This is a genomic window from Variovorax paradoxus (assembly GCF_024734665.1).
GTDB lineage: Bacteria > Pseudomonadota > Gammaproteobacteria > Burkholderiales > Burkholderiaceae_C > Variovorax.
The window spans coordinates 3781109-3836446 of the sequence record NZ_CP102931.1; the positions used below are offsets into that span (position 1 = coordinate 3781109).

Genomic DNA, 55338 nt, shown 5'->3' on the forward strand with positions numbered 1-55338 from the left:
ACTCGGCCGCGGCCATCGCCACCATCGTGCACGGCACCACGGTGGGCACCAACGCGCTGCTCGAACGCAAGGTGGCGCGCACCGGCATCATCACCACGCGCGGTTTCCGTGACGTGCTCGAGATGCGCCGCCGCGACCGGCCCGAGACCTGGGGCCTGCGTGGCAGCTTCACACCGGTGGTGCCGCGCGACCTGCGCCGCGAAGTCGACGAGCGCGTGCTCGCCGACGGCACGCTGCACACCGCAGTCGATCTGGACCAGGTGCGCGCCGAAGCCCGCTCGCTGCTCGAAGCCGGCTGCGAGGCCGTGTGCGTGTTCTTCATCAACACCTACGCGAACCCCGAGAACGAGCGCCTCGCCGTCGCGGCGGTGCGCGCGCTCTGGCCCAACCCGCACGTCACCTCGGCCAGCGAAGTGCTGCCCGAGATCCGCGAGTTCGAGCGCTGCTCGACCGCCACGCTCAACGCCGCACTGCAGCCCGTGGTGGGCGGCTACCTCGAGCGGCTCGAATCCGACCTGCGCGGCCAGGGCTTTGCCGGCGAGCTGCTGGTGGTGCAGAGCAACGGCGGCGTGATGTCGCGGCAGACCGCGAGCGACCTGCCGGTGCGCACGGCGCTGTCAGGCCCGGCGGCCGGCGTGATCGCCTGCGCGGCCATTGCGCGCGCGGCGGGCTTTCCGAACGCGATTACCGGCGACATGGGCGGCACCTCGTTCGACGTGTCGCTGGTGGCGAACGGCGAAGCCGCATTGGCCGCGCAGACCGCGATCGAGTTTGGCATGGTGATCCGCTCGCCGATGATCCAGATCGAAACCATCGGCGCCGGCGGCGGCTCCATCGCCTCGGTGGATGCGAGCGGCATGCTGCAGGTCGGCCCCGAGTCGGCCGGCAGCGTGCCGGGTCCGGCCTGCTACGGGCGCGGCAACATGCGCCCGACGGTGACCGATGCGAACGTGCTGCTGGGCCGCATCGCCGCCGATCGCCCACTGGGTGGAGGACTGCTCGCGGCACTGGATGCGCAGAAGTCGCGCCAGGCGATCGAGGAGCACGTCGCCCGGCCACTCGGCCTGGACGTGCACGCGGCCGCGGAAGCCATCCTCACCGTGGCCAATGCGCGCATGGCGGGCGCGATCCGCCTCGTGTCCATCGAACGCGGCCACGACCCGCGTCGCTTCGCCTACATGCCTTTCGGCGGCGGCGGTGCGCTGCATGTGTGCGCGATGATGCGCGAGGTGGGCGTCGCGACCGGCATCGTGCCGCGCTACCCCGGTGTGACCTCGGCCCTCGGCTGCGTGATCGCCGACATGCGCCACGACGCGGTGCAGACCCTCAACAAGCCTTTGACCGAGCTCGATGTGGGTGACCTGCAGCGCCGCATCGACGAACTGGCCGCGAGCTGCCAGCAGCGCCTGGATTCATCGGGCGTGCGCTTCGACCAGGTGCGCGAGGTCATCGCACTCGACATGCTCTACGCGGGCCAGACGCACACTCTGCCCGTGGTGCTCGCCGACGCGGGCAAGGCGCCAATCACGGCCGCATCGATCCGCGCCGCATTCGAGGCCAGCTACACCGCCGCATTCGGCCGGGTGCTCGAAGGCATTCCGGTCCGCGTGATGAACCTGCGTTATGCACGCATCGGCGTGCGACCGAAGTTCGACCTGAAGGTGCTGGCACCCGAAGGGCGGGGCAGCATCGTGCCGCTGGGCACGCAGCGCGTGTTCCACCACGGCCAGTGGCACGAGGCGGTGCGCTACGCTCGGCTCGACCTGCCAGTGGCTGCGCGCATCGAAGGCCCTGCAATCCTCGAACAGGCCGACACCACCGTGTGGCTCGAACCCGGATTCCATGCCGAGGTCGACGCGCACGGCAACCTTCTGGTGAGGCTGTCATGAGCACAGGCAAGAAATCCGTTGCAGCGAAGACCGCGCTGGTCGTCATCGACCTGCAGAACGACTTTCTCGATGCCAGCGGTGCCTATGCGCGCGGTGGCGACACCAATCCGCCGGCGCTGCTGCTGCCGGTGCGCGTGGCCGAGGTGGCGCGTGCGCTCAAGGCGGCGGGTGGCCTCGTGGCCGCAAGCCAGTTCACGCTGTGGCCGAACGCGGCCGGCGAACCGATGGTGTCGCCGCACCTCAAGGCGATGCGCCCTTATCTGAAAAAAGGCGACTTCGCGCCCGGCAGCTGGGGCCAGGCGAACGTCGACGCGTTGACCGGGCTGGTCGACGTGACGGTGAGCAAGGTCGCGTACTCGGCCTTCTTCAACACACAGCTCGACTGGGTGCTGCGCCACGCCGGCATCGACACGGTGGCGGTCTGCGGCATCGTCACCAATGGCGGCGTCGCGAGCACCGTGCGCGATGCGCACATGCGCGACTACCGCACGCTGGTGCTGTCCGATGGCTGCGCGGCCTTCGGCGAAGAACGCCACCAGACCTCGCTGGCCGACATGCGCAACGTGGCCGAGGTGACGGACTGCACAACCTTCATCGCATCGCTCGCATGACGACAAAGCCTCCGCGCCACATCCGTCGCGCCGCGCAGGTCGAGGCCGAAGTGCACGTGCCGGTGGCCATCGTCGGCGGCGGCGCCTGCGGGCTCACGACCGCACTGATGCTGAGCGATGCGGGCGTGGCCTCTGTGGTGCTGGAGCGCGACGCGCTGCCGAGCGGATCGACCGCGCTGTCCTCCGGCTTCATCCCCGCGCCCGGCACTCGCGCGCAGCGAGCGCATGGCGTACATGACGACAGCGCCGGGCGCTTCGCCGCCGACATCCAGGCCAAGGCCCATGGCCACGCCGCACCTGCGCTGGTCGAGGCCTATGCGGCGTCCATCGGTCCGGCGCTCGATGCGCTGCAGGAACGGCACGGCCTGCTGTGGATGCTGCTCGACGGCTTTCTCTATCCGGGTCACAGCGTGCATCGCATGCATTCGCTGCCGCAGAAAACCGGTGCGTCGCTGATGGCGGCCTTGCAAGCGGCCGTCGAGGCGGCGGGCATTCCCGTGCTGACGCAAGCGCTGGTCGACACTCTGGTGCTCGATGCCGAAGACCGCGTGATCGGCGTCGACTACTTGCGCCCCGATGGCAGCCGCGAAACGCTGGCCTGCGATGCGCTGCTGCTCGCCTGCAATGGCTTCGGCGGCAACGCGGAAATGGTCCGCACGCTGCTGCCCGAGATGGCCGAAGCCACCTTCGGCGGTCACGTCGGCAACGACGGCAGCGCGATCCTGTGGGGCCAATCGCTGGGCGCACGTCTGCGCGACCTCGGTGGCTACCAGGGCCATGGCTCGTGGGTCACGCCGCAAGGGGCGCTGATGTCGTGGGCCGTGATGATGGAAGGCGGCGTACAGCTCAACTGCGAAGGCCTGCGCTTTCACGACGAGACGCAGGGCTACTCGGAAGCCGCGGTGCACGTGCTCGCGCAACCGGGCGGCATTGCCTGGAACGTGTTCGACACGCCGCTGCTCGCACTGGCGCGGGGCTTCCCCGACTTCTGCGAGGCCGAAGCGGCGGGCGCGTTGCGCCGCTGCGAATCGGTGGCTTCGCTGGCGGATTGCATCGGCTGCGAGCCTTCCGTGCTGCAAGGCACGTTCGACGCCATGCGCGCCAGCACGCCACCGCCCGATGGCCGCGTGTTCGCACGCGCGCTCGAAGCGCCGTACTTCGCAGTGAAGGTTACGGGCGCGCTGTTCCACACCCAAGGCGGCCTCGACACCGCGCCCGACATGCGCGTGCTGCGGCACGACGGCACGCCCTTCACCAACCTGTTCGCCGCCGGTGGCGCGGCGGGCGGTGTTTCTGGCGATGAGGTGTGGGGTTATCTCTCCGGCAACGGCCTGCTGAGTGCGGTGGCCGGAGGCTACATCGCGGCGCACACTGCCGCTGCATTGAGCCATTCGACGAAAGCGTCTCCATGACGAACCCTTCCTTCAAGGCCCGGCTCGCACGCCACGACATCGTGCTTGCGCCCGGCGTGTACGACGCGCTCAGCGCCCTCGTGGCCGAGCAGGCCGGCTTCGAGGCGCTCTACCTCTCGGGCGCCTCCATCGCCTACACGCGGCTCGGCCGTTCCGACGTCGGCCTCACCACCTACACCGAGGTGGCCGACACCCTGGCCCGCATCACCGAGCGCGTGAGGCTGCCTGTGATCGTCGATGCCGACACCGGTTTCGGCAACGCGCTCAACACCCAGCGCACAGTGCGCGGCTTCGAGCGCGCGGGCGCGGCGATGGTGCAGATCGAAGACCAGACCTTTCCCAAGCGCTGCGGCCACCTCGACGGCAAGGCCGTGGTGCCCGAGCGCGAGATGGTCGGCAAGCTCAAGGCCGCACTGGACGCGCGCGCCTCGAGCGACACGCTGATCCTCGCGCGCACCGATGCGGTGGCGGTCGAAGGGCTAGCCGCTGCTCTGGACCGCGCCGAGGCGTACCTCGAATGCGGCGTGGACGCGCTCTTCATCGAGGCGCTGCGCTCGCCCGAGCAAATGGACGCGGCCTGCCGGCGCTTCGGCGACCGCGTGCCGCTCCTGGCCAACATGGTCGAAGGCGGCAAGACACCGATCCAGGACGCGGACGCGCTGCAGAAGCACGGCTTTCGCATCGCGATCTTTCCAGGCGGCACGGCGCGCGCGGTGGTGCACACGCTGCGGGGCTACTACGCGAGCCTGCATCAGCACCGCACCACGCAGCCGTGGCGCTCGCAAATGCTGGACTTCGATGAGCTCAACGAAGTGGTCGGCACACCAGATTTGATACGCAACGGGCAGAAGTACGAATAAGCTAAGCCGCTGTCATGCATTTCTGAACGTAGCGCGCAATGGCTTCCACGCTACGAAATTCGTCTACGGAGCGTGCTGGCGTATCGGCGTACTGGCCGTTCCACATGCGCGCCAATGCCCGCCCTGGACCAATCTCGATCACGCATGCCACTCGTCGCCCGGCGACGCTTTCCATGCATTCGTCCCACCGCACTATGTGATCGATCTGCATGGCCAACGCGTGCTTGAGTTCAGGCGGCTCGGCAACGCGGCCCGCCGCATCGCTGAAGAGAGGAACTCCGGCAGCACGAAACGCCAGCGGCGCAATGTGCGCAGCAAAGCCCTGCGCCGCCGCAGCCATCCACCGTGTATGTGATGCCACCTGCACATTGAGAAGCAAAGCGTGCACGCCCTGGCGTTGCGCCGCTTCGATTGCGAGCGGCAGCACGACTTGCAGGCCCCCGAGCACAACGCTGTCGATGCCGTTTCGTATGGCGACGACCAGATCGAATTCTTCGCACAGCCGTTCGAGCAGCGATTCGGTCACCCCGCTGACGCCCATCAGGCCTGTGGAATTCGACTCACCAGCACAGTCCATCAGCGCTGCGCGGCGATGCGCCAACTCAAGGGCCGTGTTCGCATCGAAAACGCCAGCCGCCGAGAACGCCGCCAGTTCGCCAACACTGTAGCCGGCCGCCGCCGCTGGCGCTGGCGCTGGAAGACATGGGGCAAGCTGGGCCCATGCAGCCAACGCCAGGCCTGTCAGCAGAACCTGGGCATTCGCATTGCGCCCCGCCCAAACGGGATCTTTTACGCATGCTCTCCAGTCATCGATGCCGAGTAACTGCTGCATGGCGTGCACCGTTTCATCATTCGCGAGCCAAGGCAGCATGTCGGGATGCTGCATGCCCTGGCCCGAAAAGACGACGGCGTAGCTCATTCCGCCACGCCGCAGATGCGCTGCATCCAGCACGCCGCGGCCAGGGTATCCGCAGCGCCACCAGGCGACAGACGAAGCGCGACGAAGTCACGGTGAACCGCGTGTGCGGCTTCCATGCCCCCCTGCCCTGCTGCACCGCCCTTCGCAAGAAAATCGCGCGCTGCCTGCTGTGCGTCGCGCAGGCCCTGAATTCCGCCGCGGTGCGCCAGGTTGCTGTCGTCCAGTACAGCCATGACGGCGAACAAGGTATCGACACGCGCCTGCTCCGGGCTCAGACCGCGCCGCACCGCACGAAAAAGTGTCGGAACCGCCGTGTCGAACAACACCGGGAATCCAAGCGCGGCCTCTTGCGATGCGCTTCGCAATCCATGGCGGCGGGCCGCGATGCCGCCTGGCAAGGTGGAAACGCGGTCGCTGCGGGCCTGCAACGCATCGCCCCAATGTCGACGCAATGCGATCCGCAGTGCGGCTGGACGCGCCGGCTCCCCATCGCGTCGCGCCGCACCGGCGGCGGCACAGAGCAGGCCCAAGGTAAAGACGGCGCCGCGGTGTGTGTTCACGCCACCCGTCGCCTCCAACATCTGAGCCTCTGCGGCAATTCCACAAGCTTCCAGTGCGTTGAAAGGTGCATGCGCCTCGCCCAACTCAGCGATCTGCACGAAGTAGTGCCGCAGCGCAATGAGGCTTCGCATGAAGGTGTGTGCGTCCATGTCGTCATGACTGCCGTTGTCGACGAAGGACACCAGTCCTGGCTTCGGTGCCAACGCCAGCTCGTCGTACAGCGCCAGCGTTGCCGCGCAGCCGATTGCGTGCGATGAAGGCGGTGAAGAGAACGCTGTCCAGACGCGGGCGAGAGGTAACGCAGTGCTCATGCCGCAAGCCCCATCTCTTGACTGTCTTCGGGCACGAAGGCGTTTGTCTCCAGGCGGGCACCGCACACGTGCTTTACGAGCACGCTGCGCGAATGTCCGGCCCGCCAGGCACTCCACTCGCGCCAATTGACCGCGCTGCCATCGCGAAAGACAAGTTCGCCATCAAGCCGCAACCGCCCGGGCGCCTGGGCCTGCAGACAGGCAGCCACGAAGTCCGCGTGGCGTGCATTGTCGACCGCGATCCACAAGTCCAGATCGGATCCCGGGTGCACGTACCGCAAGCCCGTGAGTTGTTGCCAACCATAGCTGCCGTAGGCGCGCACCTGCACGCGCCCCACTTCGAACGCTGTCGCCAACCTGTGCCAGGCCGCGCGCGCATCGCGCGGCAGCAAATGCAGCACCTCGTTTGCGCGCGGAAATTCACCGAAGCACAGGATGGCCGAACGCGGCACCTGCAAGCTGAGCCGGCGGCGGCCCCAGTGAGTTGGCGCGGGAAGCCCGAGCGAGACAGTTTCCTCCTGCGCGGTCGCAAGCTCGTGTTGGCGTGTCACGACGAGCGGAAGGCCTCGATCTGCCCAGTGCGCGATGCACGCCCTGCCCTCGCAGTCCCATGGGCGGGCCAGCACTTGCGTCCAGCCCTGGCCGGAAAGGTGAGCGAGGCGATGGCGGCGCAGCAGCTTCATGCCAGCACCTCAGGCAGCATCGAGCACACGTTGCGCCACGTCGGCGGCGAGCTTGCGGCCGCCGCGCAAGGCGCCATCCTTGGCACGTCGGTCTTCACCTGTCGCTTCGGACAATGCAGCACGCAACGCCACCTGCAGATTGCCCTCCCAGAGGGCGCGCACGCCGCCCATGGCCACGTAGTTGCCGACACCGGGTGCAAACACAGGATTCGACTCGGAAAGCTCAGTGAGCATGGCCTCGGGCAACTTGGTCACGCGTGCCATCGCAGGGATGCGCATGACACGGATTTCCGCCTCGGGCAGCGCATCGCAGGCATCGGCGATCAGGCCCGAGGTGATGAAGCCGCCCGACAACGCCTGGTCGTACACCAGTCCAATCACTCGATGCCCATTCCGCCGCGCAAGGTCAATACACATGCCGAGGTGTGCCATGGCACGATTGATACCGAGCAATTCGTCGCGTCGGCGCAGCTGCTGGCCCTGGGTATCGATGAGCAGCAGGATCGGTCGACCCGGATGCTGCGAGATCGTGTCAAGCACCACGCGGGCTTGCGCCAACGCGAGCCGAACGCCGATCGATGCGTGATTCGTTGTCCCGATGACCGTGAGCAACTCGCCCTCGAACAAGACCTCCCCTTGAAGAAAATCGCCGGCCTCACGCATGCCGTGGAAGGGGCCAAAAAGTTGCGTGACCAACGTGTTCCATTTCATCTTTGTGCCTCCGTGGCCACGCGCAAGGCATGCATGGCGGCCACGTCAATGTCGGGAATGCGCTGCGCATCGGCCACGCCCAGGCGCTGCCAGAGCGCCATTGCGTCGTCCAGGTCATCGCTGGGTGGCGGCATATCGCGCAAGCGCGCGCTCAGCAGCGCGTGTTCGGTCTCGAGCAATGCCGACGTGACCGGCTTCGCGGCCGAGAGCGCGCAGATGGCCGCCTCGCGGAAGGCCTGCACATCGTCTTCAACGAGCTCGTCGCAATCGCCTGTCAGCCAACGGTGTTTGCCGCCGGTGGTACGCCACACCAGGGCGCGGTCGCGCGAATCGAACTCCTCCACACCGAAGGAAGCCTCGATCACCTCGGGGCCGGACATGGCCAGCCGGCCGCTGTCGCTCATCACGATGTAGTCAGTGCAGCGCGCGACGATGCCCATGCCACCGAAGCAGCCGTTCGCGCCGCCGATCAGCGTGATCACGGGGATGCCCGCCGCACGCACGTCGAGCACCGAGCGCATCACCTCCGACACTGCAATCAGGCCGGCATTGGCTTCGTGCAGCCGCACTCCACCGGACTCGGCCAGCAGCAGCACGGCCGTTGGCCGGTCGCGCAGTGCGCGCTGCAGCAGGCCCACGAGCTTGGCGCCATGCACTTCGCCAACGCCGCCGCCCATGAAGGCGCCCTCCTGCGCGGCAACGAAGACCGTGCGACCGGCCAATGAGGCGCGGCCGATCGCAACGCCATCGTCGAAAGCACAGGGCACACCCAGTTGGGCAAGGTGCGGGCTGGTCAGACGCTCGGACGGCGGCAGCCACTCGTGGAAGCTGCCCGCATCCAGCAGAAGGGCCAGGCGCTCACGCGCCGTGCATTCGGCATAGCTGAGGCTCATGACGATGCTCCCGGCAGTTCGGCCACGGCCTGGCCGAGCCGCAGGCCCACCACTGCGGGGGTGGCGCCCATGTCATTGATCGAGATGCGGATGCCTCCGAGCGGATGCCGTTCGTGAAAGTCCGCCAGCACTGCCCGCCAGATGGGTTCGAAGCCGCGCGCCGAGGTCTCGATGCGCACGGTGCAGTCATCGCCGGCAGCGCTCTCGAGCATCACCTCGAGGTTGCCCGAGCCGACCACGCCGACCAGGACTGGCGCAAAGGTGTCCGCGATGCGCTGCCCGGGGAAGGAAAAGTCCAGGATTTCGAGTCCTGCTGGAATGCTCATGATGGTTGTTTCCTACCAGTTCCTGAATCGTCGGGGCGGCTGGTACAGCCCGCCCGAGGCGCGCACGATGTCGCGCATGCTGCGCGCGGCCAGAAGGTTGCGCGTGGCGTCACGCGGGTCGATGCCCAGATCCTCCGGCCGGCGAATCACGCCGCGGTCGCGCAGGTTCTCCACCGCGCGCTTGTCGCGCCCCAGCCCGACCGCCGTGTAGCCTGCTACGCCTCGGATCGCCTGCTCGCGCTCTGCATCGTTGCGGCACAACAGCAGGTTGGCGATGCCTTCCTCGGTGAGGATGTGACTCACGTCGTCGCCGTAGATCATGATCGGCGGCAGTTCCATGCCCGACTGTTCCGCCAACTGCCATGCGTCCAGCCGGTCGACGAAGGCGGGCTGCATGTGCTCTCGGAAGGTTTCGACCATCTGCACCACCAGCTTCTGGCCACGCGGCGTGCCGGCCGCGCCGCCGCGGCCCGCGCGCGCTTCCTGGCCCGCCTTGAGCCAGGCCGGGCTCGTGTGGCGTCGACCGCGCGCGTCGGCGCCCATGTTGGGCGCGCCGCCGAAGCCCGCAATGCGTCCCAGCGTGGCGGTCGAGCTGTTGCCGTCGAGGTCGATCTGCAGCGTCGACCCGATGAAGAGGTCGCAGGCGTAGTGCCCTGCGGCCTGGCAGAACGCGCGGTTGCTGCGCAGCGACCCGTCCGGGCCGGTGAAGAACACGTCGGAGCGCGCGCGGATGTAGTCCTCCATGCCCAGCTCGGAGCCGAAGGAATGCACCGATTCGACCCAGCCTGCCTCGATCGCCGGGATCAGCGCGGGATGCGGGTTGAGCGCCCAGTGCTTGCAGATCTTGCCCTTGAGGCCGAGCGACTCGGCATAGGTCGGCAGCAGCAGTTCGATCGCTGCCGTGTCGAAGCCGATGCCGTGGTTCAGGCGCTGAACGCCGTATTCGGCGTAGATGCCCTTGATCGCCATCATGGCCATCAGCACCTGAATCTCGCTGATCTGCGCCGGGTCGCGAGTGAACAAAGGTTCGATGAAATTGGGGCGCGGCGCTTTCACCACGAAGCTCACCCAGTCCGCCGGTATGTCGATGCGCGGCAGCTTGGTGGTGCGGCCATCTACCAGCTCGTTGACCTGCGCGATCACGATGCCGCCGGAAAAAGCGGTGGCTTCGACAATGGCGGGAGTGTCCTCGGTGTTGGGGCCGGTGTAGAGGTTGCCCTCGGCGTCCGCGGCATGGGCAGCCACCAACGCCACGCGCGGTGTGAGGTCGACGAAGTAGCGCGCGAAAAGCTCCAGGTAGGTGTGGATCGCGCCGATCTCGATGCGCCCGGCCGACACCAGCTTGGCCAGGCGCGCGCCCTGCGGCCCCGAGAAGCTGAAGTCCAGCCGGCTCGCCACGCCGTTTTCGAACAAGTCCAGGTGCTCGGGCAGCGCGAGCACCGACTGCACCATGTGCAGGCCGTGCACCCGCGCCGTGTCGACCTGCACCAGCGCGCGGGCCAGGAAGTCGGCCTGCTTCTGGTTGTTGCCTTCCAGGCAGACCCGGTCGCCTGGCTCCAGCACGGCCTCCAGCAGCGTGCCGATCGCTTCGGTGGCCACCAGCTTGTCCTGGCGCTGCGTGCCAAGTGCCTGCGCGGCGCGGGCCAACCTGTCCGCGCGGTTTTCGGTCCTGGTGTTCCAGTTCATGCGATCCATTCGTCCATTCCTCAACCCATCACCGCCTTGACGGCAAAAAACAGCACGGACGGGCCCAGGAGGCAGCCCAGTCCGGTATGGAAAGTAGCGACCAGCGCACCGTAGGGCACCAGCTTGCGATCGGTGGCCGCGAGGCCGGCCGACACGCCGCTCACAGTGCCGGCAAGGCCGCCGAAGACCATCGCCGAGCGCGGCGTCTTCAGGCGCAGGAAGCGTGCGGCCATCGGGGTGCCGACCATCACGAGGATGGCCTTGACCAGGCCAGTCGCGATGCTCAGCGCCATCACGTCGGGGCTGGCACCGATGGCCGCCCCCGTGACGGGGCCCACGATGTAGGTGACGGCCCCGGCGCCGATCGTTGTCATGCTGACCGCGTCGGAGTAGCCGAAGCTCCAGGCGATCGCCGCGCCCACTACAAAAGGCAGCAGCGTCCCGAGCAACAGCGAGACCACTCCGATGAGCCCAGCCTGGCGAGCCTCGGTGACCTGCACTTCAAAGGCCGTGGCAACAATCGCGAAATCGCGCAGCATGGCCCCGCCCATCAGGCCGATGCCTCCGAACAGCGACATATCGGCCAGGCCTTTGTGGCCCCCGGTCCGGGTGCCGCCCCAATAAGCGAGGATGAGTCCGATCACGATGGCGATGGCCGATCCGTGCACGCGCCCGAAGGTCAGGCGGCGCGAGATCTGGCCAGAAAGCAGCACGATCAGCCCCACGACCATGAAGGCGCTGACCAGGCCGTTCTGCAAGGCCGCTTTTTCGAGGATTTCAAGCATGGCGCTCATTCCGCTTCGTTGAGAAGAGGGTTGTCGTTGCGCACCGGCTCGGCCTGCGAGCTGGCGACCGGATGCTCCATGCGATTGATCAGCGAGATCACCACCGCGCAGACGGCAACGGCCGCCAGCGCCGAAAGTAGTGCGACAGGTCCACCGCGCAACGCGGAAACCATGTCCTGCTGCGCCGCCATGGCGACCACCACCGGGATGTACATGGCGCCCCAGTACTCCACGCCCAGTTCGGTCAACTTGGGCAGGATGCCCTTCCTGTTCATGTAGATGCGCGCCGTGATGAGCAGCAGCATCGCGATGCCCACGCCGCCGACGTTGGTCTTTACGCCCAGCGCCTGACCCAGCAGGTCGCCCAGAAAAATGCCCAGCAGATGGCACAAGGCCAGCAGCGCGGTGCCGTAGATGATCATGGGTTATGTCTCCGGAGTGACGGCGCGCGAGGGGCGCTGTTCCTGGAGACGTACGGTATCGGCTTGCCCGGCCGCAATCAATTAACGGCAGTCGACGACAGTTACTCTCAGCGAAACGATCGAGGGTGCCAATGCGATGGCGCGCTCAGGCCAGTTCGGCTCTGGCGCTCCTGCATACCGCGAGCAGCGCAAGCAGGTTCGGGTCGCGCTCGCGTGTACGCAGGAAGCTGACTCCCAAGGTCTGGCGCATCAGGTACTTGGGCGCCAGCGGAATCAGTTGGACCTTCTGCGAGAACAGGTCGCGCACGCGCCCTGGCAGCAGCGTGTAGCCAATGCCGCCGCTGACCAGGTTCATCAGCGAGAAGATGTCGCCGGTCTTCATCACCACGTTGGGAGTGAAGTTCGCCACGCGAAAGGCCTCCACGAACCCGTTGTAGGTAGCGAACCCCTCCTTGAGGCTGACGAATTTCTCGTCGGAACATTCGCTCAGATCGACGCAATCGAGCGTGGCGAAGCGCGATCCCATAGGGGCCGCGAAGTAGATGTCGTCTTCGAACAGCGGCTCCGAAACGATGTCGCCAGCCTCTTCCGGGACCGCCATCAGCGCCGCATCGACGGCGCCGTCGCGAATTTTCTGCAGCAGATCCGCGTTGGAGCCGAGTACGAGCTCGGTCTCAAGGCTGGGCTTGCGCACCTTCATGTGGACGAGGACCGCGGGCACAGTGCGGATGGTCAGCGAGTAGAGCGACCCGATGCGGATGCGATCGGCCGAGTAGCCGGCGACCTCGCGCGTGGAGCGGATGCCCGCGGACATGGTGTGCAGCACCTCACGCGCCACTTCGGCCAGCGCATGCGCGGCTTCGGTGGGATGAAGGTTGCGACCCTCATGACGAAACAGTGCGCAGCGCACGCCGACTTCCAGAGAGTGCAAGGCACGGTGCACGCTCACCGTGCTGACCTCGAGCCGCTCGGCCGCGCGCGCGAGATTGCCGGTTTCCATGAACGCGATCAGCGTCTCAAGCTTGCGGAAAGTGATTTCTTCGTCGACACGGGCGTGCATGATGGTCTCGCAGATCAGTCCACATCCTAGCCCTTTGGTGCACTCGGCCGGCCTGGCGCTCCAAGGACGCGGGCGTGCAGTGAACTTTCTGGCCCCCTCGGAGTACGCACCGGAGGCAAAGTTGATGGCATGGCCGCGCCGGGCGTTCGTTCGAAGGACCGGCATTCACGCTGGAGAGGTCGGGATGTTCATCGAACCGCTGCTTGCTTGCGCCATGCCGTCCGAACCAAAGTACAGGACGCATCGATGCACAGGGCCAGGTGACTGCCGACATGAATTTCTCGCACCCGCATCGCATCGCGGCTAGCGGGCCGCATTCCGATCGGTAATCATCTTCGGGGTGATGAAGATCAGCAATTCGCTCTTCTTGACCTCGCGGGTGCGTGATCGGAACAGCACTCCGACATAGGGCAATTCGCCGAGTACCGGTATCCGTGACTCGTCGTTCGTTTCCGACAGTTCGAAGATCCCGCCGATCACGACAGTCCCTCCGTTTTCTACGAGCACTTCGGTCTGAACGTGCTTCGTGTTGATGGCGTAGCCCGCAGTGGTCGACTGGCCGACGGAATCCTTGTTCACATCCAGCGTCAGGATGATGTTTCCTTCTGGCGTGATCTGCGGCGTGACCTCGAGCCTGAGATTCGCCTTCCTGAAGGAGACCGAGGTCGCACCGCTCGACGTGGCAGACTGGTAAGGAAGTTCAGTCCCCTGTTCGATCAGGGCCTTGGTTTGGTCGGCCGTGACGACCCGAGGGCTCGCCACGACCTTGCCCTTGCCGTCTTCTTCAAGCGCGGATATTTCCAGATTCAAAATCTTCGACATGCTGGAGTTGTAGAGCGAAACCGCGAAGGTTCCCGTGGAAGTGCCACTGGAACTGCTGGCCGGCAGGTTGACGAAGTTGCTGCTGGAGGTCGACGAGTACGACACGGTGCCGTCGCTGCTCGTCGTCGCCTGGGTGCCGATCGAACTGTTGCTGCCCTTGGACGATCCACCCAGCTTGACGCCCAGCGATTTGCTGAAAGTGTCCGATGCCTCGACGATGCGCGCCTCGATCAGTACCTGTCGCACCGGCACATCGAGCTTCTGGATCAGCTCGGCGACCTGCTGCAGACGCGAGGGGATGTCCGAGACAAAAAGCTGGTTGGTGCGCGCCTCGGCGATCACACTGCCGCGCGGACTCAGGATGCGTGTGGGCGTGCCTGAGCCGCCCCCACCGCCACCACCGCCACCACTGCCGCTACCCGTCAGGCCTTGCACGAGGGTCGCGGCCTTGGTGTAGTTCAGCTGAAACGACTGGGTACGAATCGGCTCCAGGCTCTGTATGGTGGCCTGCGCTTCGAATTCGAGCTTTTCCTTGGCGTTGATTTCGTCCTTGGGTGCGATCCACAGTACGCCGCCGTTCTTGCGCACGCCCAGGTTCTTCGCCTGCAAGATGATGTCCAGGGCCTGGTCCCAGGGCACGTCCTTCAGCCGCAGCGTCAGTGCGCCGCTCACCGAGTCCGAGGTCACGATGTTGAAGTTCGTGAAGTCGGCGATCACCTGCAGCAGCGAACGGATGTCGATGTTCTGGAAGTTCAGCGAGAGCTTCTCGCCGCTGTAGCTCACGCCCTGCGTGAGCTTGGTCGGATCGATCTTGCGCGGGCGCACTTCCACGACGAACCGGTTCTCGCTCTGGTAGGCGCTGTGCTCCCAGTCGCCCTTGGGCTCGATGGTCATGCGCACGCGATCATCCGCTTGCTGCACCGTCACCCACTGGACGGGGGTGCCGAAATCCGCCACGTCCATGCGGCGGCGCAAACCTTCGGGCAGCGTGGACTTGGTGAATTCGACGACCAGGTTCTTGCCTTGCTGCCGAATGTCGACGCCCACCTGGCTGTTGGCCAGATCGACGATCACGCGGCCGGCGCCATCCGAGCCCAGGCGGAAGTCAACGTCGCGCAGCGGCAAGGTATCCCTGCTGCGGTTCTCCGCAAAGGTGGAAGACATGGGCGCGTTGAGCGCCGCACCGGCGACAGGATCGAGTGACACGAGCAGCGATTGGCCCTGAACCTGGGTCGTGTAGGTCGTTGCCTGTTTGAGATTCAGCACCAGGCGCGTGCGCTCGCCGGCCTGCGCCACGTTGACGGAGCGCAGATTGCCCTGGTTGATTTCGATGGGCGCGCGGCCAACGCCGTTCGTGACTCCGGGAAAGTCAAGGGCGATGCGTGCAGGCGACTGGATGGTGAAACCCGTCGGCGCCGTGACAAGCGGCCGGGAAAAATCGATGCGGATGACCTCTGCACCGGATTGCACCGAAGACGTGACCGATTCGATCGCGTTTTGCGCCTGGGCTGCCGCGGCGCCTCCCCACACGCACAGCAGCAGACATGCGGTACGCAGCCATCGCGCGATGGCAGATTGTTGTTCGTTCACGTTGGGCCTTTTGTTACTGCAGCGATCGGGACGTCCGGCGCTTTTGCATCGGGTGAGCTCAACCATTCCCGTTCCTCGGGCTGGTTTGAAAGGTTGATCAGCGGACCTGCGCGGTCTTCATTCGGCCGCCTGCAGGGCCTGCTCGGGCGCAGCGCGTGTGGCGCTCCTGCGTGACACGAGGCCACGCCCCCACTGCAAGAGGTCGTCGACGTAAGTGAAGATCACCGGCACGACCAGCAAGCTCAGCGCGGTGGACGTCAGCAGACCTCCGATCACGACGATCGCCATCGGCTGGCGAAAACTGGGCTCCGCACCCAGCCCCAGTGCGTTGGGCAGCATGCCGGCGCCCATTGCGATGGTCGTCATCACGATCGGGCGAGCGCGCTTGTGGCAGGCATCGATCAGCGCGTCGAACCGGCCCATGCCTCGGTCGCGGCGCGCCACAATGGCGTACTCGACGAGCAGGATCGAATTCTTCGTGACGATGCCCATCAGCATCAGAACGCCGATCACCACCGACATCGAAAATGCCTGGTGCGTGAGCCATAGCGCGAACATGGCGCCGCCCATCGCCAGCGGCAAGGCACTGAGGATGGTGCCGGGTTGCAGGAAGTCATGGAACAGTAGCACCAGCACCGCATAGATGCAGAAGATCCCGATCGCCATCGCGACGCCGAAGCTCTGGAACAGTTCGGACATGCGCTGCAATTCGCCTTGTTCCACCTGGTGCACGCCAGCCGGCAAAGACTTCAGTGCGGGCAACGCCATGGCTTCGCGCTGCACCTCGCCGATCGCGCGTCCGTTCAACTCGACACTGAGCGTCACGTTGCGCGAGCGATCCAATCGGTCGATCTGCGACGGGCCACTGCCCATCACGATCTCGGCCACCGAGCCCAGGTCCACGTTGCCGCCGCTGCCCTTGACTCGCAGCTGCGCGATGGCATCGAGGTTGCCGCGCACCGACGGATCCATGAGCACGCGGATCGCGATCTGGCGCTCCGGCAGGTTGAGTTTGGGCAGCGAGTTCGAATAGTCGCCGTAGGTGGCCAGGCGCACTGCGTCGGCCAGCGCTTCCGACGTGACACCCAGCGCAGCTGCACGAGCGGTGTCGGGGCGCACCTGGATCTCCGGGCGCTGCAGCGAAGCGCTGGAGGTCACGTTGCCGATGCCCTTGAGCGTGCGCAGCTGCGACTCTGCCTGCGCCGCCGCGCTGGCAAGGATCTGCGGATCGTCACTCGCCAGCGTGATGTCCAGCGACTCTCCGTTGGCGCCGGCCCCGACTGTGATACGGGCGCCGGGAAGCGCTCGCAGCATCTCGCGCATCTTGGCCTCGACACCCGATTGCTTGAGTTTTCGCTCGCCACGCGGCACCAGATCGACGGTGAGCGTGGCACTGGTCACCTCGGTCGAGGCGCTGGCGCTCATGCCGCCACCGCTCGTGGCCGTGCCGACCGAAGCAAATACGCCTTTCACCTCGGGCAGTGTGCGCAGCATCTGCGACGCACGTTGGCTGGTCGCCGCGGTGTCCTGCAAGGTGCTGCCCGGCGCGAGCTTGATCGTCAGGGTGCTCTGCGCCTTGTCCTGCGCCGGGATGAAGGCGGTCGGAATGAAGGGGATGATGAGCAGTGCCAAGCCAAAGAAGGCCATGGCCGCCAGCACCGTGGCCTTGCGCCGCGACAGGCTGGCTCGGACCCAGCCGAGATAGCGGGTCATGGTCGGACCGTCGGTCGAGATCTCGTGATGCCCCGGCGTCTTCGGCTTGAGCAGATAGGCCGCCATCATCGGCGTCAAAAGCCGCGCCACCAGCAGCGAGGCCAGAACCGCCACCGAGGCGGTCACGCCGAACTGCCGGAAGAACTTGCCGGGGATGCCTCCCATGAAAGCCGTGGGCAGGAAGACCGCGACAAGTGCGAAGGTAGTGGCGATCACGGCCAATCCGATCTCGTCGGCCGCCTCCATTGCCGCTTGATACGGCGTCTTTCCCATCAGCAGGTGGCGTTCGATGTTCTCGATCTCGACAATCGCGTCATCCACCAGGATGCCGACCACCAGCGACAGCGACAGCAGCGTGATGACGTTGAGCGAATAGCCCGCCAGCGCCATGAAGCCGAAGGCCGGAATGATGGACAGCGGCAGTGCGGTGGCCGAGATGAGCGTGGCGCGCCAGTCGCGCAGGAACCACCACACCACCAGGATCGCCAGGAATGCACCTTCGTACAGCAGGTGCATCGAGCCTGTGTAGTTGTCCTCGATCGGCGTCACCGTATTCGAGGCCTCGGTGATGCTCGCCTCGGGGTGCGCCTTGGAGAAGCGCTCGATAGCGCTGCGCGCGGCCTCGGCCACGCCCACGTCGGAATAGCCGCGCGAACGCGTGACCTGGAAGCCGATCACCGGCCGGCCATCACGAAAGGCCATGGTCGTGCGGTCGGCATGGATGTCGCTGACCCGCGCGATCTGGTCCAGCCGCACGTAGAGTCCATTCGAGATCGGCACGGTGATCGCGGCAATCTCCTCGGCCGTGCCGGCGGTGACGATGGTGCGCGTGGACTGCTTCTGCCCGCCCACGGCCCCCTCACCGCCCGAGCTTTCTTTCTGCACCGCCTTGAGCTGCGTGGAAACGTCGGACGGCGTCACGCCCAGGCCCGCCATCAGCGTGGGATCGAGGTCCACGTGGACCTCCCGATCAATGCCGCCAACACGCTCGACCTTGGCGACGCCCTTGACGGCCAGCAGCGCCTTGGTCACCGTGTTGTCGACGAGCCAGGACAGATCCTGGTCGTCGAGCTTGGTCGATTCGACGGTGTAGGTCAGCAACGCCGAGCTCGCCGAAGTCTGCTTCGAGACCGTGGGCGAAGCCATGCTGGCAGGCAGATCGGCGCGCGCGCTGTCCACCGCGTTGCGGACCTCGCTCAGCGCTTCTTCGCTGTTCTTGTCGATCTCGAAGCTGACGCTGATGCTCACCGTGCCATCGGTGATCTTGGTGGTGATGTGGTCCAGCCGCGTCAGGGAAGCCAGCTTGTCCTCGATCTTGCGCGCCACCTCGGTCTCCAGCTGCGATGGCGCGGTGCCTTCGAGCGTGGCCGAGACCTGGATGGTCGGCAAATCCGTGTCGGGAAAATCCTGGATCTGCAGGCTCTTGAAGCCGATCAGACCCAAGGCCGTGAGGAGGATGAACAGCAGAACAGAGGGAACCGGATTGCGGATCGACCAGGAGGAAAAGTTCACTGCGAGCCCCCTGTCTGCGCTTTGGCTGCGCCGGCCACCGTGACCTGTACGCCCTCCGACAGGAAAGCGCCTCCGCCGGCAACGACGCGCGCATCGCCCGAGAGCCCGGACAGCACCTCGATGCGGTCGCCCTGGCGACGTCCGGTGGCGACCGGATGGCTGCTCACCTTGTCACCGCTGCCGACCACGTACACATACGAGCGGCCGTCGCGCATCACGATCGCCGACTGCGGCAGCGTGAGCGCGGATTTGGCGTCGAGTTCCAGCGTGCCGTTGGCGAACATGCCCGAGCGCGACGCACTGGCGGCGGGCAGGCTCGCGTAGACCGTGCCACGGCCGGTGGTGGTGCTCAGCGTCGGGCCGACCAGCCGGACCTTGCCCTCCACCTGCTCGCCGCTGGGCAATGTGACGCGTGCGATCTGACCCACACGCACGAGAGCGACCTGCCGGGCATCGAGCTCCGGGCGCCATTCGACCTTGGCCTGCCGCACCAGGCGGAACAGCTCCGCGCCCGCACTGACCACATTGCCCAGCACCGCCGACTTCGAGGAAACGATGCCGTCGTCGGCAGCGACGATGCGCGTCTGGATGAGCTTGAGCTTGCTGCTGTCGAGCTCGGCCTGCGCGGAAGCGAGCGAAGCGCGCGAGGTGGCCTCGGTGATCCGGTACTCCTCGATCTTCTGCGCCGACAGCGCGCCGCTGCTTTCGGCGATCTTCGCGCGCCGTGTGTTGGAGACAGCCTGGTCGAGCGTGGCGCGGGCCTGCGCGACAGCGGCTTCCTGCTTGCGCACTTCGGCTTTGACGGTCGCGTCCGCCAGCCGCGCAAGAAGCTGGCCGCGCTTGACGCTCGCGCCCACATCCACCAGCAGTTCAGCGATGCGCAGGCCACCGGTCTCGGGGCTGACGATGACCTCCTGCCAGGCCGAGACCGGCCCACTCGCCTGCAGTGTCTGCGGCCAATTCTGCGTCTGGGGGGCGACCACCTCGACCGTCAGCACGCTAGGGGCCCGGGCCTCGGCACCGGGCACGCGGGCGTCCCCGGCCGGGCGGGCCAGCCAGGCGACAAGCCCCAGCCCGAGCACCACGGCGAGTGCCGCAGTCCCGATAAAGAACTTTCGATTCACGGTAAACCTCATTGATTGTTTGCCTGCTGCGCCGCCACCGCCTGCGGCGGCAACGCGGGCGAATCGGGCTGCCAGCCGCCGCCCAACGCCTTGTAGAGAGCGATCCAGTACTGGACGCGGTTGCGCTGCAGCGCGATCTCATCGACCTGGGCGGACAGCGCCGAGCGCCGCGCCTCTTCCAACGTGAGCAGGCTTGCGCCGCCGGCACGCCAGTTCACCTCCGTCGCTTCGAAGTAGCGGCGATATTCCTGCGCCGCCTGCCCGGCCTGGTCTGCGCGTCGAGCCGTGCTGTCCAGGCGGACCAGCGCCTGCTCGATCTCCTTCACGGCGTCGCGCACACTTTGCCGGTAGTCGGCCAGCGCCGACCTGTAGCTCGCTTGCGCGCTGTCCACTGCCGCGCGGCGCTTGCCGGCGTCGAAGATCGGAATCGACAGCGACGGGCCCAGGGACCAAGTGGTGACCGACGAAGAGAGGTTGGAGGCCGAGACCGTGATCGATCCAGTCAGCGAAAGGCTCGGGTACAGATCCGCCACCGCGGCGCCAATCTCGGCGCTCGAAGCCGCGAGCTCCCGCTCGCTCGAGGCCAGATCGGGTCGCTGGCGCAGGGCCTGAGCGGGCACGCTCGGAACTGCCAGCGCGGCCGGCTGCGGTACCTGTGCGCCAGCGTGCGCCATCAGGGCTCGCAGCGCGGCCTCATCGAAGCCAGTGAGATTGACGAGCGACTTCACCAGCAGTTCGCATTCGGCGCGCTGCGACAGCAGCGTGGACGTGGTGCTCGCCAGGCTGGCTCGCGCGAGCGCGCCATCGGAAGGCGCAGTGAATCCGGCGCGCACCGCAACGGCGGTGGCCTTCTCGGTCTCGGTCATCGAGGCCAGCTCGCGCTCATAAGCCTGGGCCAGCAGCCCGCAGGCGCGGTACTGCACATAGGTGTCGGCCACCTCGGCCGCCAGCGAGACTCGCGCGTCGTGCCAATCGTCCACGCGCGCATCGATGCGCGCCTGCGCCGCCTGCGCATTGCGGCGCACCTTGCCGAACAGATCCACTTCCCAGGAGGCATCGAGGTCGGCGCTGCGGCTGGTGGCAAGCACTGGCGCGCTGCCTTCGGTCGTCTGCTGCCTTGCGCGCGATAGCGAACCGCTGCCGCTCAGGCTGGGCAGGCCGCCCGCTCGCGTCGTGGTCAGTGTTGCGCGCGCCTTCTCGATCTTCGTCCAAGCTTTGTCCAGACTCGGACTGTCGGCTTCCGCCTGCACGATCAGCCGGCCAAGGACCGGGTCGTCGAACTGGCGCCACCAGTTGACCATCGCACTGACACTGCCATCGTGCGGCACCACCGCCTGCCAGGTTGCGGCCACCGATGGCGTCGGCGGGTGATATTCCGGACCGGCCGCACAGCCGGCCAGCATGACGCCAAGAGCGAGCAGCGCCATCGCGCGCACCCGCCTTCCGGGGGAGAGAATTTGAGAAGCATGCATAGGGTTCTTCGTTCGAACCCATCGTAGGAAGAGCCTCTGTTGGATGCGGTTCGGGAGAGTTAAGCTGGGTAAAAAATGGCCGTGGTTCGCCATCGACGCAGCATCTGATGCCAAACTGTTGTCTCTTGCCCAGAACCAAGCCATGCACCGAGTCCTGCTGATCGACGACGACGTCGAACTCACCACCATGCTGTCCCAGTACCTGGGGTACGAGGGCTTTGATGTTCGCGCCGTGCACGATGGCGGCACCGGTGCTGGCGAGGCAGCCACCAACCTCTATTCCATCGTGGTGCTGGACATCATGATGCCGCGTCTGTCTGGCATCGAGGTGCTTCGGCGCATCCGGGAGCGCAGCGCAGTGCCCGTCCTCATGCTGACTGCCCGCGGAGACAATGTCGACAAGATCGTCGGGCTGAACATGGGCGCCGACGACTACGTGTCAAAGCCATGCACGCCGGCCGAGCTGGTTGCACGCATACGCGCAATTTTGCGGCGCACGGAAACAAGAGCTGCCGCCGAGCCATCGTCCGCGCCGCGCGTGCTCAAGGCGGGAGAACTTGTGTTGTGGCCCGGCAGCCGCCGGGCGACGTGGCACGGCGAGCCACTCGAACTCACGGGTACGGAATTCAGCCTGCTGGAGGTGCTTGCAAGCCATGTGGGCAAGCTCGTCAGCAAGCAGGACATTTCGCTGCAAGCCTTCGACCGTTCGCTCGTACGTTTTGACCGTCGTATCGATGTGCACATCAGCGCCATCAGGCAGAAGCTCGGGTCCCGCTCGGACGGCCAATCCTGGATTCAGAGCGTGCGCGGCTTGGGCTACCAGTTGCTGGAGGGCTGATGCCACTCAGGCCAACAGTCGGAAGGTTGTTCTGGAAGCTCCTGCTTGCCTTGTCGCTGAGCATGATCCTGTCGATGCTCGGCACAGCCGCCTACCTGACGTTCACCAACCACCCATTCCCTCCGCCGCAGCCGGACGGCATGCCGTCCCTTGGCTACACGCCCATCGTCCCGCTGCTTTCCGGGCTCATTGCCATACTGGTGATCGGCCTCGCGCTTTCCTGGTACCTGTCTCGCCCGCTGCGCCATTTGCGTTGGGCGCTTCACCGCGTTGCTCAGGGTCATCTCGACACCCGCATATCACCGCTGATGGGGCGCCGGCGCGACGAGATCGCCGATCTGGCGCGGGACGTCGACCGGATGGCCGAACAGTTGCAACTGGTCGTGGAATCGCGACGTGTTCTGCTGCACGACATCTCTCATGAACTGCGTTCCCCGTTGACTCGAATTCAAGCCGCCATCGGTCTGTCACGACAAGATCCCGAGCTGACCGAGGCCATGCTTCTTCGCATCAAGAACGAAAGCGAGCGACTTGATGGCCTGATCGAGGAGTTGCTCACGCTGCATCGCCTGGAGGCTGGTGCGTCTGTCGCGCCACTGGAGCGGGTGGATCTGATCGAGCTGCTGGACGACATCACGGAAGATGCCGACTTCGAAGCCCGCGCCACGGGTCGCCGCGTGAGCACCGACGCTCACGGAAGTTTCGTCGTTGAAGTGCATGGCGAGTTGATCTATCGCGCTTTCGAGAACGTCATCCGCAACGCCGTCAAGTACAGCCCGCCGTGCGGCATCGTGGAAGTCAATGTGCAGGTCGATTCGCAGACAGGTGCTCTCGTCATCGCGGTGGCTGACCGCGGCCCGGGCGTGTCGCCCTCGTTGTTGGAAAAGATTTTTGAGCCCTTCTTCCGTGCCGAAGAAGGCGAGCAGGTGCACGGCGTGGGCCTCGGCCTGGCCATTGCTCGTCGCGCGATGCAGATGCACAACGGAAGCGTCACGGCATCGCCGCGCGAAGGCGGAGGCCTTTTGGTGAAGCTGATCTTGCCTTCTCCCCAAGGAGCGTCCGCCCCCTTCGAGTGAGGCAGGTGTCACGCGACTCTGCGGTGCCCGCATGGCCATGAAGCTTCGCCGGATGGATGGCACCTCTACATAACTTGTGTCGGCCAAACGGCGGCACGCGGCCCCGGCGGTCAGATCAGGTTGCCCTGGCCGTCAGCCACTTGTCGGAAGTCAGGGGTACGCCGACGATGCGGATTTCACCAATGCTTCCCAAGAAGCCGGTCGACATGTTCCCGGCCCACTGACCGCAGCCGATGGCAATTTGCTCGGTGGGGCTCACGTATTGAATGCCCTGCATGTTCGTGTTGTTCCGCAGGACGGGCGCTCCTTCCACGTACATGGTGGTCGCATACGACGCGGACGGGTCGTTCACGATGGCAATGTGCAGCCACTGGCCGGCCGACACGCCTCCAGACCAGCAGGTCAGATTGGTCGCCTGGTTCACCGGGACAATTTCCCACTGGAATTCCATCAGGTTTGAAAAGGCGAACATCAGTGCGCAATCGCCCTCGCCCGATCCGAAACCAGGCAGCTGCGACCGCGCGCCCAGGCGGTACAGGATGCCCATCCATCCATTCGTCGTCGCATCGAAACCTGGATCGATATTGACGAATGCCTCGATGGTGTAGCCCGAGGGGAAGGTTTCCACGTTCAGCGCCGAATTCTGGTCGGTGGTGAAGTAGGAAGATCTGGTCTTCGTGGCATTCAGGAAACGCAGGCTTCCGGGCGCGGCCGACAGCGGATGATGGCTTGTCGACCACACCAGATCACCGGGCGAGCCCATCCACGTGTTCACCGAAATCGGGTTCTTTCCTCCAGCCGAACTGTCCTGGATTTGCTGCCCGGGCTGATAGGGAAAAAGATCCCCGTCGGCTGCCGACGCATTGAAGAAGCGCCAGTGCGCCAGAGTGCTGCCGACCTTCGGGTAGTCCTCGGTGCTCGACGGAAGACTTGCGGCTTTCTGCGGCGGCTGGCTGTAGTTCGTCAGAATGATTTTCTTGGCCGCGTCTGTCAGGCCGGAGTCCGACGAACCGTCCGCAACGGTGAAGTTCGGATTGAAGGAAGCAAACCTCCGGACAAAATCCAGGTCCAGCGAGAAGGACTGGTTCGAGTCGGACAGCCAGGCGGCGTCGAACTCGTTGAGCGTGGCCGCCGGCTTCAGGGGAACCCATGGAGAGAACGAGCTGGCAATGATCTTCTTGTTGGTGAGATCGAACTCGAACATCCGCATGAGACCGTTGCCGCCCATGTAGGCCATCTGGTAGTCCACCACCATCAGGTAGACATCGTTGCCGCGCGAATTCTTCTTCGTGCTCGTGCAGGAGCCGTGGTAATGGCCGCTGACCGCCATGAAGATCTGGTCGTTGTCCTTGATGAGCTTGTCCCACATGTAATTCGAATAGGCGGTATCGGCTGCGGTCTTCCCGTCGCTGCCGATGCCAACCAACTGGTGATTCACCAGGATGACGGGGAGCGTCTTGTTCGCCTGGATGACCTGGTTGGCCCAGGCGATTGCATCGTCAGATGCTCGCCACGACATCGACAGCACAAGGAACTTGTTTCCTTCGGCTTCGAAGACGTGATATTCGTGGAAACCGGAAGCGTGCCTTCCGCCGAAGGTTGCCTGCCTCTTCGCGCGCTCCGCGGGGAACACCTGCAAGTAGGGCTCGAACAGGCCCACGCGATGACTGCCGCCGTCCTGGTAGCCGTCGTTGTTGGCGAATCCGGTGACGCCGACTCCCCAATCCGGGCCCCATTGCATATCGGAGCCGATGGCTCCTACGTCATGATTTCCCGCGCAGATTGAATAAGGGCATTGGGCCGCCTCGAGCACCTGCATTGCCTGGCTTGCAAGCTCCCATTCCTTCGTGACCTGGCCATTGCCGAGTTGGCCATTGCCAACGAGATCGGTCGAGGCGCTCCAGGGGGTCGATTTTTCCGATGTGTAATACCAGGACTGGTCAACGATATCGCCAAGATGGATGGTGAATGGCATTTTCAGCAGCTTGGCGTTTTGCGCAATCCATTGCGTTTGGGTTTTGAATGGATTGTCGTATTTCGGATCTATTCCCGAATACAGTTTTTGATAGAGCTCGCCCATTTTTTCCGATGCATACCTGGGATAGAACTGGGTATCAGGAAGCACGGAAATGGTGAAGCTGGATATCTTTTGAGCGGCGGTGCCAGGACTGGCTGGGGGCGACGAATTGCCCGGCGACGCACCTGCCGATGTCCCGTTCCCTCCTGTTGCCGGAAAGGCCGTGGCGCCCGCGCCATTGCCGCCGCCGCACCCGGGCAGCGCGATTGCCATGCCGGTAACCGAGCCGGCCAACATGAGCTTCAGCAGTTCCCGGCGCCTGTTTTCCGGAACGGAAGCCAATTGATCGAGGCCGGCATTTTCTTCAGAAGAGTAATTTTCAGTCATGGCATAAAAGTCAGGAACGCATCGAAGCTCTTCCGCGGAATTGCGAACGACTTCGAAAAGCGGAACTTTATTTGCCAAATATGATGTTTTCGTGAATTAATTACCATGCAAAATGGATGAATTCACGAGCCATTGACTCAATTTTCCGTGAAATCGATCTAGGCAATTAACCCGCCAATTGCCGGCAGAAATTAATTCTGACCTGAGCCTGACTCGACAGCCCGGCTTGATCGCGCTCACCGACCATTCATGGTCGATGCATCACTCAAACAAGTGCAGCTCCCGCAGGGTGCGGAGACCGGTCGCAATACTCGATCAGCAGTTCGGTGAGGACCCGTATCTTCCGTGCGGGATGCTGACCTGGCGGTCGGATGACATATGCACCTGCGGCGGGCGGTGGATGACGCGTCATGACCGGCACGAGTGCCCCGGAGGCCACATGTTCATTCAGGAATCGCGCAGCGGGACGCAGCCGCGCTGGAACGGCATGCCCAAGAAATCGCGAACGGGCTCCTCAGCGGCCGCAACGTGCTGGCCTGCACCCGCCCCCTCAAGCCGCTGCCGCTCGACAGAGGCATCGATCCCCAAGCCTTGGCGCGCGCGGGCGGCGATCTGCTCGCCAGAGTGCTGGCAATGGTGCCATTGCAACGCGTGGGCATCGCCGGAGGTGACACCTCGAGTCATGCAGTGCAGGCGCTCAACGCCTGGGGGCTTTCCTACGTGGCAGACATGGGCGCCGGCACCTCGTTGTGTCGCCTGCACAGCGACGACGCCACGCTCGACGGGTTGGAAATCATGCTCAAGGGTGGCCAGATGGGCTCGGACGACGTGTTCGAGCGTCTGGTGTGCGGCTCAGCCTAGACCTGGCTCCCGGCGTCCAATAGGCTGTCACTTTGCGCATCCTATAAATACGGGATCCCGAAGAAGCTCTCTTCAGGTCAACTGCGCCTTCGGGAAGTTTGACGGAAGCGAAGCAATGCCTAGACCCCCCATTCACAACGCAACGATCACCTTGAAGCTGCCATCCGACATGGAGACCAACGCCGAGATCAGGGCCTTGCGCGCCGCCGGCATACCGGTCGACGCGCTCGGCAACGCAGAGCGGGGCTTTCTCTTCGTGCGCTTCAGCGACGGATGGAGAAACCGCGCCAACATCTTCCGATGGTTCGCCGGAGACATCGGACAAGACCCTCGCAACAGCAGCATCAAGCCGAGTCCCCGGCGGCGCAGAGCGGCATTCTCAAGCTGCATGCCCAATCATCGCTAGACGCCCATCCATCGATTGGCACCGGGGCGCCTCAGACGGCGCCGTGGGCTTCGACATAGAGCGCATAGAGTGAATGGCTGCTCGCCATGTAGAGGCGATTGCGCTTCGGGCCTCCGAATTCGAGATTCGGGCAGCGTTCGGGCAGGCGGATGAAGCCGATGGGCTTGCCCTGCGAATTGAAGATCTTCACGCCGTCCATCTCTTCCGACTTGCCTGTCGGCAGGTAGGCCTTCATGCCACCACCGATGTCGGTGGGCTCGGATGCAATCGCGCCCGAGTAACCCCAGCCGCACCAGAGATTGCCGTCGCGGTCAACGCGAAAGCCGTCGAGGGAACCCGGCCCGTCGGCGTCGATCAGCTTGGTCTTGTTCGAAACGCCTGTGCCGTCCGGTGATACGTCGTAGCTCCAGATGCTGCGGTTTGGCGTTCCCTTCCATTCGACGACGTAGAGCTTCTTCTCGTCGGGCGAGAACGCCAGGCCATTCGGATTGACGAGATCGGTGATCACCGCGGTGAGCTTGCCGTCCTTCGCGATGCGGTACACGTTGGTCGTCGCCTGCTCCGGCACGGCCTTGAAACCTTCCCACTCGCCATTGATGCCGAAGGTGGGGTCGGTGAACCAGACGGTGTCGTCCGACTTGACGACGACGTCATTCGGCGCGTTGAGGCGTCTGCCTTCGTAGTTGTCGGCCAGCACCGTCATGCGCCCGTCCTTCTCGGTGCGGACCACGCGCCGCGTCACCGAGTGCTCGCAGGTGATCAGCCTGCCCTGGCGATCGCGCGTGTTGCCATTGGCGTAATTGACGTTGGTCTTGTGCACGGAGAACTTGCCGGTCTTCTCGTCGTACTTCATCAGCCGGTTGTTCGGGATGTCGCTCAGGAGCAGGTAACTGTGCTCCGGGAAGTAGACCGGGCCCTCGGCCCAACGCATGCCGGTACCGAGTTGCTCCACCGTGCTGCTGTAGATCCGGTACTTGGCGAAGCTCGGGTCGAGGATCATCACGGACGGATCGGGGTAGCGCTGGTTGGGCTTGAAATCAAAGGCTTGCGCGCCGGCCAGGCCGCTGAGCGCGACGGCACCGGCGCCCGCAGCCGTCCTGAGCAACTGGCGTCGTCGATGGTTGATTTCGTTCTGCATCAGAGAGGTCTCCTCATGTGGTTGCGAAAACTCAATCGGCCACCGCGCCCGACTTCTTCACCAGCTCGGCCCAGCGCGGAATTTCCTTGGCCATGAAGTCGCGCAGTTCTTCGGGCGTGCTGCCCACGATCTCCATCGCCAGCTGGTCCGAGAGCTTGGCCTGCACGTCTGGCTGCCTGAGCGCCTTCACGATCTCGGCATTGAGGCGCTGCACGATCGGCCTGGGCGTGCCTTTGGGCGCATACACCGCCTGCCACGACGACATCTCGAAGCCGGGAATGCCCGACTCGATCATGGTCGGCAGCTCGGGCACCAGCGCGATGCGCTTGCCGGTGGTCACGGCCAGCAGCTTGAGCTTGCCGCTCTTGACCAGTGGCAGCGCGGCCGTCACCTGGTCGAACATGAAGGGCACCTGCCCTGCGGCCACGTCGGTCAGGGCCGGCGGCGTGCCCTTGTACGGCACGTGGGTGAGCTTCACGCCGATGAGGTCGGCGAACATCTCGCCGGCCAGATGCGTCGAGGTGCCGGCACCGGAAGAGGCAAAGGTGCGCTTGCTTTCGTCCTTCTTCAGCAGGGCCACCAGTTCGGCCACCGAGTTCACGCCGAGTTGGCTGTTGACGATGAGCACGTTGGGCAGGCGCGCGACCAGCGAGACGGGCTCGAAGTCCTTCATCGGGTCGTAGGTCAGCTTCTTGTAGAGGCTGGCGTTGATTGCGTGCGTGCTGATGGTCCCGCCGAAGAGCGTGTAGCCGTCGGGTGCGGCCCTGGCCACGTAGGCGGCGCCGATGCCGCCGGCCTGCCCGGGCTTGTTGTCGACCACCACCGATTGCTTGAGACTCTCGCCCAGCTTCTGGGCCAGTGTGCGGCCCACGATGTCGGTGGAGCCGCCGGGGGTGAAAGGCACGACGTAGACGATGGGCTTGGCGGCCGGCCATTCGGGGGTCTGGGCCAATGCGACAACGGGGGCGAGCGCAGCCGAAAGCAGCGCCGCGGCGAGGCGGATGAAACGCATGTCTTGTCTCCTTGGATTCTTATCGATGGGCTCAGCGGCCCTTGGCCTGGCGCCAGGTTGCGAAGTCAGTGCGGCTTTGCTCTTCAGTGGGCGGATAAAGGCCGAGGATGGAACGGCCTTCGAGCACCTTTTCCTGCACGAAGTCTTCGAAGACCGTCATCTCGACAGCTTCGGCCGCGACCTCGTCGGCCATATGGGCCGGGATGACGATCACGCCTTCGGCATCGCCCACGATCACGTCGCCCGGAAACACCGGTGCATCGCCGCAGCCGATGGGCACGTTGATGTCGATGGCCTGGTGCAGCGTGAGGTTGGTCGGCGCGCTGGGGCGATGGTGGTAGGCCGCAAAGCCGAGCTTCGCGATGTCGGGGCTGTCGCGGAAACCGCCGTCGGTCACCACGCCGGCCACGCCGCGCTTCATCAGCCGCGTGACCAGGATGCCGCCGGCCGAGGCGGCGCGCGCATCCTTGCGGCTGTCGATGACCAGCACGGCGCCTTCGGGGCACTGCTCCACCGCCTTGCGCTGCGGATGGTCGCGGTCGAGGAAGACGCTGATCGGGTTCAGGTCTTCGCGCGCCGGCATGTAGCGCAGCGTGAAGGCCTCGCCCACCATGTTGGGCAGGCCCGAGTTGAGCGGCCGCACGTCCTGGATGAACTGGTTGCGCAGGCCGCGCTTGAACAGGGCCGTGCACAGGGTGGCGGTGCTCACCTTCATGAGCTGCTCGCGGGTGGCGGGATTCACGTGTCGTCTCCGTTCTCGAAATGAATTGGGGTTGGAAGGCCGATCAGAAGATGTCGGGCTCCGGGACCGGCTTGCCGAAGCTGGTCTCCAGGAAGTCGAAGTCGCAGCCTTCGTTGGCCTGCTTGATGTGGCGGCCGAACATCCATCCATAGCCGCGCTCGTAGCGCGGCGGCGGCGGCGTCCACCGGGCCTTGCGGTGGGCGAGTTCCTCGTCGCTGATGTCGAGGTGGATGCGCCGCGCCGGCACGTCCACGGTGATGCGGTCACCGGTCTGCACCAGCGCGAGCGGCCCGCCGATGGCTGCCTCGGGCGAACAGTGCAGCAGGCAGCCGCCGTAGCTGGTGCCGCTCATGCGTGCATCGGACAGGCGCAGCATGTCTTTCACGCCCTGCTTCAGCAGCTTGGTCGGAATCGGCAACATGCCCCACTCCGGCATGCCGGCGCCGCGCGGGCCGGCGTTGCGCAGCACGAGGATGTCGTCGCCCGTCACGTCCAGCTCGGGGTCTTCCACAGCCTTCTTGAGCGCGGGGTAGTCGTCGAACACCAGCGCACGGCCGCTGTGCTGCAGCAGGTGCGGCGCGCAGGCGCTGGGCTTGATCACCACGCCGTCGGGGGCCAGGTTGCCGCGCAAGACGGCCAGCGCGCCTTCGGCATAGATGGGGTTGGCGAGCGGCCGGATGACGTCATCGTCGTAGACCTCGGCGCCTTCGATGTTCTCGCCGAGCGTGCGGCCATTGACGGTGCGCGCGTCGGTCCGCAGGTGGCCGCGGATGCGCTCCAGCATCGCCGGCAGGCCGCCAGCGTAGAAGAAGTCTTCCATCAGGTAGGTTTCGCCGCTGGGCCGGATGTTGGCGATGACGGGCACGCGGCGGCTGAAGGCATCGAAGTCGTCCAGGCTCACCGCGTGGCCGGCGCGGCGTGACATCGCGATCAGGTGCACGACGGCATTGGTGCTGCAGCCCATGGCCATCGCGCAGGCGATGCCGTTCTCGAAGTTGGCGCGCGTGAGCATCTTCGCGGGCGTGAGGTCTTCCCACACCATCTCGACGATGCGGCGGCCGCAGTCGGCGCTCATGCGGATGTGGTTGGCGTCCGCCGCTGGAATGCTGGAGGCACCCGGCAAGCTCAGGCCCACCGCCTCGGCAATGCCCATCATGGTGGCGGCCGTTCCCATGGTCATGCAGGTGCCGTGGCTGCGGGCGATGCCGGCCTCCATCTCGGCCCAGGCCTGCTCGCCCAACCGGCCGGCGCGGCGCTCGTCCCAATACTTGAAGGCGTCTGAGCCCGAACCCAGCACCTTGCCCTTCCAGTTGCCGCGCAGCATGGGGCCGGCCGGCAGGTAGATGAAGGGAATGTCCATGCTGAGCGCGCCCATCACGAGGCCGGGCGTGGTCTTGTCGCAGCCTCCCATCAGCACCGCGCCGTCTATCGGGTGGCTGCGCAGCAGCTCCTCCGTTTCCATCGCGAGGAAGTTGCGATAGAGCATGGTGGTGGGCTTGACCATGCTTTCCGAAAGCGAAATGGCCGGGAGCTCGAGCGGGAATCCACCCGCCTGCAGCACGCCGCGCTTGACGTCCTCCACGCGTTGCTTGAAGTGCGCGTGGCACTGGTTGGCGTCGCTCCAGGTGTTGACGATGGCGATCACGGGCTTGCCCATCCAGTCGGCATAGCTGTAGCCCATCTGCAGCACGCGCGAGCGATGGCCGAAGGAGCGAAAGTCGTCGGGCGCGAACCAGCGGGCGCTGCGAAGGGATTCGTAGGGGCGTTTCATCAGGGTTGTCTCCAGGGCGCGCTGCACCATGAGTGCCGCCTTGCCTATCGCAAGCCGGGAATTAAAACATTAATATATCAGTCGGGTCAATGACACAATCGCCGGCGATGAGTGCCCCTCCCAAAATTCGACTCGACCGTACCCGCCTGGCCGCGCCCCAGGTGCTGGAAAAACTGCGCGAGGCCATCCTCTCGCTGGAACTCGCGCCCGGTACCGTGCTGGTGCGGCAAGAGCTGGCCGACCGCTTCGGCGTGAGCCAGACGCCGGTACGCGAAGCGCTGCTGCGTCTGAGCGAAGAAGCACTGGTGGATGTGTTTCCGCAGCACGCGACGCTGGTCAGCCGCATCGACATCGCAGCGGCGCGCGAAGCCCACTTCCTGCGGCGGTCCATCGAGCTGGAGCTGGTGCACCAGTTGGCACAGCAGGAGTCCCCTGGACTGGTCGAGCAGATGAAAGGCGTCATCGCCCAGCAGGCGGCACTTGCAACGTCGCAGCGCTACGGTGACTTCGTCAACGCCGATCGAGCATTCCATCGCCTGATGTACGAAGCCGGCGGCATGCTGGGCCTTTGGGATCTTGTGGGCCGCGTATCCGGACACGTCGACCGGCTGCGCCGCCTGCACTTGCCTACCGCAGGCAAGACCGAGGCGATCCTGCGCGACCACCGCGCCATCGTGCGCGCCATCGAGGCACAGGACCCGGCCGCCGCCCAGGCCGCGCTTCGCAAGCATCTGTCAGGCACGCTCAGCGCGGTGAGCGAGATCTGTCGGCAGTACCCCGACTACGTGCTCGCCTGAACCTTCGGACGCTCGACTTCGGCGAGGCCCCTCCCCCGTTCAGAAGTCGAACCGCAACGCGCTGGATGCGACTACGGCTCGGATCTGTGCAATCGCATCGACACCGAGAACCGGTCGGCCGGATGGACCGACACGGACACTTCGAAGGTCTGCCCGTCCGCATCCATGTAGCGCCGCACGATCTTCAGCGCAGCCGCACCTTGCTCGATGCGCAGGGCCTTCGCCATCGCTGCGTCCCTGACGGTGTCGGCCCGTACATCCTGGTGGATTTCGGCGATCTGCCGGCCGTAGCGCTCGGCGATCAGTGAGCTGACGAGGGTGTCGGGCGACTCCTGAACGAGCGCCCCGATTTCCGAATACGCGGGGTCGACATACACATCGGTCCATCCGATGGGGTCGCTCTCTCCATTGCCGTCCAGGCGCAGGCTCGAGATACGCAGCCAGCGCACACCGGGCGCACACCCCAGGTCCTTCGCCACCGCGGCAGCAACGGCAACCTCTTCGATCGATTGCACCTGCCGCAAGTGCTCGGTGCCGAACTGCACCAGATCGTCCACCGACGCGAGCGAGGGACGAAAGGTGTCGCGCGGCCTGGTCGCCTCGACGCGCGTTCCCACGTTCTTGCGGCGCGACACGAGGCCCAGGCGCTGAAGCTCGGCCAACGCTGCCCGCACGGTGTGCCGACTGGTCTTGTAGTGCTCGCAGAGTTCGAGCTCGGTCGGAAGCAGCGAGCCGACGACGAAATGACCGCTCGTGATGGCGTCGGTCAGGTGGCGCGAGATGTCGCGGTGATGAGGCTTGGATGACGAAGACATGTTGCCCTCAAGGATCGCATTCATGGCGTCAAGGGTAAACCCCGACTCGGCAAATATGTTCGGACATATTAAAGTTGGATATGTCCGAACATATCTGCATTCGCAGCTTCCACCTTCAACGGCTCCCATGAACACCACCCGCACCTCGATTCCGATGGCCAGTACCGTCGTCGACTCCATCCTGTTCCGCGATGCGTTCGGCACGCAGAAGATGCGGCAGCTCTTCTCGGACGGCGCGTTGATCCAGCGCTACATCGATGCCGAGATCGCGCTCGCCAGGGCCGAGGCGCGCGTCGGCGTGATTCCGGTTGAGGCGGCCGAGGTGATCGCGCGCGAATCGAAGCTCGAACGCATCGACTTCGAGCACATGCGCGAGGAAACCGACATCGTCGGCTACCCCATCCTGCCGCTGGTGCATCAGCTGGTCGAGATGTGCGGCGAGGCGGGCCGCTACGTGCACTGGGGCGCGACCACCCAGGACATCATGGACACCGCTGTAGCGCTCCAGGTGCGCGACGCGCTCGACAGCATCGACGTGGACATCCGCGAACTGCGAGGCATCCTGGCATCGCTCGCGAAAAAGCACCGCGACACGCCGATGGCCGGCCGCACTCATCTGCAGCAGGCGCTGCCCGTGACCTTCGGCTACAAGGTCGCGATCTGGCTGGCCATGTTCGACAGGCACCAGCAGCGCATCGCCGAGCTTCGGCCGCGCGTGGCGGTGGTCGAGTTCGCCGGTGCCGCGGGCACGCTCGCCTCGCTCGGCGACAAGGGCTTCGAAGTGCAGAAGGCGATGGCCGAGGAACTGAAACTGGGCGTGCCCGCCACCACCTGGCACGTGGCACGCGACGGCTTTGCGGAGGCTGTGAACCTGCTTGCGCTCGTCACGGGCTCGCTGGGCAAGATCGCGCTCGACATCATGATCATGGCGTCGACGGAGTTCGCCGAGGTGTACGAACCCTTCGTCAAGGGGCGCGGTGCATCGAGCACGATGCCGCAGAAGCGCAACCCGATCTCCAGCGAGCTGATGCTGGCGGCCTCCAAGGCGGTGCGGCAGCACGCCGGGCTGATGGTCGATGCCATGGTGCAGGACTTCGAGCGCGCCACGGGTCCCTGGCATGCCGAATGGATCGCCATCCCCGAGAGCTTCATCCTGACTTCGGGCGCCTTGCATCAGGCCAAGTTCGCGCTGGGCGGCCTGATCGTGGACGAGGCACGCATGAAGCACAACCTGGGCATCAGCCGCGGCCTGATCGTGGCCGAGGCCGTGATGATGGGCATGGCCCCGCACATCGGCCGCCAGCAGGCGCACGACGTGGTCTACGACGCCTGCCGCGCCGTCAACGAGAACGGCGGCACGCTGGCCGAAGCCCTGTCCGCGCTGCCCGAGGTCACGAAGCACTTCGACCGCGCGGCCATCGACCGCATGACCGATCCGGCCAACTATCTCGGCCTCGCGCCGCAGATGGTGGACCGCGCCATCGCGCTGTCCGCCGAAGTCGCCGCCTGAGCCGCGACCCATCACCAACCCCGAGGAGACAAGACAGATGATCGACATCAAGAAGCTGGCCGCCCGCGCCCTGCTGGCAGCGACGTTGGCAGTCGGCGCGCACGGCGCCTGCGCCCAGACCTACCCGGCGCGACCCGTGACCTGGATCGTGCCTTTCGCGGCAGGCGGCCCCACCGATGCCCTGGCGCGGGCCATGGCGGAGAGAGTGGCACGCGAACTGGGCCAGCCGATCATCATCGACAACGCACCGGGCGCCGGCGGCACCGTGGGAGCCGCGAAGGCATCGCGCGCCGCGGCCGACGGCTACACCATGCTGGTCGGGCACATGGGCTACATGGGCGCCGCGCCCGCCCTCTACAAGAAGCTCGCCTACGACCCGGTCAAGGACTTCGCGCCGGTGTTCCGTTTTCCTGATACGCCCTTGGTGCTGATGGTGCGCAAGGAGCATCCAGCGAAGGACATCAAGGCGCTGGTCGACTTCGGCAAGGCCAACCCGGACAAGCTCTTCATCAGCAATGCCGGCGTCGGGTCGAGTTCGCACCTCATCGCGGCCTTGTTCGCCGCCTCGGCCGGCATCCGGATCTCGCAGGTTCCGTACAAGGGCGCGGGGCCGGCGCTGATCGACGTGATCGGTGGGCAGGTCGACGGCATCTTCGACCAGACCAACACGGCCATGCCGCAGATCAAGGAGGCCAAGGTCCGCGCACTGGCCGTGACGTCCAAGGTCAGGCTTGCCCAACTGAAGGACGTGCCCACGCTGAGCGAAACCGTGCTCCCGGGCTTCGAGGCTTCGACCTGGTACGGCATCTACGCGCCCAAGGGCACGCCGCAGGCGGTGCTCGACAAGGTGCAGCAGGCCTACTTGAAAGTGATGAGCGACAAGGCGTTCACCGACCGCCTGGCCGAGCAGGCCATACAGATGCTGCCGCCGGAGCAATACACCGGCGCCGCGCTCGGCAAGCACACCGAAGCGGAGGTGGCGCGCTGGAAGGCCGTGGCAGCCAAGGCCAGCATCTCGCTGGACTGATGCGATGACTGCCACGCGCATCGAGCACGATGCATTCGGGCCGGTCGAGATTCCGGCTGGCCGGTACTGGGGTGCGCAGACACAACGCGCCGCGGGCGTGTTCGACATCGGCACCGAGCGGTTTCCCGTCTGCCTGCTGCACGCGTTCGGACTCCAGAAGATCGCGGCGGCGCGGGCCAACGCACGCTGCGGCGCACTCGATGAGGCACTGGCCGAAAAGATCATTGCCGCCGCTGAAGAGCTGTCGTGCGGCCTGTTCGACGATCACTTCCCGCTCACGATCTGGCAGACCGGTTCGGGGACCCAGACGAACATGAATGCCAACGAGGTCATCGCGAACCGCGCCAACGAGTTGCTCGGGCGGGCACTCGGCACGAAGTCGCCGGTGCATCCCAATGACCATGTGAACGCATCGCAATCGTCGAACGACAGCTTCCCGACCGTGATGCACATCGCAGCCGCAATGGAGTTGACCGGACGCCTGATCCCCTCGCTCGTCGTGCTGAAGGACGCGCTGGCGGAACGCGCGAGCGCCTTCGCCGATGCGGCCAAAGTTGCGCGCACGCACCTGATGGATGCCGTGCCGATGACGATGGGCCAGGCGTTCGAGGCGTTCGCATGGCAGGTGGGCAATGGAATTGCGCGACTGCAGGACGCCTTGCCGCGGCTCCTGGTCGTTGCCCAGGGCGGTACGGCGGCGGGAACCGGACTCAATGCGCCGCAGGATTTCGACGTTCTGTTTTGCGAAGAGATCGACAAGCTCACGGGCCTCCAGTTCAAGCCGCATCCGTGCAAGTTCGAGGGCATGTCGGGCCACGATGCGCTGGTGGAGCTGTCAGGGGCCTTGAACGTGATCGCAACATCGCTGATGAAGATCGCCAACGACATCCGCTGGATGGGATCGGGTCCGCGCTGCGGCATCGGCGAACTGGTGGTGCCCGATGACGGGTTGACCTCATCGATCATGCCCGGCAAGCGCAACCCGACCATCGCGGAGGTGGTGGCCCAGGCGGCCATGCAGGTTGTCGGAAATCACGTGACGGCGACGATGGCCGGCGCCTCGGGCAACTTCGAACTCAACGTGGCCAAGCCGGTGCTGATCCACAGCGTGCTTCAGTCCATGCGTGTGCTGGCGGACAGCTCGCGCGTCTTTGCGAACAAGCTGGTGGCCGGCCTGGACATCGATCGCGAGCGCCTCGCATCGAACCTGGGCAATGCGTTGCTGTCCGTAACGGCGCTCAACCCGGTGCTCGGCTACGACAAGGTGGCGCGCATCACGCGAACCGCCGTGGAGCGGCGCATTGCTCCACGCGAGGCAGCCATCGAACTGGGCTACTTGAGTGCTGAGGCGTACGACCGCCTGGTCGATCCGCTTCGCATGGCCAGAGGAAAAATCTAGCGCATTGGCGCGGGAGCGTGCGAGCCGCGGCCGCATCTTTCGGATGCTGGCTGTCGGACGAGTCCTGCTCACTCGCAGCCCGTTTGGGTTCAAAGTCGGTGTCTCAAAAGTCCGTCGGATCGGAGATCGAAGAGACGATGATCCGCCACGTAGGAGACACCATGGAAGCGCCAAAGGAACCACCATCGATCTCGCCGCTCGCGGCATCGCCTATGGCGTCACAAGCCAGCGGCAATTGCCGGTTGCATCGCGGCGCCTGCGGATTCGGCCAGGCGCTGCGCCACGGCATTCAGGAGCGCGCCAGCAAAGCCGCCACGCGCCCGTGCATCGGTGCGGGCGCTGGTCACGACCCGTGGCCGTGAACTCCAGGCAACGCTGCAGCCGGCATCGACCAGCGCATTCACCAGGGCGACGTCCTCGCTGCACGCGAGGTGCCTGAACCCGCCGACACGAAGATACGCCGCCGCCGAGACGCCAAGGTTTGCGCCATGCACATGGCGATGAGATTCGCAGTCGAAATAGGTCTCCTGGAAATGTGCCTCGAGCAGCGCTGCATGGCGGCCGTGAGGCGACCAGTCCAGCACGGACACCGTTCCGCATACGACGTCTGTCTGAAGAGATAGTTGGGCCGCCAGCCAGTCTTCGGAGACCAGCGTGTCGGCATCGGTGAACGCCAGCCATCTCGCGCCCCTTGCCAGCAGAGCCTTCGCACCCACGGCCCGGGCCATTCCGACATTTCGCGCGCGAATGGTGACGGTCATGGCGCCACAGCTGGACGCCAGGATGCCTGTGGCGTCCGCGCAGTCGTCCAGCGCCACGATCGTCTCCACGGGCTCTCCCATCAGTGCGGGGTGCTGCGATGCGATGCGCACTGAAGACAGGCATCCGCGGATGAGTTGCTCTTCGTTGTGCGCCGGGATGACGATACCTAGCATGGTCGAGCCCTCGTGCCGTTGTAGATCGGATTGCCTGCCAAGCACCGAAGATAGAGAGCCGCCCGCACACGCCACGTCAGGAGAAGCGCGGCGGGCCTGTAGGCGACAGACATCCGGGTCCGACGAAGAAAAACAGCCGCTCGAAGCGGGCGGCTGGACTACGTGCGGGCCACTGCACGGGTGCTAGAAGTCGATCTTCCAAATTCAGGAGCGCACCCATGGCAGCATCAAAGAACGGCAAGTCAAAGGCGGCAGGCTCGCCGACTTCGCCAACCCCGGCGTCAGCGAAGGAAGTAAAGCCCAACCTGCATCAGCAGAGCCACGAGACGCAACGGTACGGGGAAATCATCAAGCTCCCCAACGGACTGTCGGAGAAGGTCTGCAAGCAAAGCGTGGCGCTGCTGAACCAGTGCCTGGCCGACACGATCACGCTGCGCGACATGTACAAGAAGCATCACTGGCAGGTAGTGGGCCCGACCTTCAACCAGTTGCACCTCATGTACGACCAGCACTACGAAGGCCAGGTGCTGCTGGTGGACATCGTTGCCGAACGGATTCAGCTGCTTGGCGGCGTTGCGCTCGCCATGGCGCCCGACATCGCCGAAGCCACCAAGATCGCCAGGCCGCCGCGCGGGCGCGAACCGGCTGCCGTGCAATTGCGCCGGCTGGCCGAAGCCCATGAGCAGATCATCATCTCGGCGCGCGACGCGGCCGAGCAGGTCGACAAGTCCGGCGACGCCGGCAGCAACGACGTGTTCGTCAGCAATGTGCTTCGCACCAACGAACTGCAGGTGTGGTTTCTGACCGAGCACCTGGTCGCCGCTTCGCCGGTGACTGCCTGACGCCGACCGGTGGTGCCAAAGGCTCCGTGCGATAGCCACTACTTCACATGTCTGAACCCGCGCTCGCCGATGCCTTGCGGCAACTGCAGCTTCGCTACGGTTGCGACCTCGCGCTGAAGCATCTGGTCGACGCGGGTATCGACGTGCTTCCAAAACCGGGCGCCGGCCAGACCCTGGCGCGCTGGCGTGTGCTGGCCGATGTGGCGGCCCATGACCTTTCGTTGGTGAAGCTGTTCGAAGGGCATACCGATGCTCTCGCCATCCTCGCCGAACTCGGCGCCGCGTCGGCCGCACCCGCGGGTGCGCGCTGGGGCACCTGGTGCGCGGAGCCGCCCGACGCGCGCGTAGTGCTCGACGCGGCAGAGGGCCATCGCGTTCGCCTGACCGGCACCAAGGCCTGGTGCTCGGGCGCCGCAAGCGTGAGCCACGCCGTCGTGAGCTGCTGGAACGCGGCCGGCGAACCGTGCCTTGCGGCTGTGGCCATGGATCAGCCCAACGTACGTGTGACCAGCAATGGCTGGCATGCCGTCGGCATGGCAGCGAGCGCCAGTGTCGATGTGCGGTTCGACCGCGCGGTGGCCACGCAGATCGGGCGGCCCGGCGACTACGTGAACCGCGCCGGCTTCTGGCAGGGTGGCGCCGGCATCGCGGCATGCTGGTTCGGCGGCGCGTTCGGCATTGCGCGCGCGGTTCATCAGCGCGCGGGACCGGCGCCAGACGCCCATCGCCTCGCGCACATTGGCGCCATCGAAGCGGCCTTGACCGCGGCCGCTGCGCAACTGCGAGAGGCCGCAGCCTGGATCGACCGGCACCCTGAAGACAACGCACAGCGCATCGCCTTGCGCGCACGCCTCGCCGTCGAGCAGGCGGCCAACGACGTCATGCACCACGCCGGCCGCGCGGTCGGCGCCGGCCCGCTGTGCCGTGACCCGTACTTCGCCCGTGCGATGGCGGACCTGCCCGTGTTCCTTCGCCAGAGCCACGCCGAGCGCGATCTTGCGGCGCTCGGCCAGCTCGCCGTGAACGAGAAAGAGGAGCCTTCGTCATGGGCGCTGTAGCACGCCGCGCCATTCGGGGCGAGGGCACCACCGAGATCGAGTGGAGCCGCTGGCCCGGCCTTGCACGCCTGCCCGCGATCGCGCCGCAAGAGCTGGTTCCGCAAAGCGCACGCGCCGTGGTCGTCGCGCCCCACCCCGACGACGAGGTGCTCTCGGTCGGTGGCCTGCTCGCGCTATTGGCCGACTGCGGCAGGCCCGTTGAAGTGATCGCCGTCACCGACGGCACTGCCAGTCACCGCGGCTCGACCGAATGGCCCGTCGAACGGCTCGCGCGGACCCGGCCGCGGGAGAGCCGAAAGGCACTGCACTGCCTGGGCCTGGCCATCGAGCCCGCACGGCTGGGCCTGCCCGACGGCGGCCTGAAGGGGCTGCGCGCCTTGCTCGCGGCCGAGCTCGTGTCCCTGCTCCGGCCCGGTGACGTGGTGTTCACCACATGGCGCCAGGACGGCCATCCCGACCACGAAGCGACTGGCGAGGCCTGCGCGCTGGCGGCCGCAAGCACGGGCGCCCGGCTGGTGGAAGTGCCCGTCTGGGGCTGGCACTGGTCCCGCCCCGGCGATGCGCGCATGCCCTGGCAGCGCGCCTTTCGGCTTCCGCTGAGCGAAGAGGCCGTGCGGCGCAAGCGCATGGCAGTCAAGGCTTTCACCAGCCAGTTGCAGCGCGATGCGTCCACCGGCTCGGGCCCGGTGCTTCGCGCCACCACCGTCCAGCGCGCGGCGCGCCCCTTCGAGGTGGTCTTTCTTTGAGCAGCGGCAATGAATGACCAGCGGCCCTATTTCGAATCGCTCTACGCGGCCAGCGAAGACCCCTACGCGCTGCGCCACCGCTGGTACGAGGCTCGCAAGCGGGCGCTGCTGCTGGCCGCCTTGCCGCAGGAGCGCTACCGAAGCGGCTACGAGCCCGGCTGCGGCACCGGCGAACTCACGCTCGCCCTTTCGCAACGCTGCGACCACCTGCTGGCAAGTGACTTCTCGGCGCATGCCGTGGACATTGCGCGCAAGCGCACCGGCGGGCTCGCCAACGTGCACGTCGCACACCACGTGCTGCCTGCCGACTGGCCGCGCGAGGCCGGCCGCTTCGACCTCATCGTGCTGAGCGAACTGGGCTACTTCCTCGACCACAACGACATGCACCTGCTGGCCGCCCGCTGCCAGGACACTCTGGAGGCCGATGGCACCCTGGTGGCCTGCGACTGGCGGCCTGATTTCGCACAGCGCAGGCTTCCCACGCAGGAAGTACACGGCGCGCTGGCCTCGCTCGGCCTGGCACGCCTGGTGTTCCACGAGGAAGACGATTTCGTGCTCCAGGTCTGGACACGCGATGGCCGCTCGGTAGCTGAGCGGGAGGGCATCCGGTAATCGGCGGCGTCGTTGTCCGGTATCGCAGCCCTCTGCTCCAGCTCGGCGAGTTACCTTTTGCCTGGCAACCGGAAGTGCCGGTGGACGAGGGCTCGAAAACCGACCATCGTCCTTCTCGCTGCTTCGAAGAACACCCGCATTGGCAGCGGAAAGTCATTCGCCCTTTGCCGTTGGCGCGGGCGCTTCCGTGTGCATGACACATCGCCAGGCATCGCCGTCACGGATCCACGTCGACGTGTCCGTCATGTGCTGCTCCACCTTTTCGGACTTTCCTCTCGGCGACAGAATCTGATGGACTTTGTAGCTCAGGACAGCGGCTCCATCGCTGGGGAAGGTGGCCTCCATCTCGCTCAGCGAGAACGATTTGACGACCATGGTTCCTTGCTCTGCCATTTTTCGGTAGCCAGCATGGTCAAACTTCATCGAGCCATGAGAGCTCACCATGAAGGCTGGCTCATGCAACAACTCGATGGCCGTGTCCGTGTCGGTGTCCACCATCGACTGCCAGAATTTCTTTTCAAGAGCGAAGAGCTCGCGGCTGTTGTCTTGCATGGGCGTCTCCTGATGCTTTGGGAAGGCAACGATCGAGTCACCATGGATTCTGCGATGCAGGGTCATCTGCAGAGTTGCGGTCAGCTACTTCCTACGAAATCGCGGTGGTGTTTTCGTCGCCCGGTCGAACAACGCCTGGAGTTCCCGAACCGAATAGGGCTTGTGCAGGAGTTCGAACTCCCGGCCAAGGTCACGACATCCGAAAAGACCAGATCAAAGTTGGCGTTCTGCTGCTCCAGAATCTTCAGCGCCTCGGCTGCGCTTGCTGCACGCGTGTCTGGATGACCCAGATAGCCAGCCTTCGCCGGATTTCCGGCAATTCATTGAAAGTGTTTCGCCGTTTCGCTGCTTTTCATGCGCCTGCTCAGCCATGACACTGACTCGCAGAGAGTCCGCGACACGACGGACTCTGGTAGTTCAAAAACGACTGGAGACTAAAAAATGAGCACGATTTCCCGCAGCCGCATGCGCGCGGTCCTGGTTGGCTGCGCCTATATCTTTGCTATCGCCATTGCGCCGTCTTCGGCGTTCGCCGAAGCCAATGCGAGCGACGCCCCAGTGGCGAAGCCAGAGCTCTATGCAGAACTGGATGCCGCCGGCGTCGGCGGCATTACCCAGTTGGGCAACGGCCAGATCGTGATCGGCTACCACCCCTTCTACTCACCGACAGTGCAGGTCGCCTTACTGAACAAGGACCGCAAGTCCACAACGCCCTATCCAAGTGCCGAATGGCAGAGTTGCAAGAACCCCGACGGCAGCTGGAAAAAGGAATTCGACCACTGCCTCGACTGGGTGCTTGGCCTGCACACAGACAGCAAGGGAATCCTCTGGATGCTGGATTCGGCCAAATCGGTCGACAAGGCATCAGGGCGTCCCGCTGGCCTGGTTCCCAAGTTGGTGGGGTGGAACACCCGGCGCAACAAATTAGAGCGCGTCATACGAATCACCGATGAGGCGACGGTCACAGAGTCACAGCACAACGACTTCGTCGTGGACGCAAAGCACAACGTGATTGTTGTGGCGGACGAGGCGATCGGCGAGGATTCCAAAGGTACGGGCGACAAGGCGGCGCTGGTGGTCGTCGATCTTGCGACCGGCAAGAGTCGACGTCTTTTGCAAGGGCACCCGAGCGTTCAGCCCGTCAAGGACCCCATCCGGTGGGACCAAGGCACGTCGACCGCCGGGACCTTCGCGCTTCATGTCGGCGTGGACGGCATCGCACTGGATCACCGCAGCGAATGGCTCTATTTCGCACCGCTTTCCGGCTACAAGATGTACCGCATTCGCATGAGCGATTTGCTCAATCGCAAGCTCGATGCAACCCAGCTGGGCGCCAAGGTCCAGACCTATGCCGACAAGCCTTTCAACGGCGGCCTGTCGATTGACCGAGACAACAATCTGTACCTCACCGAGGTCGGCGAACGCGCCATTGGCATCATTCCGCCGGACACCCGAAAGTACCGTCGCCTTGTCGCTGATCCTGACATGGTGTGGCCCGATGGCGTGACCTACAACAGTGACGGCCACATGTACACCGGCGCAGCACAACTGACATTGACGAGCGCCTTGCAAGCCGATGGCATTGCGAAGAACAAGGCACCCTATCGGGTCTACCGCTTCAAGCCACTCGCCGCCGGCCAGCCGGGTTTCTGAGATGGTGCGATACCTTCTCGCCTGCCTGGCTGTCTGTGGGGGCGTCGGAGCCCACGCGGCTTGCCTTGACGATGCGGCCGTTGCTGACTTCGTCGAAAAGTACACCACCCGAACCCCCGTCGCCGCACCCGAGGGTCTCAGCGATGTCGATGCCGCGTGCACCCGCGCGAAGCTCCATGCGCTTCTCGTTCCGCGGCTTGGCCCGGCGATCGGCTACAAGGCCGGGCTGACCAACGCCGCAGTGCAAAAGCGCTTCAACACCGACAAGCCGGTGTGGGGACGACTCTATGAGGGCATGGTGCTGGCCAATGGGGCGGTCGTGGGTGCCACGTTCGGCGCGCGGCCGCTGTTCGAAGCCGACATGCTGGTGCGCGTACGCAGCGATGCCATCAACGTCGCACAGACTCCGCAGGAAGTTCTCGATGCGATCGATCAGGTGATCCCGTTCATCGAATTGCCCGATCTCATGGTGCAGGCACCGCAACGGCTGGATGGCGCGGGACTCGCTGCAATCAACGTCGCCGCCCGGCTTGGCGTGGCGGGTCAGCCGATTGGCATACCGGCCATGCGCGCCGATCGCTATGCGATGCTGGACGCGCTGCGCGACATGAAGATCCGGGTGACCGATGACAAAGGCACGGCACTCGCGGAGGGCCGCGGCAGCGACCTGCTCGGCCATCCGCTCCAGGCGGTCGTCTGGCTTGCAGGAGCGCTCGCAACCGAGGGATTGAAACTGAAGCCGGGCGATCTCATCAGTCTCGGTTCTTTTTCACCTCTGCTGCCGCCCCGATCGGGATCCGGCATTACCGCGACCTATGAAGGATTGCCAGGCAAGGTCTCTGTCAACGTGAACTTCAAATAGCACGTCCATTCAACCAGGCGACTGCAGTATTGGCACCTGCGCCAGACGAGCGGCAATGAAATCGACAAAGCTCCTCACCCGCTGGGGAATGAAGCGGTTACTGGGAAACACTGCGTTCAACGGATAGCGTTCACCACGCCACTGCGGCAGCAGGCGCACCAGTTGCCCCGATGCCAAAGCGTGCAACAGATCCAACTCCGACTTGTAGAGGATGCCCTCGCCCGCCAGCGCCCACTGGTGGGCAATGGATGCGTCATCGACCTCGCGATCGCCTGCTACTTGCACGCCAACCCATTCGCCATCTCGCTCGAAACGCCAGTCGACATATCGCGCGCTGCGCAGTTCAAAGATCAAGCAGTTGTGGCGATGCAAGTCCTCGGGTGTTTGAGGCGTGCCAAAACGTTCGAGATAACGTGGGGACGCGCACAACACGCGGCGCGTCATGGCAAGGCCTCGCACGACGGCGTTGGGGTCGGTAGTCGTGCCGTAGCGCAGGGCGACATCGACAGGGTCGCGCAGCACATCGTGCACCCTGTCACTGACCGACAACCCCAGACGCAAAGCTGGATTGGCAGCAAGAAACTCGTCGAACCAAGGCAGCAACACGCTGCGAGCCAGATCCGACGGCGCCGCGACGCGCACCATCCCCGACAACGTGGAGCTTTCCGACAGCACCTGCGCCTCACCTTCGTCGATCAGCGCCAACGCGCGGCTGGCGTAGCCCAACAGGTTCTGGCCTTGGCTCGTCAGCCGAATGGAGCGCGTGGATCGCTCGAAGAGCCGTGCCCCCAACTGGCCTTCGAGTCGCTTGAGCATGCTGCTGGCAGTTGCGGGTGTGACTTTCAGCACCTGGGCTGCAGCGGTGAGAGAGCCGGTGCGCGCGGTCTCGACCAGGAGACGCAGATCTTCGATGTTCTGAATTTTCATCGATCCATTCAACTTGGCGAGACTACGAACTGCTCTACAACAGCGCCGAATGTTATTCGTCCCAAGGGGGAAAGCAATCGCCTAACCGTCACGCCCGGGCTCTTCTAGCGCGCTCGTGGTCCTGCCACGCCAAGGACCTCATCATTCGTCGAGGGTGTCAGCAACCTTTTCCAGCGTCTCCCCGGTCGCGCGCCACCATGTCAGCGCCCTCGCACAGCCGGAGGCAGCAACACGCTCTTGCCGAGCATGCCTCCGCTGTCGAGCAGTTCGTGCACGCGGCGCGCGTCTTCAAGCGCAAAGAGTGCCGCCTTCGGCGCACGAACGCGGCCCGCGGCCATCAGGGCAATGGCCGACTCCATCAGCCCCCGCCGTTGAGCGGCATCGGCGTCGATGGCGTGAATCGAAAAAGTGCGCACCGCCAGGCTCTTGCCCAGCAACTTGCGCAGTTCCTCGAACACGTCACCCGCCGGCGGGCCGGTGACGATGTTGTAGGAGACTGCCATTCCGAACGGCGCCAGGGCACGCAGGCAGGCAATGAAGTGCGCGCCTCCGAGATGGTCGAAGGCCAGGTCGACGCCGCGCCCGCCGGTGAGCTGCATGACCTTCTCGGTCAGTCCCTGGGGGTCGCTCTCGATGACTTCGTGCGCACCATTGGCCAGCGCGAAGTCCTTCTTCTCCGGCGTCGAGGCCGTCCCGATCACATGCAGGCCGCGATCGCGCGCCACCTGCACCAGTGCCGTGGCCACGCCACCCGCCGCACCGGGAATCAGGACGGAAGCCGCAGGCGAGTTGCCGTTGCTCGACAGCATGGCCAGTGCGAGCTGGAAGTTTCCAAGACTGACGGCATCCTCGAAGCGGATCGCATCGGGAAGAACGAATGGCGCGGCCTCGGGCACGCAGATGGCTTCGGCGTAGCAGCCGCCGCGCTGCTTCAGTTCCCGCGCGCTCACGAACACGCGCTGGCCGACCCGCAAGGCCGTAACGCCGGGTCCGACTGCATCGACGACGCCGGCCATCTCGTTGCCGGGAATCGCCGGCATGGGCGGCATCCACTTGTAGGTGCCGTTGCGGATCAGCACGTCGGGGCCACCGGCACCGATGGCCATCGCCTTGACGCGCACTTCGCCCGCCTGCGGCTGCGGCAGGGGCAGCTCCACCAGTTGCAGAACATCCGGGCCGCCGGGGGCCTCGAGTTGAATCGCCTTCATGGTTGGCATCACCGTTGCCCGTCGTGCACGACCACCTGCTCCTTGGTGAGCCCGCCCAGGCGTGCGTGCACCCGCCCTCCCGTGCCCATCACCAGTGCGAACAGGATCTCGTTCGGACGCGGCGCATCCTGGATGCCCACCTCCATCGAGTTGTAGTGGCTGCGCACGTACGCGGCATGGATGTAGTGCAGCGGCACCATGAGCCGGTAGCCGGTGGCGGCCACCGCCTTGGCCGAGGGAACGATCGCCTTCGGCTCGCCCAGGATGCTGCGCATGGCCCATCCCCCGGCTTCGTGCCAGACCGCGCCGTGCTCCAGCTCTCCGTTCACGCCGACGATCGCGGCCTTGCTGTAGACCTCGATCTTGTCCCGCCCGAGCACCTCGACCAGTTCGGTGGCAAGCAGCGTGCCGAGCGAGCGCAGCTCGGCCATGAAGGGCATCAGGTCCGGCTCGTACCGTCCCGCGTAGGGGTTGTGAATGACCGCGCAGGCGGCCGCCAGCCTGAGCGGCGTCGCGGCCGGTGGGCCGCCTTCGTGGTAGATCGTTTCAATGGAAAGGCTGCGCTTGCGGATCTCGATCAGTGACATGGAATTGACCTCATTGCTTGGGAATGTGTGCATCGTTCACGACGGCGGTCCACCGCTTCAGCTCGGCGGCCACCATCGTGGTCATTTCTTCCGGCGTGCTGCCGCGCGCTTCGCCGCCCATCTCTTCCAGCCGCGCACGCACGCCCGGCGCCTGCAGGGCTTTGAGCGTCTCGGCTTGCAGGCGATCGACGATCGGGCGCGGCGTGCCGGCCGGTGCCATGAAGCCGGCCCAGGAGCGCACGTCGTAGCCGGGCACGCCCTGCTCGGCCACGGTCGGCAACTCCGGCATCTGGCTCCATCGCTGCGCGCCAGTGGTGGCCAGCGCCCGCAGCTTGCCTGCCTTGATGTTGGCCATCACGGCCGTGGGCGGCGCGATGATCATCGGCACCTCGCCGCCGAGCAGCGCCGTGACCACGGCCGCATCCCCTCGATAGGGGATGTGCAGCATCTCGGCCTTGGCGCTCTTCACCAGCAGCTCGCCGGCAAGGTGGTGCGTCGAACCGATGCCCGCGGACCCGTACGACACGCTGCGCGCATCGGCACGTGCCGCGGCCAGCACTTCGGAAAGCCCCCGGTATGGCGAGTCGGCCCGCACCACCAGCAGGAAAGGGAAGTAGGTGATCGTGGAGACCATCTGGAAGTCCGACACCGTCTGGTAGCCGAGCTTGTTGTAGAGGGCGCCGGCCACGGCATGGCCGCCCGTGGCCAGCAGCAGCGTGTACCCGTCGGGCTTGGCACGCGCCACCGTCGCCGCGGCGATGGTGCCCCCTGCCCCGGCCTGCGCCTCCACCACGAAGGGCTGCGCCAGCCCCTTGGTCATTTCCGCGCCGACCACGCGCGCGATGGTGTCGGCGTTGCCGCCGGCTGCAAAGCCCTGGTAGACCTTGATCGGCTTGTCCGGGTAGCCTTGGGCCATGCCGTCAAGGGGAGCCGCGCAGGCCATGGCAAGGCCTGCGGCGACGAGCAATCGTCTGCGCCGCATGAATTTGTCTCCGAATGGTTCTTGTAGGAAGGCCGGTGCTTGTGCCGCCACCGCGCGGCCGAAAGACGTCAGTCCTGCTGCACGATCGGGTTTCGCAGCACGCCGATGCCTTCGATCTCGACCTCGCACACGTCGCCCGGCTTCATGAAGCGCGGCGGTTTCTTGCTCCAGCCCACGCCTGCGGGCGTGCCGGTGGCAATCACGTCGCCGGGCGTTAGCGTGAAGATCGTCGAGGCATAGCTGATGAGCTTCGGAATGTTGAAGATCATGTGGCCCGTGTGGCTGCTCTGCACGACTTCGCCGTTGAGCCGGGTCTCAAGCTTGAGCTCGCGGCCGGGCGCGATCTCGTCGGCCGTCACCATCCAGGGACCGAAGCCGCCAGTCGATTCGAAGTTCTTGCCCGAGGCGATCTGCTTGGCATGGAACTGCCACTCGCGAACGCTGCCGTCGTTGTAGCAAGAGTAGCCCGCCACATGGTCGAAGGCGTCGGCCTCCGCAATGTTGCGCCCGCCCTTGCCGATGATGACGGCGAGCTCGCCTTCCCAGTCCAGCGATTCCGACACGTGCGGCCGCACGATCGGCTGGTTGTGCCCGCACTGCGAACGCCACACGCGCAGGAAGATCGGCGGCTGCTCCGACAGTTCGCGATGCATGCCGGCGGCCAGCACCTCCTGGTGATGGTCCATGTAGTTGCGCACGGCGCACACGATCTTCTCGGAGCGCGGGATCACCGGCAGGAAGGTGATGTCGGCCAGCTTCGCCGCCACCGGCAGGCCTTCGACGTGCTGCGCCGCCCGCAGGTACTCGCCCGAGGCGATGTAGTCGGCCAGGCCCGCATGCTGGGGCCGCGCCTTGCCGAGGTCGACAACGCCGTCGCCGACGACTGCGCCCCAGGTTTCGCGGCCTTGATGGACAAATGACAAAAGCTTCATGTGAACTCCGGTTGAAATGGGTGTGCGGAAAAGACGGGATGCGTCAGGCGTCAGGTGGCAGGCGCCGTGCACGCAGCGGGCGAACGCGACTCGAACTGCGCCTGCCACTGCGCAAGCGGCATGAAGGTGGGGTCCTTGCGGCAGGCCTCCTCGGTCTCGCGCATGAGCGTCTCGTCGTCCTTCGAAAGATCGAGCGGATCGCCGTGCGGCTGCGCCACGTAAAACGGCGTGTCGACGTAGATCTCCACCGTGTTGCCCTCCGGGTCGAGCATGTAGACCGAGAGCGCGTTGCCGTGATTCAGGCCGCGGATGCTGGTGGCGCCCCGGGCCTCGGCGCGCGCGGAAATATCGCGCAGGTATTGAATGCTCGGCACCACGAAGGAGATCTGCATCACGGTGCTGAACTTCGCCTCGGCCGGGCGGCCCGAGGCCAGCACCAGCTGGTGATGCTGGTCCGGGCTGGCGCTGGTGAACACCAGCTGGTTCTTGAAGGTGCGGCCTTCGCCGCGATCGGTGATCGTGAGGTCGAAGGTCTCGGTGTAGAAGGCCACCATCCGGTCCAGGTCCGTGACGAAGATTCCGAAATGCGAAGGCGTGGGTCGGGCGACCTTGAGCATGCTGTCTCCTGTGAAGGGGCCGGTGGCCCTACGATTGCGCGGCCTGGGCGGCCTTGAGTGCGGCCAGCACGTTGCGCTGCGTGCTCAGGATGTGCTCTTCGAGCAAGGCGCAGGCCGTGTCGGCGTCGCGGCGCAAGGTGGCGTCCATGATCTTCCTGTGCTCGTTCGACTTGCGGCGCGCGGTCTTCCTGTGACGAGCAGAAAAGCGCCGGTACCGCTCCGCCTGGTCGAACAGGCTCGCGCCCCAGACGCGCTGGCGCAAGGAGGGGCATGCAGCCACCAGCGCGAGGTGAAAGGCACGGTGCAGCTGCGACCAGTCGTTGTCGAGAATGACGGGCCCGTCACTCAGGCGAGACTCGACCTTCTCCAGGCGGTGGTACGCAGCCAGGATGTCCGCCTCCCAGGCGTCGTCGCCATGGGCAATAGCTTCCCGCAGCGCAGGCACGTCGAGCATGACGCGCATGCGCGTGATGTCGGCCAGGTCGTCCTCGGAGATCGGCGCCACGCGAAAGCCGCGGCGCTCGTCGGCGCGGATCAGCCCTTCCTGCGCCAGCCGGCTGAGCGCCTCGCGCAGCGGGCTGCTCGAATAGCCGTAGGCCGACTGGAGCTCGTCGAGCTTGAGCTTGGCGCCGGCTTCGAACGTGCCGGCCAGAACGTCTTGCCGCAAGCGGGTGAAGGCCTGCTCGACCAGTGGTGGCTCGTAAGCGGTGGAGGTTTCTTGTTTGTGCATGGAATTAATTTTATGCATGGTCTTTTATCCCTGGCCTCCCGCTCGCCTGGTGCCCACGAGCACGAACAGCATGGTCGCGGGCCGGTCGCCGAGGTTGCGCCATGCATGCCGGTTGCCGTGCTGCACGGCAACCTCGTGCTGGCGCAGCAGCACCTGTGCGCCATCGTCCAGCTCGAGCGTGATCTCGCCTTCGAGCACGATGTCGTAGTCGATGCTGTCGGTGGTGTGCATGCCGGGGTGATCGGGCTCGAAGGTCTCCGCCAGGCCGGGAACCAGGCGGCCGAACTCGGCGCCGAAGGCGGCTGCGTCGAAGTCGGCGCGCATCATCACCGCATCGGGCGGGAACGTGACCATCATGAGCCGCGTCCCGCCAGCGGCAGGCACGAAGCCCGCCTCGCCCGAGCGGTCGCCCACGGCGCCGGTGCCCACGCAGTCGGAAGCATCGGTGGCCCACAGCAGCGCCGCGGCAAAGCCGGGCACGGTCGTGAACAGGGCGCTGCGCGGCGCCGCGCCATCCGAAAGGAACTTCGCCTTGCCGTCGGCACCCGTGCCAGCCACTACCCGTCTGATCTTCATGGCGCGCTTTCAGGGATTGATGACGAAGTTGCTGAAGCCGCCGTTGCGGCTCGCGATGCCCGAGATCGCTTCATTGATGCGGTCCAGCGGATAGCACACGTGCTCGAACACCGAGAGATCGAGCGTGCCCGCCTCGGCCATGTCGGCCATGTCTTGCCCTTCACCGGCCGTGAACCAGGCCGAGCCCTCGATGCTCTGCTGCTCGTCCATCATGGTGTGCAGGTCCATCCCCACCATGCCTGCGATGGCGCCGATGTTGTAGGCGCGGCCGCCGCGCTTGAGGGCACGCACGCCCTGCTGGAAAGTGTCGTGCGGCGCGCCGGGGCCCAGAGCGTCGATGAAGGTGTCCACGCCCAGCCCGTTCGTGCGGGCCTTGGCCCAGGCGTCGATGGCCTCGCCGTCGGCATTGGAGAAGACCTCGATGCGATCGGGTGCCAGCGCCTTGACGCGCTCCAGCAGTTCGCGGTTGCGCCCGGTGCCCAGGATGCGCGTGGCGCCCATGGCCAGGCCGAAGAGCGCGCCGCCGATGCCGAGCGTGCCGCTGATGCCGTTGATCAGCACGCTCCTGCCGGGGCCGACCTGCGCCTTGCGCATCGCGGAGTACATGGTGCCGAGGTAGCCGAAGCGCGCCGCCTGGTTGAAGCTCACGTTGTCCGGCAGCTTCACCAGCGCGTACTGGGGCGCGATCATGTATTCGCACAGGCCGCCGAACGGATAGTTCTTGTAGAGCTTGAGCGAGTTCTGCGAGAAGCCGAAATAGCCGCTGAACGCGTAGTGCGTGCAGTTGATGAGGTCGCCGTTGCGGCAGGCGCGGCAGCCGCCGCAGTAGAGACTCGGGTTCACGTAGACGCGGTCGCCCGGCTTCCACGTGTGCACATGGGAGCCGACCGCCGTCACTTCGCCGGCCGGGTCCAGCCCGAAGACCGCGGGCAGCGGCGGCAGCGGCAGCTCCGGGAACCAGGTCGTCCAGTTGGCCAGGATGTTGCCGAGGTTGGGCACGATGCCGCACGCACGCACCCTCACCTGCACATCGTTGGCGGCGGGCTGAGGAATCGGAAGTTGCTCGACCTCCATCGGGGCGCCGACCTGGTGCAGTCGGGCGGCTTTCATCGTCGTCATGGCGTCTCCTGGCTGATTGATGTCTAGATGCACAAATCTTGTTTTGTGCATTCTTTTCGACCGCGAGGCACGGCGTCATCAGTGATAACCCTTTGCGCACGAAATCATGTTTTATGCACAATTCTTGATTCATGCATTCAACACAGACCATGCTCCAACAGAACCCGGAACCCGTCGACGTGGCGATCATCGGCTTCGGCCCCGTCGGCGCAACGCTCGCGGCGCTGCTCGGCCAACGCGGCTTGCGCGTCGCGGTGTTCGACAAGTCGCAGCAGATCTACCCGCTGCCGCGCGCCTTCGCGCTCGACCACGAAGCGCTGCGCGTGTTCCAGGAGATCGGCATCGCCGGCACGCTGGCGCCGCACATGACGTCCTACCGCCCGACGATCTACCAGGGCAGCGACGGCGAACCCATCCAGCACTTCGACATGGGGCCGTCGCCCTATCCGCTCGCGTGGGCGCCGTCGTACACCTTCAACCAGCCGGCGCTGGAAGCCTCGCTGCGCCAGGCCGTCGGCAAGCTCCCCGGCGTGTCGATCCATCTCGGGCACGAGGTGCTGCAGCTGAGCCAGTCACAGGCCCATGCACAACTCGACGTTCGCAGGCCCGACGGCACGCAGGTGCAACTGCGCGCACGCTACGTCGTCGGTTGCGACGGCGGCACCAGCCCCACGCGCAAGCAGATGGGCCTGACGCTCAAGAGCCTCGACTTCGACGAGCCCTGGATCGTGGTCGACATGCATGTCGACGAAGACAAGCTCGACCGGCTGCCCGCCACCAATGTCCAGTACTGCCACCCGTCGCGGCCCTGCACCTACGTCGTGGGTCCGGGCACCCACCGGCGCTGGGAGTTCCTGCTGCTTGCCGACGAGGCCGAGCAGCGCGAGATGCCGCACGAGGCCATCTGGCAGCTGCTCGCCCCCTGGCTCACGCCCGCGGACGCACGCATCTGGCGCGCGGCGGCCTACCGCTTCCATGCGGTGGTGCTCGAGCAATGGCGCAAAGGCCGCGTGCTGCTGGCGGGCGACAGCGCGCACCAGATGCCGCCCTTCCTGGCCCAGGGCATGTGCCAGGGCTTGCGCGATGCCGTCAACCTCGCCTGGAAGCTCCAATGGGTGCTCGAGGGGCGCGCCCCCGAAAGCCTGCTGGACAGCTATGGCGACGAGCGTGGACCCCAGGTAGAGGACGTGACGGCGACCGTCAAGCGGCTGGGCCAGATCATCTGCGAGCGCGACCCGGTGCGCGCCGCCGAACGCGACCTTCGCCTGCGCGAGCAGCAAGGCGGACAGGTGCGGATGCAACTGCGCCAGAGCCTGCTGCCCGGCGTGCACCACGGACTGATCGAACGCGACGAGTTGCCCGCGGGTACGCCCTTTCCCCAGGCGATGGGATGCATCGAGCCCGGCGTTGCGCCGCAGATGATGGACGACCTGCTGCAGCCCGGGTTCCTGCTGGTGCTGCGTCATGCGCCCGACCCGGTGGCGCTTCAGGCCTTGGAGACGTCGGCAGCGAGCCTCGGCGCGCAGCTGCTGTGCATCGATGCCACGACGACGGCGCCCGGCGTGGTGAAGCTGGCCGAAGCCGACGGCATTCTGGCGGCCTGGTTCGAGCGCCATGGATGCGAGGCCGCACTGGTGAGGCCGGATCATCTGGTCTATGGCGTGGCACGCACCCTCGAAGACGCCGCGGTTCTGATGCAACGAGCCTCCCGGGACATCGGCATCCAGCCTCCAACCCGAGCGAATCCGAAAACTCCCACTGCCCGGAGCGCAGCATGAACGAAGCCACCCCTCCCCCGTCCTGTGACACTGAACGCCTGTTGCTCGATCTCGAAGCACAGCGATGCAACGCCATGAAGCGCGCAGACTTCACGCGCCTGCGCGAGATTCTTCATCCAGACCTTGTTCACGTTCACGCCAAGGGCCAGACCGACAACTACGAGAGCTACTTCCGCTCGGGCGGTACGCATGTCGACTACAGGCAAATCGACCGCTCGGAACTGAAGGTCCAGGTACTGGGCAGCACGGCCCTCATGACGGGCCGGCAGCTGCTCGTGGCCGTGCGCAAGGACGGCAGCGGCACCGTGCGCATCGACTCGCGCGTGATGCAGGTCTGGGCCCGGGAAGGTGATCGCTGGCGGCAGCTGGCGTTTCAGACGACGCCGCTGGAGATGAGCATCTCGTGATTGACGAGGGCTCGATCAGGTAGACAGCCATGAGCGGGCCAGTGGGACATCGTATGCTGTGGCATTCTTCGATTGCACACAGTTTGTAGACAAATCATATGAAACCCAAAGCCGCGATCAAGCTAACGTCGCACGCGAAGCCCGGGAAGACGGCTTCGCCCGGCAAGGTCTCGCGCGCTCGCAAGCCCGCGCAGGTGCCCGTGAAGCGCACGAAGACCGCTGCGACCGCGCCGGACGCTTCCGGCGAAGCCTCGACGAACCTGACCGACCGGGCCTACGCGGTCGTGCGGCGGCTCATTCTGCAGCGCGAGCTGACCGGCGGCGAAGTACTGGTGGAGGGGCGCCTGGCCGAGCGGCTCCAGATGTCGCGCACGCCCCTGCGCGAGGCCCTGCTTCGGCTCGAGGGCGAAGGCTTGCTGGTGCGGGCCAACGCGCGCTCCTATGCGGTGCGACGCATCACGGCGTCGCACTACTTCCAGTGCCTGCAGGTGCGCGAACGGCTCGAGTCGCAGGCCGTGTCGCTCTCCATAGGGCATGTGCCCGCGGACCTGGTGCAGCGCCTGCGCGACGACATCCTGTCCCTGGATTCGAGCCAGCAGGGCTCGAGCCACTGGCACGCCGATGACGAGATTCACGGCATGTTCGCGCGTGCATCCGGCAATGCAATGCTGGCCGAGACCATCGCCCATCTGCGCGTGCTGTGCCGCCTCTTCGAGGTGGTCGACCCCTTCAATCGCATCGAAGAAGACAGGGCCGAGCACCTGGCGATCCTGGACGCCTACATCGCAGGCAACGAGAAGGCAGCCGAGCAAGCGGTCGTCGCCCATCTGCGCAACCTTGCGCGCTATACGCTCTCAAGGCTCAGCAACGGGCTGGTGACCGAGCTGCCGCAGTAGGCCCGCAGCGGCGCACGAGCCGATCAGTGCCGCAGTATCTTGCCGACGAACTCGCGGGTACGTGCCTCGCGGGGTTCGTCGAAGATCTGTCGCGGCGCGCCGATCTCGACCACGTGCCCGTCGGCCATGAAAACGACCTTGCTCGATACCTCGCGCACGAA

General features: G+C 65.5%; 53 protein-coding genes (2 of these 53 only partly in view). 21 read left to right on the forward strand and 32 right to left on the reverse strand.

Features of this window, described 5'->3' with window-relative positions:
• The 4 genes in view from NWF24_RS17975 to NWF24_RS17990 are tightly spaced (each overlapping or abutting the next) and all read left to right on the forward strand, a layout consistent with a single transcriptional unit that may run on beyond the window.
• On the forward strand, positions 1-1889 hold the 3' portion of the coding sequence (locus NWF24_RS17975; RefSeq protein ID WP_258349709.1) for a hydantoinase/oxoprolinase family protein. 166 nt of this gene lie to the left of the window's left edge; 1889 of the gene's 2055 nt are visible here — the last part of the coding sequence; its start codon lies off the left edge, out of view; its stop codon occupies positions 1887-1889.
• Complete coding sequence (locus NWF24_RS17980; protein ID WP_258349710.1) at positions 1886-2500, forward strand: cysteine hydrolase family protein; 615 nt, start codon at positions 1886-1888, stop codon at positions 2498-2500. The genes NWF24_RS17975 and NWF24_RS17980 overlap by 4 nt, the downstream gene beginning before the upstream one ends.
• Positions 2497-3912 carry an FAD-dependent oxidoreductase gene (locus NWF24_RS17985; protein ID WP_258349711.1) on the forward strand — a complete coding sequence of 472 codons (1416 nt, stop codon included), beginning with the start codon at positions 2497-2499 and terminating at the stop codon, positions 3910-3912. Before NWF24_RS17980 ends, NWF24_RS17985 begins: the two co-directional genes overlap by 4 nt.
• Positions 3909-4772 carry an isocitrate lyase/PEP mutase family protein gene (locus NWF24_RS17990; RefSeq protein WP_258349712.1) on the forward strand — a complete coding sequence of 288 codons (864 nt, stop codon included), beginning with the start codon at positions 3909-3911 and terminating at the stop codon, positions 4770-4772. The genes NWF24_RS17985 and NWF24_RS17990 overlap by 4 nt, the downstream gene beginning before the upstream one ends.
• A 1-nt stretch (position 4773) precedes the next feature.
• Here the strand turns inward: NWF24_RS17990 and NWF24_RS17995 are convergent, their stop codons facing one another.
• From NWF24_RS17995 to NWF24_RS18060, 14 genes are all read right to left on the reverse strand, one after another.
• A complete protein-coding gene (locus NWF24_RS17995; protein ID WP_258349713.1) occupies positions 4774-5691 on the reverse strand; it encodes an acyltransferase domain-containing protein in 918 nt (305 codons plus the stop codon).
• A complete protein-coding gene (gene mdcB / locus NWF24_RS18000) occupies positions 5688-6563 on the reverse strand; it encodes a triphosphoribosyl-dephospho-CoA synthase MdcB (protein WP_258349714.1) in 876 nt (291 codons plus the stop codon). Before mdcB ends, NWF24_RS17995 begins: the two co-directional genes overlap by 4 nt.
• Positions 6560-7246: a malonate decarboxylase holo-[acyl-carrier-protein] synthase gene (gene mdcG / locus NWF24_RS18005; RefSeq protein ID WP_258349715.1), complete on the reverse strand. Its 687-nt coding sequence runs from the start codon at positions 7244-7246 to the stop codon at positions 6560-6562. The genes mdcB and mdcG overlap by 4 nt, the downstream gene beginning before the upstream one ends.
• A 9-nt stretch (positions 7247-7255) precedes the next feature.
• The gene (locus NWF24_RS18010; RefSeq protein WP_258349716.1) at positions 7256-7957 is read right to left on the reverse strand and encodes a biotin-independent malonate decarboxylase subunit gamma; all 702 of its coding nucleotides are present in this window, start codon (positions 7955-7957) and stop codon (positions 7256-7258) included.
• The gene (locus NWF24_RS18015; protein WP_258349717.1) at positions 7954-8850 is read right to left on the reverse strand and encodes a biotin-independent malonate decarboxylase subunit beta; all 897 of its coding nucleotides are present in this window, start codon (positions 8848-8850) and stop codon (positions 7954-7956) included. Before NWF24_RS18015 ends, NWF24_RS18010 begins: the two co-directional genes overlap by 4 nt.
• A complete protein-coding gene (gene mdcC / locus NWF24_RS18020; protein ID WP_371127418.1) occupies positions 8847-9176 on the reverse strand; it encodes a malonate decarboxylase acyl carrier protein in 330 nt (109 codons plus the stop codon). Before mdcC ends, NWF24_RS18015 begins: the two co-directional genes overlap by 4 nt.
• Before the next feature lie 12 nt (positions 9177-9188).
• On the reverse strand, positions 9189-10871 hold the full coding sequence (mdcA, locus tag NWF24_RS18025; protein ID WP_258349718.1) for a malonate decarboxylase subunit alpha: 1683 nt from the start codon (positions 10869-10871) through the stop codon (positions 9189-9191).
• A gap of 11 nt (positions 10872-10882) precedes the next feature.
• Entirely contained in the window at positions 10883-11647 is a 765-nt protein-coding gene (gene madM / locus NWF24_RS18030; protein WP_258355312.1) for a malonate transporter subunit MadM, read from the reverse strand.
• Positions 11648-11652: 5 nt separating this feature from the next.
• Positions 11653-12069: a malonate transporter subunit MadL gene (gene madL, locus NWF24_RS18035; RefSeq protein WP_258349719.1), complete on the reverse strand. Its 417-nt coding sequence runs from the start codon at positions 12067-12069 to the stop codon at positions 11653-11655.
• Between the two features lie 145 nt (positions 12070-12214).
• Positions 12215-13129: a LysR family transcriptional regulator gene (locus NWF24_RS18040; protein ID WP_093078231.1), complete on the reverse strand. Its 915-nt coding sequence runs from the start codon at positions 13127-13129 to the stop codon at positions 12215-12217.
• A 303-nt stretch (positions 13130-13432) separates the two neighbouring features.
• Positions 13433-15541, reverse strand: a complete 2109-nt coding sequence (gene pilQ / locus NWF24_RS18045) for a type IV pilus secretin family protein (protein WP_258349720.1) — start codon at positions 15539-15541, stop codon at positions 13433-13435.
• 117 nt (positions 15542-15658) lie between these two features.
• Positions 15659-18766 (reverse strand): efflux RND transporter permease subunit, encoded by a 3108-nt coding sequence (locus tag NWF24_RS18050; RefSeq protein WP_258349721.1) that lies wholly within the window; start codon positions 18764-18766, stop codon positions 15659-15661.
• Entirely contained in the window at positions 18763-19890 is a 1128-nt protein-coding gene (locus NWF24_RS18055; protein ID WP_258349722.1) for an efflux RND transporter periplasmic adaptor subunit, read from the reverse strand. Before NWF24_RS18055 ends, NWF24_RS18050 begins: the two co-directional genes overlap by 4 nt.
• A gap of 8 nt (positions 19891-19898) precedes the next feature.
• Positions 19899-21317, reverse strand: coding sequence for an efflux transporter outer membrane subunit (locus NWF24_RS18060; RefSeq protein WP_258349723.1), 1419 nt, complete (start codon positions 21315-21317; stop codon positions 19899-19901).
• A gap of 187 nt (positions 21318-21504) precedes the next feature.
• Between NWF24_RS18060 and NWF24_RS18065 the strand changes: the two genes are divergently transcribed.
• Together NWF24_RS18065 and NWF24_RS18070 are read left to right on the forward strand one after the other, a co-directional pair.
• Positions 21505-22200: a response regulator transcription factor gene (locus NWF24_RS18065; RefSeq protein WP_258349724.1), complete on the forward strand. Its 696-nt coding sequence runs from the start codon at positions 21505-21507 to the stop codon at positions 22198-22200.
• 26 nt (positions 22201-22226) lie between these two features.
• Entirely contained in the window at positions 22227-23276 is a 1050-nt protein-coding gene (locus tag NWF24_RS18070) for a HAMP domain-containing sensor histidine kinase (protein ID WP_258349725.1), read from the forward strand.
• A 115-nt stretch (positions 23277-23391) separates the two neighbouring features.
• Here NWF24_RS18070 and NWF24_RS18075 read toward each other — a convergent pair whose 3' ends face one another.
• A complete protein-coding gene (locus NWF24_RS18075; RefSeq protein ID WP_258349726.1) occupies positions 23392-25680 on the reverse strand; it encodes a LamG-like jellyroll fold domain-containing protein in 2289 nt (762 codons plus the stop codon).
• 423 nt (positions 25681-26103) lie between these two features.
• Between NWF24_RS18075 and NWF24_RS18080 the strand changes: the two genes are divergently transcribed.
• Entirely contained in the window at positions 26104-26541 is a 438-nt protein-coding gene (locus NWF24_RS18080) for a nucleotide-binding domain containing protein (protein WP_375338387.1), read from the forward strand.
• A gap of 169 nt (positions 26542-26710) precedes the next feature.
• On the forward strand, positions 26711-26947 hold the full coding sequence (locus tag NWF24_RS18085) for a hypothetical protein (RefSeq protein WP_258349727.1): 237 nt from the start codon (positions 26711-26713) through the stop codon (positions 26945-26947).
• Positions 26948-26978: 31 nt separating this feature from the next.
• Here the strand turns inward: NWF24_RS18085 and NWF24_RS18090 are convergent, their stop codons facing one another.
• From NWF24_RS18090 to araD, 4 genes are read right to left on the reverse strand one after another with little or no spacing between them, the layout of a single operon-like run.
• Positions 26979-28085, reverse strand: coding sequence for an SMP-30/gluconolactonase/LRE family protein (locus tag NWF24_RS18090; RefSeq protein ID WP_258349728.1), 1107 nt, complete (start codon positions 28083-28085; stop codon positions 26979-26981).
• Between the two features lie 31 nt (positions 28086-28116).
• Positions 28117-29097, reverse strand: a complete 981-nt coding sequence (locus NWF24_RS18095; RefSeq protein WP_093059025.1) for a Bug family tripartite tricarboxylate transporter substrate binding protein — start codon at positions 29095-29097, stop codon at positions 28117-28119.
• Between the two features lie 31 nt (positions 29098-29128).
• Positions 29129-29839, reverse strand: coding sequence for a ribonuclease activity regulator RraA (locus NWF24_RS18100; protein WP_258349729.1), 711 nt, complete (start codon positions 29837-29839; stop codon positions 29129-29131).
• Positions 29840-29882: 43 nt separating this feature from the next.
• Complete coding sequence (gene araD, locus NWF24_RS18105; protein WP_258349730.1) at positions 29883-31610, reverse strand: L-arabinonate dehydratase; 1728 nt, start codon at positions 31608-31610, stop codon at positions 29883-29885.
• Between the two features lie 107 nt (positions 31611-31717).
• On the opposite strand from araD, the gene NWF24_RS18110 reads away from it, so the two are divergent.
• Positions 31718-32407 (forward strand): GntR family transcriptional regulator, encoded by a 690-nt coding sequence (locus tag NWF24_RS18110; protein WP_258349731.1) that lies wholly within the window; start codon positions 31718-31720, stop codon positions 32405-32407.
• A gap of 71 nt (positions 32408-32478) precedes the next feature.
• Here NWF24_RS18110 and NWF24_RS18115 read toward each other — a convergent pair whose 3' ends face one another.
• Positions 32479-33222 carry a GntR family transcriptional regulator gene (locus NWF24_RS18115; protein ID WP_258349732.1) on the reverse strand — a complete coding sequence of 248 codons (744 nt, stop codon included), beginning with the start codon at positions 33220-33222 and terminating at the stop codon, positions 32479-32481.
• Between the two features lie 127 nt (positions 33223-33349).
• On the opposite strand from NWF24_RS18115, the gene NWF24_RS18120 reads away from it, so the two are divergent.
• The 3 genes from NWF24_RS18120 to NWF24_RS18130 are packed head-to-tail and all read left to right on the forward strand — an operon-like array spanning position 33350 to position 37158.
• A complete protein-coding gene (locus NWF24_RS18120; protein ID WP_258349733.1) occupies positions 33350-34732 on the forward strand; it encodes a class-II fumarase/aspartase family protein in 1383 nt (460 codons plus the stop codon).
• Between the two features lie 37 nt (positions 34733-34769).
• The gene (locus NWF24_RS18125; protein WP_258349734.1) at positions 34770-35759 is read left to right on the forward strand and encodes a tripartite tricarboxylate transporter substrate binding protein BugD; all 990 of its coding nucleotides are present in this window, start codon (positions 34770-34772) and stop codon (positions 35757-35759) included.
• Positions 35760-35763: 4 nt separating this feature from the next.
• A complete protein-coding gene (locus NWF24_RS18130) occupies positions 35764-37158 on the forward strand; it encodes a class II fumarate hydratase (protein ID WP_258349735.1) in 1395 nt (464 codons plus the stop codon).
• Positions 37159-37376: 218 nt separating this feature from the next.
• Here the strand turns inward: NWF24_RS18130 and NWF24_RS18135 are convergent, their stop codons facing one another.
• Positions 37377-38093 (reverse strand): glycosyltransferase, encoded by a 717-nt coding sequence (locus NWF24_RS18135; RefSeq protein ID WP_258349736.1) that lies wholly within the window; start codon positions 38091-38093, stop codon positions 37377-37379.
• A gap of 218 nt (positions 38094-38311) precedes the next feature.
• Between NWF24_RS18135 and NWF24_RS18140 the strand changes: the two genes are divergently transcribed.
• Genes NWF24_RS18140 through NWF24_RS18155 form a run of 4 tightly spaced genes read left to right on the forward strand, consistent with a single transcriptional unit; the run spans position 38312 to position 41351 of the window.
• Positions 38312-38935 (forward strand): Dps family protein, encoded by a 624-nt coding sequence (locus NWF24_RS18140; RefSeq protein WP_093172770.1) that lies wholly within the window; start codon positions 38312-38314, stop codon positions 38933-38935.
• 47 nt (positions 38936-38982) lie between these two features.
• Positions 38983-39993: an acyl-CoA dehydrogenase gene (locus NWF24_RS18145; protein WP_258349737.1), complete on the forward strand. Its 1011-nt coding sequence runs from the start codon at positions 38983-38985 to the stop codon at positions 39991-39993.
• On the forward strand, positions 39981-40739 hold the full coding sequence (locus NWF24_RS18150; RefSeq protein WP_258349738.1) for a PIG-L deacetylase family protein: 759 nt from the start codon (positions 39981-39983) through the stop codon (positions 40737-40739). The genes NWF24_RS18145 and NWF24_RS18150 overlap by 13 nt, the downstream gene beginning before the upstream one ends.
• Before the next feature lie 9 nt (positions 40740-40748).
• The gene (locus tag NWF24_RS18155) at positions 40749-41351 is read left to right on the forward strand and encodes a methyltransferase domain-containing protein (protein WP_258349739.1); all 603 of its coding nucleotides are present in this window, start codon (positions 40749-40751) and stop codon (positions 41349-41351) included.
• Between the two features lie 153 nt (positions 41352-41504).
• On the opposite strand, the gene NWF24_RS18160 is transcribed toward NWF24_RS18155, so the two are convergent.
• Entirely contained in the window at positions 41505-41903 is a 399-nt protein-coding gene (locus NWF24_RS18160) for a nuclear transport factor 2 family protein (RefSeq protein WP_258349740.1), read from the reverse strand.
• Positions 41904-42344: 441 nt separating this feature from the next.
• On the opposite strand from NWF24_RS18160, the gene NWF24_RS18165 reads away from it, so the two are divergent.
• Both NWF24_RS18165 and NWF24_RS18170 read left to right on the forward strand, forming a co-directional pair.
• Complete coding sequence (locus tag NWF24_RS18165) at positions 42345-43556, forward strand: major royal jelly family protein (protein WP_258349741.1); 1212 nt, start codon at positions 42345-42347, stop codon at positions 43554-43556.
• A gap of 1 nt (position 43557) precedes the next feature.
• The gene (locus NWF24_RS18170; RefSeq protein ID WP_258349742.1) at positions 43558-44418 is read left to right on the forward strand and encodes a 2-keto-4-pentenoate hydratase; all 861 of its coding nucleotides are present in this window, start codon (positions 43558-43560) and stop codon (positions 44416-44418) included.
• Between the two features lie 9 nt (positions 44419-44427).
• On the opposite strand, the gene NWF24_RS18175 is transcribed toward NWF24_RS18170, so the two are convergent.
• The 9 genes from NWF24_RS18175 to NWF24_RS18215 form a co-directional block, all read right to left on the reverse strand.
• Positions 44428-45345 (reverse strand): LysR family transcriptional regulator, encoded by a 918-nt coding sequence (locus NWF24_RS18175; protein ID WP_258349743.1) that lies wholly within the window; start codon positions 45343-45345, stop codon positions 44428-44430.
• A 200-nt stretch (positions 45346-45545) separates the two neighbouring features.
• On the reverse strand, positions 45546-46562 hold the full coding sequence (locus tag NWF24_RS18180) for a zinc-dependent alcohol dehydrogenase family protein (RefSeq protein WP_258349744.1): 1017 nt from the start codon (positions 46560-46562) through the stop codon (positions 45546-45548).
• Positions 46562-47140 carry an amino acid synthesis family protein gene (locus NWF24_RS18185; RefSeq protein ID WP_258349745.1) on the reverse strand — a complete coding sequence of 193 codons (579 nt, stop codon included), beginning with the start codon at positions 47138-47140 and terminating at the stop codon, positions 46562-46564. The genes NWF24_RS18180 and NWF24_RS18185 overlap by 1 nt, the downstream gene beginning before the upstream one ends.
• 10 nt (positions 47141-47150) lie before the next feature.
• Entirely contained in the window at positions 47151-48122 is a 972-nt protein-coding gene (locus tag NWF24_RS18190; RefSeq protein ID WP_258349746.1) for a tripartite tricarboxylate transporter substrate binding protein, read from the reverse strand.
• Positions 48123-48190: 68 nt separating this feature from the next.
• The gene (locus NWF24_RS18195) at positions 48191-49054 is read right to left on the reverse strand and encodes a fumarylacetoacetate hydrolase family protein (protein ID WP_258349747.1); all 864 of its coding nucleotides are present in this window, start codon (positions 49052-49054) and stop codon (positions 48191-48193) included.
• Between the two features lie 50 nt (positions 49055-49104).
• Complete coding sequence (locus NWF24_RS18200) at positions 49105-49671, reverse strand: VOC family protein (protein WP_258349748.1); 567 nt, start codon at positions 49669-49671, stop codon at positions 49105-49107.
• A 28-nt stretch (positions 49672-49699) separates the two neighbouring features.
• Positions 49700-50419 (reverse strand): FCD domain-containing protein, encoded by a 720-nt coding sequence (locus NWF24_RS18205; RefSeq protein ID WP_258349749.1) that lies wholly within the window; start codon positions 50417-50419, stop codon positions 49700-49702.
• Positions 50420-50425: 6 nt separating this feature from the next.
• Entirely contained in the window at positions 50426-50977 is a 552-nt protein-coding gene (locus tag NWF24_RS18210; RefSeq protein WP_258349750.1) for a cupin domain-containing protein, read from the reverse strand.
• Positions 50978-50986: 9 nt separating this feature from the next.
• Positions 50987-52096, reverse strand: coding sequence for an alcohol dehydrogenase catalytic domain-containing protein (locus tag NWF24_RS18215; RefSeq protein ID WP_258349751.1), 1110 nt, complete (start codon positions 52094-52096; stop codon positions 50987-50989).
• A gap of 149 nt (positions 52097-52245) precedes the next feature.
• Between NWF24_RS18215 and NWF24_RS18220 the strand changes: the two genes are divergently transcribed.
• The 3 genes from NWF24_RS18220 (at position 52246) to NWF24_RS18230 (ending at position 55177) form a co-directional block, all read left to right on the forward strand.
• Complete coding sequence (locus NWF24_RS18220; RefSeq protein ID WP_258349752.1) at positions 52246-53874, forward strand: bifunctional 3-(3-hydroxy-phenyl)propionate/3-hydroxycinnamic acid hydroxylase; 1629 nt, start codon at positions 52246-52248, stop codon at positions 53872-53874.
• A complete protein-coding gene (locus NWF24_RS18225; protein ID WP_258349753.1) occupies positions 53871-54281 on the forward strand; it encodes a nuclear transport factor 2 family protein in 411 nt (136 codons plus the stop codon). Before NWF24_RS18220 ends, NWF24_RS18225 begins: the two co-directional genes overlap by 4 nt.
• 98 nt (positions 54282-54379) lie before the next feature.
• On the forward strand, positions 54380-55177 hold the full coding sequence (locus NWF24_RS18230; protein ID WP_258349754.1) for a GntR family transcriptional regulator: 798 nt from the start codon (positions 54380-54382) through the stop codon (positions 55175-55177).
• A 23-nt stretch (positions 55178-55200) separates the two neighbouring features.
• Here NWF24_RS18230 and NWF24_RS18235 read toward each other — a convergent pair whose 3' ends face one another.
• On the reverse strand, positions 55201-55338 hold the end of the coding sequence (locus tag NWF24_RS18235) for an amino acid ABC transporter ATP-binding protein (protein WP_309148836.1). Its footprint extends 600 nt past the window's final position; the window shows 138 of its 738 coding nt (coding positions 601-738); its start codon lies off the right edge, out of view; it ends in the stop codon at positions 55201-55203.

What these genes read in the sequence shown, in the direction of transcription:
- NWF24_RS17980 (WP_258349710.1), top strand. Translation starts at nt 1,886, where the DNA reads ATGAGCACAGGCAAGAAATCCGTTGCAGCGAAGACCGCGCTGGTCGTC.
- NWF24_RS17985 (WP_258349711.1), top strand. Translation starts at nt 2,497, where the DNA reads ATGACGACAAAGCCTCCGCGCCACATCCGTCGCGCCGCGCAGGTCGAG.
- NWF24_RS17990 (WP_258349712.1), top strand. Translation starts at nt 3,909, where the DNA reads ATGACGAACCCTTCCTTCAAGGCCCGGCTCGCACGCCACGACATCGTG.
- NWF24_RS17995 (WP_258349713.1), bottom strand. Translation starts at nt 5,691, where the DNA reads ATGAGCTACGCCGTCGTCTTTTCGGGCCAGGGCATGCAGCATCCCGAC.
- mdcB (WP_258349714.1), bottom strand. Translation starts at nt 6,563, where the DNA reads ATGAGCACTGCGTTACCTCTCGCCCGCGTCTGGACAGCGTTCTCTTCA.
- mdcG (WP_258349715.1), bottom strand. Translation starts at nt 7,246, where the DNA reads ATGAAGCTGCTGCGCCGCCATCGCCTCGCTCACCTTTCCGGCCAGGGC.
- NWF24_RS18010 (WP_258349716.1), bottom strand. Translation starts at nt 7,957, where the DNA reads ATGAAATGGAACACGTTGGTCACGCAACTTTTTGGCCCCTTCCACGGC.
- NWF24_RS18015 (WP_258349717.1), bottom strand. Translation starts at nt 8,850, where the DNA reads ATGAGCCTCAGCTATGCCGAATGCACGGCGCGTGAGCGCCTGGCCCTT.
- mdcC (WP_371127418.1), bottom strand. Translation starts at nt 9,176, where the DNA reads ATGAGCATTCCAGCAGGACTCGAAATCCTGGACTTTTCCTTCCCCGGG.
- mdcA (WP_258349718.1), bottom strand. Translation starts at nt 10,871, where the DNA reads ATGGATCGCATGAACTGGAACACCAGGACCGAAAACCGCGCGGACAGG.
- madM (WP_258355312.1), bottom strand. Translation starts at nt 11,647, where the DNA reads ATGCTTGAAATCCTCGAAAAAGCGGCCTTGCAGAACGGCCTGGTCAGC.
- madL (WP_258349719.1), bottom strand. Translation starts at nt 12,069, where the DNA reads ATGATCATCTACGGCACCGCGCTGCTGGCCTTGTGCCATCTGCTGGGC.
- NWF24_RS18040 (WP_093078231.1), bottom strand. Translation starts at nt 13,129, where the DNA reads ATGCACGCCCGTGTCGACGAAGAAATCACTTTCCGCAAGCTTGAGACG.
- NWF24_RS18060 (WP_258349723.1), bottom strand. Translation starts at nt 21,317, where the DNA reads ATGGCGCTGCTCGCTCTTGGCGTCATGCTGGCCGGCTGTGCGGCCGGT.
- NWF24_RS18065 (WP_258349724.1), top strand. Translation starts at nt 21,505, where the DNA reads ATGCACCGAGTCCTGCTGATCGACGACGACGTCGAACTCACCACCATG.
- NWF24_RS18075 (WP_258349726.1), bottom strand. Translation starts at nt 25,680, where the DNA reads ATGACTGAAAATTACTCTTCTGAAGAAAATGCCGGCCTCGATCAATTG.
- NWF24_RS18085 (WP_258349727.1), top strand. Translation starts at nt 26,711, where the DNA reads ATGGAGACCAACGCCGAGATCAGGGCCTTGCGCGCCGCCGGCATACCG.
- NWF24_RS18090 (WP_258349728.1), bottom strand. Translation starts at nt 28,085, where the DNA reads ATGCAGAACGAAATCAACCATCGACGACGCCAGTTGCTCAGGACGGCT.
- NWF24_RS18095 (WP_093059025.1), bottom strand. Translation starts at nt 29,097, where the DNA reads ATGCGTTTCATCCGCCTCGCCGCGGCGCTGCTTTCGGCTGCGCTCGCC.
- araD (WP_258349730.1), bottom strand. Translation starts at nt 31,610, where the DNA reads ATGAAACGCCCCTACGAATCCCTTCGCAGCGCCCGCTGGTTCGCGCCC.
- NWF24_RS18110 (WP_258349731.1), top strand. Translation starts at nt 31,718, where the DNA reads ATGAGTGCCCCTCCCAAAATTCGACTCGACCGTACCCGCCTGGCCGCG.
- NWF24_RS18115 (WP_258349732.1), bottom strand. Translation starts at nt 33,222, where the DNA reads ATGTCTTCGTCATCCAAGCCTCATCACCGCGACATCTCGCGCCACCTG.
- NWF24_RS18120 (WP_258349733.1), top strand. Translation starts at nt 33,350, where the DNA reads ATGAACACCACCCGCACCTCGATTCCGATGGCCAGTACCGTCGTCGAC.
- NWF24_RS18125 (WP_258349734.1), top strand. Translation starts at nt 34,770, where the DNA reads ATGATCGACATCAAGAAGCTGGCCGCCCGCGCCCTGCTGGCAGCGACG.
- NWF24_RS18130 (WP_258349735.1), top strand. Translation starts at nt 35,764, where the DNA reads ATGACTGCCACGCGCATCGAGCACGATGCATTCGGGCCGGTCGAGATT.
- NWF24_RS18135 (WP_258349736.1), bottom strand. Translation starts at nt 38,093, where the DNA reads ATGCTAGGTATCGTCATCCCGGCGCACAACGAAGAGCAACTCATCCGC.
- NWF24_RS18140 (WP_093172770.1), top strand. Translation starts at nt 38,312, where the DNA reads ATGGCAGCATCAAAGAACGGCAAGTCAAAGGCGGCAGGCTCGCCGACT.
- NWF24_RS18145 (WP_258349737.1), top strand. Translation starts at nt 38,983, where the DNA reads ATGTCTGAACCCGCGCTCGCCGATGCCTTGCGGCAACTGCAGCTTCGC.
- NWF24_RS18150 (WP_258349738.1), top strand. Translation starts at nt 39,981, where the DNA reads ATGGGCGCTGTAGCACGCCGCGCCATTCGGGGCGAGGGCACCACCGAG.
- NWF24_RS18155 (WP_258349739.1), top strand. Translation starts at nt 40,749, where the DNA reads ATGAATGACCAGCGGCCCTATTTCGAATCGCTCTACGCGGCCAGCGAA.
- NWF24_RS18160 (WP_258349740.1), bottom strand. Translation starts at nt 41,903, where the DNA reads ATGCAAGACAACAGCCGCGAGCTCTTCGCTCTTGAAAAGAAATTCTGG.
- NWF24_RS18165 (WP_258349741.1), top strand. Translation starts at nt 42,345, where the DNA reads ATGAGCACGATTTCCCGCAGCCGCATGCGCGCGGTCCTGGTTGGCTGC.
- NWF24_RS18170 (WP_258349742.1), top strand. Translation starts at nt 43,558, where the DNA reads ATGGTGCGATACCTTCTCGCCTGCCTGGCTGTCTGTGGGGGCGTCGGA.
- NWF24_RS18175 (WP_258349743.1), bottom strand. Translation starts at nt 45,345, where the DNA reads ATGAAAATTCAGAACATCGAAGATCTGCGTCTCCTGGTCGAGACCGCG.
- NWF24_RS18180 (WP_258349744.1), bottom strand. Translation starts at nt 46,562, where the DNA reads ATGCCAACCATGAAGGCGATTCAACTCGAGGCCCCCGGCGGCCCGGAT.
- NWF24_RS18185 (WP_258349745.1), bottom strand. Translation starts at nt 47,140, where the DNA reads ATGTCACTGATCGAGATCCGCAAGCGCAGCCTTTCCATTGAAACGATC.
- NWF24_RS18190 (WP_258349746.1), bottom strand. Translation starts at nt 48,122, where the DNA reads ATGCGGCGCAGACGATTGCTCGTCGCCGCAGGCCTTGCCATGGCCTGC.
- NWF24_RS18195 (WP_258349747.1), bottom strand. Translation starts at nt 49,054, where the DNA reads ATGAAGCTTTTGTCATTTGTCCATCAAGGCCGCGAAACCTGGGGCGCA.
- NWF24_RS18200 (WP_258349748.1), bottom strand. Translation starts at nt 49,671, where the DNA reads ATGCTCAAGGTCGCCCGACCCACGCCTTCGCATTTCGGAATCTTCGTC.
- NWF24_RS18205 (WP_258349749.1), bottom strand. Translation starts at nt 50,419, where the DNA reads ATGCATAAAATTAATTCCATGCACAAACAAGAAACCTCCACCGCTTAC.
- NWF24_RS18210 (WP_258349750.1), bottom strand. Translation starts at nt 50,977, where the DNA reads ATGAAGATCAGACGGGTAGTGGCTGGCACGGGTGCCGACGGCAAGGCG.
- NWF24_RS18215 (WP_258349751.1), bottom strand. Translation starts at nt 52,096, where the DNA reads ATGACGACGATGAAAGCCGCCCGACTGCACCAGGTCGGCGCCCCGATG.
- NWF24_RS18220 (WP_258349752.1), top strand. Translation starts at nt 52,246, where the DNA reads ATGCTCCAACAGAACCCGGAACCCGTCGACGTGGCGATCATCGGCTTC.
- NWF24_RS18225 (WP_258349753.1), top strand. Translation starts at nt 53,871, where the DNA reads ATGAACGAAGCCACCCCTCCCCCGTCCTGTGACACTGAACGCCTGTTG.
- NWF24_RS18230 (WP_258349754.1), top strand. Translation starts at nt 54,380, where the DNA reads ATGAAACCCAAAGCCGCGATCAAGCTAACGTCGCACGCGAAGCCCGGG.